The sequence below is a fragment of the Sulfuricystis multivorans genome (genome assembly GCF_003966565.1).
GTDB lineage: Bacteria > Pseudomonadota > Gammaproteobacteria > Burkholderiales > Rhodocyclaceae > Sulfuricystis > Sulfuricystis multivorans.
Window position 1 is genome coordinate 2,349,085 of sequence record NZ_AP018718.1, and the last position, 54,671, is coordinate 2,403,755.

60 protein-coding genes, 1 other RNA gene and 1 riboswitch (2 of these 62 only partly in view) are annotated in these 54,671 nt (G+C 64.2%); of the genes, 34 read left to right on the forward strand and 27 right to left on the reverse strand.

Annotated features, from left to right (window positions below):
- Nucleotides 1-178 carry the beginning of an HD-GYP domain-containing protein gene (locus tag EL335_RS11770; RefSeq protein ID WP_126447137.1) on the reverse strand. 1,046 nt of this gene lie to the left of the window's left edge, so the window shows 178 of its 1,224 coding nt (coding positions 1-178); it begins with the start codon at nt 176-178; the stop codon falls past the left edge of the window.
- A gap of 39 nt (nt 179-217) precedes the next feature.
- On the opposite strand from EL335_RS11770, the gene EL335_RS11775 reads away from it, so the two are divergent.
- Genes EL335_RS11775 through EL335_RS11790 form a run of 4 tightly spaced genes read left to right on the forward strand, consistent with a single transcriptional unit; the run spans nt 218 to nt 5,125 of the window.
- A complete protein-coding gene (locus EL335_RS11775) occupies nt 218-1,042 on the forward strand; it encodes an undecaprenyl-diphosphate phosphatase (RefSeq protein ID WP_126447139.1) in 825 nt (274 codons plus the stop codon).
- A gap of 4 nt (nt 1,043-1,046) precedes the next feature.
- On the forward strand, nt 1,047-2,960 hold the full coding sequence (locus EL335_RS11780) for a ribonuclease catalytic domain-containing protein (RefSeq protein WP_126447141.1): 1,914 nt from the start codon (nt 1,047-1,049) through the stop codon (nt 2,958-2,960).
- Nucleotides 2,961-2,969: 9 nt separating this feature from the next.
- Complete coding sequence (locus EL335_RS11785; RefSeq protein ID WP_126447143.1) at nt 2,970-3,854, forward strand: energy transducer TonB; 885 nt, start codon at nt 2,970-2,972, stop codon at nt 3,852-3,854.
- 11 nt (nt 3,855-3,865) lie between these two features.
- Nucleotides 3,866-5,125 (forward strand): NYN domain-containing protein, encoded by a 1,260-nt coding sequence (locus tag EL335_RS11790; protein ID WP_126447145.1) that lies wholly within the window; start codon nt 3,866-3,868, stop codon nt 5,123-5,125.
- Here EL335_RS11790 and EL335_RS11795 read toward each other — a convergent pair.
- Nucleotides 5,104-6,708 (reverse strand): Na/Pi cotransporter family protein, encoded by a 1,605-nt coding sequence (locus EL335_RS11795; protein ID WP_126447147.1) that lies wholly within the window; start codon nt 6,706-6,708, stop codon nt 5,104-5,106. The two genes, EL335_RS11790 and EL335_RS11795, sit on opposite strands and share 22 nt — an antisense overlap.
- 73 nt (nt 6,709-6,781) lie before the next feature.
- Between EL335_RS11795 and mtgA the strand changes: the two genes are divergently transcribed.
- Nucleotides 6,782-7,483 (forward strand): monofunctional biosynthetic peptidoglycan transglycosylase, encoded by a 702-nt coding sequence (gene mtgA / locus EL335_RS11800; protein ID WP_126447149.1) that lies wholly within the window; start codon nt 6,782-6,784, stop codon nt 7,481-7,483.
- A 28-nt stretch (nt 7,484-7,511) separates the two neighbouring features.
- Nucleotides 7,512-8,894 (forward strand): magnesium and cobalt transport protein CorA, encoded by a 1,383-nt coding sequence (locus EL335_RS11805; RefSeq protein WP_126447151.1) that lies wholly within the window; start codon nt 7,512-7,514, stop codon nt 8,892-8,894.
- On the opposite strand, the gene EL335_RS11810 is transcribed toward EL335_RS11805, so the two are convergent.
- Genes EL335_RS11810 through cobT form a run of 3 tightly spaced genes read right to left on the reverse strand, consistent with a single transcriptional unit; the run spans nt 8,785 to nt 11,203 of the window.
- A complete protein-coding gene (locus EL335_RS11810) occupies nt 8,785-9,375 on the reverse strand; it encodes a histidine phosphatase family protein (RefSeq protein ID WP_126447153.1) in 591 nt (196 codons plus the stop codon). The two genes, EL335_RS11805 and EL335_RS11810, sit on opposite strands and share 110 nt — an antisense overlap.
- Nucleotides 9,360-10,136 carry an adenosylcobinamide-GDP ribazoletransferase gene (locus EL335_RS11815; RefSeq protein ID WP_126447155.1) on the reverse strand — a complete coding sequence of 259 codons (777 nt, stop codon included), beginning with the start codon at nt 10,134-10,136 and terminating at the stop codon, nt 9,360-9,362. Before EL335_RS11815 ends, EL335_RS11810 begins: the two co-directional genes overlap by 16 nt.
- On the reverse strand, nt 10,133-11,203 hold the full coding sequence (gene cobT, locus EL335_RS11820; RefSeq protein ID WP_284155358.1) for a nicotinate-nucleotide--dimethylbenzimidazole phosphoribosyltransferase: 1,071 nt from the start codon (nt 11,201-11,203) through the stop codon (nt 10,133-10,135). Before cobT ends, EL335_RS11815 begins: the two co-directional genes overlap by 4 nt.
- Before the next feature lie 14 nt (nt 11,204-11,217).
- Between cobT and cobU the strand changes: the two genes are divergently transcribed.
- Complete coding sequence (cobU, locus tag EL335_RS11825) at nt 11,218-11,727, forward strand: bifunctional adenosylcobinamide kinase/adenosylcobinamide-phosphate guanylyltransferase (protein ID WP_126447159.1); 510 nt, start codon at nt 11,218-11,220, stop codon at nt 11,725-11,727.
- Here the strand turns inward: cobU and EL335_RS11830 are convergent.
- Both EL335_RS11830 and EL335_RS11835 read right to left on the reverse strand, forming a co-directional pair.
- On the reverse strand, nt 11,708-13,441 hold the full coding sequence (locus EL335_RS11830; RefSeq protein WP_126447161.1) for a chorismate-binding protein: 1,734 nt from the start codon (nt 13,439-13,441) through the stop codon (nt 11,708-11,710). The genes cobU and EL335_RS11830 overlap by 20 nt on opposite strands.
- A complete protein-coding gene (locus EL335_RS11835; RefSeq protein ID WP_284155359.1) occupies nt 13,438-14,880 on the reverse strand; it encodes a cobyric acid synthase in 1,443 nt (480 codons plus the stop codon). The genes EL335_RS11830 and EL335_RS11835 overlap by 4 nt, the downstream gene beginning before the upstream one ends.
- Between EL335_RS11835 and cbiB the strand changes: the two genes are divergently transcribed.
- The 5 genes from cbiB (at nt 14,881) to speE (ending at nt 19,437) form a co-directional block, all read left to right on the forward strand.
- Nucleotides 14,881-15,798, forward strand: coding sequence for an adenosylcobinamide-phosphate synthase CbiB (gene cbiB, locus EL335_RS11840; RefSeq protein WP_126447163.1), 918 nt, complete (start codon nt 14,881-14,883; stop codon nt 15,796-15,798).
- The gene (gene cobD / locus EL335_RS11845) at nt 15,791-16,726 is read left to right on the forward strand and encodes a threonine-phosphate decarboxylase CobD (protein ID WP_126447165.1); all 936 of its coding nucleotides are present in this window, start codon (nt 15,791-15,793) and stop codon (nt 16,724-16,726) included. Before cbiB ends, cobD begins: the two co-directional genes overlap by 8 nt.
- A complete protein-coding gene (locus tag EL335_RS11850; RefSeq protein ID WP_126447167.1) occupies nt 16,714-17,598 on the forward strand; it encodes a cobalamin-binding protein in 885 nt (294 codons plus the stop codon). The genes cobD and EL335_RS11850 overlap by 13 nt, the downstream gene beginning before the upstream one ends.
- On the forward strand, nt 17,595-18,062 hold the full coding sequence (locus tag EL335_RS11855; RefSeq protein WP_126447169.1) for a c-type cytochrome: 468 nt from the start codon (nt 17,595-17,597) through the stop codon (nt 18,060-18,062). Before EL335_RS11850 ends, EL335_RS11855 begins: the two co-directional genes overlap by 4 nt.
- 136 nt (nt 18,063-18,198) lie before the next feature.
- A complete protein-coding gene (gene speE / locus EL335_RS11860) occupies nt 18,199-19,437 on the forward strand; it encodes a polyamine aminopropyltransferase (RefSeq protein WP_126447171.1) in 1,239 nt (412 codons plus the stop codon).
- Here the strand turns inward: speE and EL335_RS11865 are convergent.
- From EL335_RS11865 to EL335_RS11890, 6 genes are all read right to left on the reverse strand, one after another.
- Nucleotides 19,434-20,714, reverse strand: a complete 1,281-nt coding sequence (locus tag EL335_RS11865) for a cobyrinic acid a,c-diamide synthase CobB (protein WP_126447173.1) — start codon at nt 20,712-20,714, stop codon at nt 19,434-19,436. The genes speE and EL335_RS11865 overlap by 4 nt on opposite strands.
- Nucleotides 20,708-21,298 (reverse strand): cob(I)yrinic acid a,c-diamide adenosyltransferase, encoded by a 591-nt coding sequence (gene cobO, locus EL335_RS11870; protein ID WP_126447175.1) that lies wholly within the window; start codon nt 21,296-21,298, stop codon nt 20,708-20,710. The genes EL335_RS11865 and cobO overlap by 7 nt, the downstream gene beginning before the upstream one ends.
- Complete coding sequence (locus tag EL335_RS11875) at nt 21,295-22,092, reverse strand: ABC transporter substrate-binding protein (protein ID WP_126447177.1); 798 nt, start codon at nt 22,090-22,092, stop codon at nt 21,295-21,297. Before EL335_RS11875 ends, cobO begins: the two co-directional genes overlap by 4 nt.
- Before the next feature lie 5 nt (nt 22,093-22,097).
- Entirely contained in the window at nt 22,098-22,940 is an 843-nt protein-coding gene (locus EL335_RS11880) for an ABC transporter ATP-binding protein (protein ID WP_126447179.1), read from the reverse strand.
- Between the two features lie 137 nt (nt 22,941-23,077).
- The gene (locus tag EL335_RS11885) at nt 23,078-24,064 is read right to left on the reverse strand and encodes a FecCD family ABC transporter permease (protein ID WP_126447181.1); all 987 of its coding nucleotides are present in this window, start codon (nt 24,062-24,064) and stop codon (nt 23,078-23,080) included.
- A gap of 3 nt (nt 24,065-24,067) precedes the next feature.
- Complete coding sequence (locus EL335_RS11890) at nt 24,068-25,903, reverse strand: TonB-dependent receptor domain-containing protein (protein ID WP_126447182.1); 1,836 nt, start codon at nt 25,901-25,903, stop codon at nt 24,068-24,070.
- Between the two features lie 113 nt (nt 25,904-26,016).
- Nucleotides 26,017-26,222: riboswitch (cobalamin riboswitch) on the reverse strand.
- A 113-nt stretch (nt 26,223-26,335) separates the two neighbouring features.
- Here EL335_RS11890 and EL335_RS11895 point away from each other — a divergent pair.
- The 3 genes from EL335_RS11895 (at nt 26,336) to ssrS (ending at nt 27,076) form a co-directional block, all read left to right on the forward strand.
- On the forward strand, nt 26,336-26,530 hold the full coding sequence (locus EL335_RS11895; protein WP_126447184.1) for a hypothetical protein: 195 nt from the start codon (nt 26,336-26,338) through the stop codon (nt 26,528-26,530).
- Nucleotides 26,531-26,540: 10 nt separating this feature from the next.
- Nucleotides 26,541-26,861 (forward strand): cell division protein ZapA, encoded by a 321-nt coding sequence (locus EL335_RS11900; protein WP_126447186.1) that lies wholly within the window; start codon nt 26,541-26,543, stop codon nt 26,859-26,861.
- A 33-nt stretch (nt 26,862-26,894) separates the two neighbouring features.
- A non-coding RNA gene (ssrS, locus tag EL335_RS11905) (6S RNA) lies at nt 26,895-27,076 on the forward strand.
- A gap of 143 nt (nt 27,077-27,219) precedes the next feature.
- Here the strand turns inward: ssrS and EL335_RS11910 are convergent.
- The 5 genes from EL335_RS11910 to EL335_RS11930 form a co-directional block, all read right to left on the reverse strand.
- Complete coding sequence (locus EL335_RS11910; protein ID WP_126447188.1) at nt 27,220-27,777, reverse strand: phasin family protein; 558 nt, start codon at nt 27,775-27,777, stop codon at nt 27,220-27,222.
- Nucleotides 27,778-28,041: 264 nt separating this feature from the next.
- A complete protein-coding gene (gene lptA, locus EL335_RS11915; protein WP_126447190.1) occupies nt 28,042-28,584 on the reverse strand; it encodes a lipopolysaccharide transport periplasmic protein LptA in 543 nt (180 codons plus the stop codon).
- 1 nt (nt 28,585) lies between these two features.
- Nucleotides 28,586-29,296 carry an LPS export ABC transporter periplasmic protein LptC gene (lptC, locus tag EL335_RS11920; protein ID WP_126447192.1) on the reverse strand — a complete coding sequence of 237 codons (711 nt, stop codon included), beginning with the start codon at nt 29,294-29,296 and terminating at the stop codon, nt 28,586-28,588.
- 8 nt (nt 29,297-29,304) lie between these two features.
- Nucleotides 29,305-29,826, reverse strand: coding sequence for a KdsC family phosphatase (locus tag EL335_RS11925; RefSeq protein ID WP_126447194.1), 522 nt, complete (start codon nt 29,824-29,826; stop codon nt 29,305-29,307).
- Nucleotides 29,826-30,809, reverse strand: coding sequence for a KpsF/GutQ family sugar-phosphate isomerase (locus EL335_RS11930; RefSeq protein WP_126447196.1), 984 nt, complete (start codon nt 30,807-30,809; stop codon nt 29,826-29,828). The genes EL335_RS11925 and EL335_RS11930 overlap by 1 nt, the downstream gene beginning before the upstream one ends.
- A 62-nt stretch (nt 30,810-30,871) precedes the next feature.
- Between EL335_RS11930 and EL335_RS11935 the strand changes: the two genes are divergently transcribed.
- On the forward strand, nt 30,872-32,842 hold the full coding sequence (locus EL335_RS11935; protein WP_126447198.1) for a monovalent cation:proton antiporter family protein: 1,971 nt from the start codon (nt 30,872-30,874) through the stop codon (nt 32,840-32,842).
- Between the two features lie 40 nt (nt 32,843-32,882).
- Here the strand turns inward: EL335_RS11935 and EL335_RS11940 are convergent, their stop codons facing one another.
- Complete coding sequence (locus EL335_RS11940) at nt 32,883-33,578, reverse strand: prepilin-type N-terminal cleavage/methylation domain-containing protein (RefSeq protein ID WP_126447879.1); 696 nt, start codon at nt 33,576-33,578, stop codon at nt 32,883-32,885.
- Nucleotides 33,579-33,824: 246 nt separating this feature from the next.
- Here EL335_RS11940 and EL335_RS11945 point away from each other — a divergent pair, with 246 nt between their 5' ends.
- Entirely contained in the window at nt 33,825-35,534 is a 1,710-nt protein-coding gene (locus EL335_RS11945) for a histidine kinase (RefSeq protein WP_126447200.1), read from the forward strand.
- Between the two features lie 323 nt (nt 35,535-35,857).
- Here the strand turns inward: EL335_RS11945 and EL335_RS11950 are convergent, their stop codons facing one another.
- Nucleotides 35,858-37,150 carry an adenylate/guanylate cyclase domain-containing protein gene (locus EL335_RS11950; RefSeq protein ID WP_126447202.1) on the reverse strand — a complete coding sequence of 431 codons (1,293 nt, stop codon included), beginning with the start codon at nt 37,148-37,150 and terminating at the stop codon, nt 35,858-35,860.
- A 68-nt stretch (nt 37,151-37,218) separates the two neighbouring features.
- Here EL335_RS11950 and thiS point away from each other — a divergent pair, with 68 nt between their 5' ends.
- From thiS to trmB, 4 genes are read left to right on the forward strand one after another with little or no spacing between them, the layout of a single operon-like run.
- Nucleotides 37,219-37,422, forward strand: a complete 204-nt coding sequence (thiS, locus tag EL335_RS11955) for a sulfur carrier protein ThiS (protein ID WP_126447204.1) — start codon at nt 37,219-37,221, stop codon at nt 37,420-37,422.
- Between the two features lie 16 nt (nt 37,423-37,438).
- On the forward strand, nt 37,439-38,227 hold the full coding sequence (locus EL335_RS11960) for a thiazole synthase (RefSeq protein WP_126447206.1): 789 nt from the start codon (nt 37,439-37,441) through the stop codon (nt 38,225-38,227).
- On the forward strand, nt 38,224-38,712 hold the full coding sequence (locus EL335_RS11965) for a hypothetical protein (protein ID WP_126447208.1): 489 nt from the start codon (nt 38,224-38,226) through the stop codon (nt 38,710-38,712). Before EL335_RS11960 ends, EL335_RS11965 begins: the two co-directional genes overlap by 4 nt.
- Nucleotides 38,690-39,409: a tRNA (guanosine(46)-N7)-methyltransferase TrmB gene (trmB, locus tag EL335_RS11970; protein ID WP_126447210.1), complete on the forward strand. Its 720-nt coding sequence runs from the start codon at nt 38,690-38,692 to the stop codon at nt 39,407-39,409. Before EL335_RS11965 ends, trmB begins: the two co-directional genes overlap by 23 nt.
- On the opposite strand, the gene hemW is transcribed toward trmB, so the two are convergent.
- The 4 genes from hemW to EL335_RS11990 are packed head-to-tail and all read right to left on the reverse strand — an operon-like array spanning nt 39,375 to nt 42,740.
- Nucleotides 39,375-40,541: a radical SAM family heme chaperone HemW gene (gene hemW / locus EL335_RS11975; protein ID WP_284155360.1), complete on the reverse strand. Its 1,167-nt coding sequence runs from the start codon at nt 40,539-40,541 to the stop codon at nt 39,375-39,377. The genes trmB and hemW overlap by 35 nt on opposite strands.
- Complete coding sequence (rdgB, locus tag EL335_RS11980; protein ID WP_126447214.1) at nt 40,538-41,128, reverse strand: RdgB/HAM1 family non-canonical purine NTP pyrophosphatase; 591 nt, start codon at nt 41,126-41,128, stop codon at nt 40,538-40,540. Before rdgB ends, hemW begins: the two co-directional genes overlap by 4 nt.
- Nucleotides 41,125-41,850: a ribonuclease PH gene (gene rph, locus EL335_RS11985; protein WP_126447216.1), complete on the reverse strand. Its 726-nt coding sequence runs from the start codon at nt 41,848-41,850 to the stop codon at nt 41,125-41,127. The genes rdgB and rph overlap by 4 nt, the downstream gene beginning before the upstream one ends.
- Nucleotides 41,847-42,740: a serine/threonine protein kinase gene (locus EL335_RS11990; RefSeq protein WP_126447218.1), complete on the reverse strand. Its 894-nt coding sequence runs from the start codon at nt 42,738-42,740 to the stop codon at nt 41,847-41,849. Before EL335_RS11990 ends, rph begins: the two co-directional genes overlap by 4 nt.
- A gap of 56 nt (nt 42,741-42,796) precedes the next feature.
- Between EL335_RS11990 and EL335_RS11995 the strand changes: the two genes are divergently transcribed.
- From EL335_RS11995 to EL335_RS12055, 13 genes are all read left to right on the forward strand, one after another.
- The gene (locus tag EL335_RS11995; RefSeq protein ID WP_126447220.1) at nt 42,797-43,666 is read left to right on the forward strand and encodes a YicC/YloC family endoribonuclease; all 870 of its coding nucleotides are present in this window, start codon (nt 42,797-42,799) and stop codon (nt 43,664-43,666) included.
- Nucleotides 43,667-43,696: 30 nt separating this feature from the next.
- The gene (gmk, locus tag EL335_RS12000) at nt 43,697-44,350 is read left to right on the forward strand and encodes a guanylate kinase (protein ID WP_126447222.1); all 654 of its coding nucleotides are present in this window, start codon (nt 43,697-43,699) and stop codon (nt 44,348-44,350) included.
- 16 nt (nt 44,351-44,366) lie between these two features.
- The gene (gene rpoZ, locus EL335_RS12005) at nt 44,367-44,573 is read left to right on the forward strand and encodes a DNA-directed RNA polymerase subunit omega (protein WP_126447224.1); all 207 of its coding nucleotides are present in this window, start codon (nt 44,367-44,369) and stop codon (nt 44,571-44,573) included.
- 118 nt (nt 44,574-44,691) lie between these two features.
- Complete coding sequence (locus EL335_RS12010; RefSeq protein ID WP_284155506.1) at nt 44,692-46,842, forward strand: RelA/SpoT family protein; 2,151 nt, start codon at nt 44,692-44,694, stop codon at nt 46,840-46,842.
- Nucleotides 46,843-46,852: 10 nt separating this feature from the next.
- On the forward strand, nt 46,853-47,050 hold the full coding sequence (locus EL335_RS12015) for a DUF3460 family protein (protein WP_126447228.1): 198 nt from the start codon (nt 46,853-46,855) through the stop codon (nt 47,048-47,050).
- 61 nt (nt 47,051-47,111) lie between these two features.
- The gene (locus tag EL335_RS12020) at nt 47,112-47,330 is read left to right on the forward strand and encodes a hypothetical protein (protein ID WP_126447230.1); all 219 of its coding nucleotides are present in this window, start codon (nt 47,112-47,114) and stop codon (nt 47,328-47,330) included.
- A 138-nt stretch (nt 47,331-47,468) separates the two neighbouring features.
- Nucleotides 47,469-47,759 (forward strand): chaperone NapD, encoded by a 291-nt coding sequence (locus tag EL335_RS12025; protein WP_126447232.1) that lies wholly within the window; start codon nt 47,469-47,471, stop codon nt 47,757-47,759.
- Between the two features lie 17 nt (nt 47,760-47,776).
- Nucleotides 47,777-50,326 (forward strand): nitrate reductase catalytic subunit NapA, encoded by a 2,550-nt coding sequence (napA, locus tag EL335_RS12030; protein WP_126447234.1) that lies wholly within the window; start codon nt 47,777-47,779, stop codon nt 50,324-50,326.
- An 81-nt stretch (nt 50,327-50,407) separates the two neighbouring features.
- Complete coding sequence (napG, locus tag EL335_RS12035; protein ID WP_126447236.1) at nt 50,408-51,283, forward strand: ferredoxin-type protein NapG; 876 nt, start codon at nt 50,408-50,410, stop codon at nt 51,281-51,283.
- Nucleotides 51,280-52,179 carry a quinol dehydrogenase ferredoxin subunit NapH gene (gene napH / locus EL335_RS12040; protein ID WP_126447238.1) on the forward strand — a complete coding sequence of 300 codons (900 nt, stop codon included), beginning with the start codon at nt 51,280-51,282 and terminating at the stop codon, nt 52,177-52,179. Before napG ends, napH begins: the two co-directional genes overlap by 4 nt.
- Before the next feature lie 37 nt (nt 52,180-52,216).
- Nucleotides 52,217-52,687, forward strand: coding sequence for a nitrate reductase cytochrome c-type subunit (locus tag EL335_RS12045; RefSeq protein WP_172600097.1), 471 nt, complete (start codon nt 52,217-52,219; stop codon nt 52,685-52,687).
- Between the two features lie 36 nt (nt 52,688-52,723).
- A complete protein-coding gene (locus EL335_RS12050; RefSeq protein ID WP_126447242.1) occupies nt 52,724-53,089 on the forward strand; it encodes a c-type cytochrome in 366 nt (121 codons plus the stop codon).
- Between the two features lie 12 nt (nt 53,090-53,101).
- Nucleotides 53,102-53,704 carry a NapC/NirT family cytochrome c gene (locus EL335_RS12055; RefSeq protein WP_126447244.1) on the forward strand — a complete coding sequence of 201 codons (603 nt, stop codon included), beginning with the start codon at nt 53,102-53,104 and terminating at the stop codon, nt 53,702-53,704.
- A 3-nt stretch (nt 53,705-53,707) separates the two neighbouring features.
- On the opposite strand, the gene EL335_RS12060 is transcribed toward EL335_RS12055, so the two are convergent.
- The 3 genes in view from EL335_RS12060 to ccmI are tightly spaced (at most 35 nt apart) and all read right to left on the reverse strand, a layout consistent with a single transcriptional unit that may run on beyond the window.
- On the reverse strand, nt 53,708-54,016 hold the full coding sequence (locus EL335_RS12060; protein WP_284155361.1) for a 4Fe-4S dicluster domain-containing protein: 309 nt from the start codon (nt 54,014-54,016) through the stop codon (nt 53,708-53,710).
- A 2-nt stretch (nt 54,017-54,018) separates the two neighbouring features.
- Nucleotides 54,019-54,567, reverse strand: coding sequence for a hypoxanthine-guanine phosphoribosyltransferase (locus EL335_RS12065; RefSeq protein ID WP_348541417.1), 549 nt, complete (start codon nt 54,565-54,567; stop codon nt 54,019-54,021).
- A gap of 35 nt (nt 54,568-54,602) precedes the next feature.
- On the reverse strand, nt 54,603-54,671 hold the 3' portion of the coding sequence (gene ccmI, locus EL335_RS12070; protein WP_126447250.1) for a c-type cytochrome biogenesis protein CcmI. Its footprint extends 1,164 nt past the window's final position; the window shows 69 of its 1,233 coding nt (coding positions 1,165-1,233); the start codon falls outside the window, past its right edge — the gene reads right to left on this strand; the stop codon is at nt 54,603-54,605.

Here is a 54,671-nt window from a genome sequence, read left to right on the forward strand (position 1 = left end):
GGCCTTTCGCCGTGTCGATCCACACCTCGCGCACGCCGCAGCTTTGCACTTCCCTGAGCAGCTGCGGCGTATCGATCTTGAAACTCTCGCTCCAGAATGGGTGGTCCATCCACGAACCGCAGAATTCGTGGATGTGCATCCCCAGTCGGAGTTGGTCGACAGTGACTTTTTTCAACATGCTAGACTCGCCGCCCCCTTTCCATCCAGCCGACATGTCATGGAGCTTCATCCTCTCTTCCAGGCGCTGATTCTCGGCTCAATCGAGGGTCTCACCGAATTCCTGCCGATCTCCAGCACCGGCCATCTGATCCTCGCCGGAGACTTGCTCGATTTTAACGACGAGCGTGGCAAGCTGTTTGAAATCGTCATTCAATCCGGCGCGATCCTCGCCGTGGTCTGGGAATACCGGCACCGCTTCGGCACGGTGCTCGCCGGCCTGCCCCATGACCCGGTCGCGCGACGGTTCGTCATCAATCTCTTCATCGCCTTCCTGCCGCTCGCGGTGCTGGGCCTTTTGTTCGGCAAGGCGATCAAGGCCACCTTGTTCGCGCCGATCCCGGTCGCCCTCGCTTTCATCATTGGCGCCCTGATCATCCTTTGGGCCGAGCGGCGCACACATACGGTCACCATCCACTCGGTCGACGACATCACGCCGTGGGATGCGCTGAAACTCGGTCTAGCGCAAGCCTGCGCGCTGATCCCCGGCACTTCGCGCTCGGGTTCGACCATCATCGGCGGGCTCATCTTCGGGCTTAGCCGCCAGGCGGCCACTGAATTTTCCTTCTTCCTTGCCGTACCAACGCTCGGCGCCGCGACCGTCTATCAGCTTTACAAAGAACGGCACTTGCTGGTCTGGGACGATCTCGGCCTGTGGGTCGTCGGCTTCGTCTCCGCCTTCGTCTCGGCTTTCCTGTGCGTGCGCTGGCTGTTGCGCTACATCAGCCACCACGATTTCACGATCTTCGCCTGGTACCGGATCGTCTTCGGCCTCGTCGTGATCATTACCTGGCAGCGGGGGATCGTCGATTGGACCACCTCTTGATGCCATGAACGTCCTTTTCGAAGAGGATGGCGCCTTCAAGACCGGCACCATCGTCGCCGACAACGATACCTCCTTGCAGGTCGACACCGTGTCGGGCAAGCGCATCAAGCTGAAAGCCGCCCAAGTGCTGCTGCGCTTTGCCGAGCCCGCACCTGCCGAGCTGCTCGCGCGAGCGGAAACGCTGATGGCCGAGATCGACACCGAATTCCTCTGGGAAGTCGCGCCGGAGGGCGAGTTCGGCTTTGCCGAGATGGCCGCCGAGTATTTCGGCCATGCGCCCAGCCCCAGCGAGGCCGCCGCAGTGTTGCTGAGACTGCATTCGGCGCCGATCCATTTCCATCGCAAGGGCAAGGGGCGCTTCAGACGCGCGCCGCCGGAGATTCTGCAGGCCGCGCTCGCCGGGCTGGAAAAAAAGCGCCAGCAGGCGCTGGCCATCGAGCGCATGGTCGAGGAGCTCAAAGCCGGCCAGCTGCCCGCCGAGTTCAAGCCCCTGCTTGCCGAGCTGCTCTACAAGCCCGACCGTAACAAGCCGGAAACCAAGGCGCTGGAAGCCGCCTGCGCGGCAACCCATGAATCCGCCGAGCGGCTGCTTTTTCGCTGCGGCGCGATCGATGACACGCACGACTATCACCTCGGCCGTTTCCTGTTCGAGCATTTCCGCGCCGGCACCGGCTTTCCCTCGTTCGAGCCGCCCGTGGCAGCGGCCGATTTGCCCTGTGCGCAAATCGCTGCCTTCTCGATCGACGACGCCCACACCACCGAGATCGACGATGCCTTCTCGGTCGAAATGAAACCCGATGGCGGCATGAAGGTCGGCATCCACATCGCCGCGCCGGGCTTGGGCTTCGGGCCGGATTCCGATCTCGGCAAGATCGCCCGCCAGCGCTTATCGACCGTCTATATGCCGGGCAAGAAGATCACGATGCTGCCCGAAGGCGTCATCGATGCCCACACGCTCGCCGCCGGGCAGATCGTTCCGGCACTGTCGCTCTACCTCGACGTCGCGCCGGATCTGCGCATCCTCGCGCACGAGACGAGGATCGAGCATGTGCCGGTGGCGGCGAACCTGCGCCATCACGACATCGAGCCGCTGTTCAATCGGGATACGCTGGCAGCCGGCAGCGTGCCCGACTTTCCTTTCCGCGACGCATTGATCCGCCTCTGGGAGCTTGCCACCGTGCTCGAAGTCGGGCGCGGTCAGACGAGCCAGCAAAACCGCAAGGACTACAACTTCCGCATCGACTGGGAGGCCGAGACGGCGTATGGCAAAGGCCAAGTGACGATCGAGGAGCGGCCGCGCGGCAGTCCGCTCGACATGCTGGTCGCCGAGCTGATGATCGTCGCCAACAGCACCTGGGGTGCGCTGCTGCGCGATGCAAAGCTGCCGGGCATGTACCGGGCGCAGACCGCGGGCAAGGCGCGCATGACGACGGTGGCTGCCCCGCACGAAGGTCTGGGCGTCGATTGCTACGCCTGGTCGACCTCTCCCTTGCGGCGCTTTGCCGATCTGGCCAACCAGTGGCAGCTGATCGCGCTGTTGCGGGGGGATAAGCCGCCGTTTCCGCCCAAGTCGGCGGAGCTGATGGCCGCCTTGCGCGACTTCGAGCTCACCTACGCAAGCTATGCCGAATTCCAGCGGCAGATGGAACATTACTGGTGCCTGCGCTGGCTGTTACAGGAGGAAGTGAGCGAGATCACGGCCCAGGTGCTCAAGGAGAACATCGTGCGCTGCGAGACGCTGCCGCTGATCCTCAAGGCCACCGGCATGCCGACGCTGGAGCGCGGCGCGCGCGTGCGCCTCGCGGTAGCGGATGTCGATCTCTTGGCCGCCACCGCGCAGGCGCGTTTCCTCGCCGTGCTGGCGGCGGCAGATGCGGAGGAAAACGACGCGAACGACGTGGAGGAAGGCGCAGGTTAGAATTTCCCCATGCCCCTTTCCCTCGACTGGCCCGCTCCACTGGCAACGCTGGATGCATCGCGACGGCGGCTGACGCTCGCAGTTGGCATTTCATTGTTCCTGCACGCGATCCTCTTGTCGATCCACTTCAAGCTGCCCGAGAAGCTCGACCATGTCCGCGAGCAGGCGCTCGACGTCATCCTCGTCAATGCCAAGCACGCCGAAAAACCCGTCAAGACGCAGGCCAAGGCACAGGCGAACCTCGATGCCGGCGGCAACATCGACGCGCCACGGCGTGCCAAGACTCCGCTGCCGCCCAGCCGGGAGAGCCACAGCGGTGACGACCTCATCGCCGCCCGCCAGCGCGTCGCGCTGCTCGAACAGCAGCAGCGTGAGCTGATCACCAAACATGGTACGGAGCATGCCATCCGGCCGCAGACCGAACCCACTCTCGATGCGCACCAGGCCGAGATTTCCGGCCGCGATCTCGCCACTGCGGCGCGGGCATTGGTGCGGCTGGAAGCGGAAATCGCCCGTTCGATCGACGAATACAACCAACGGCCGAAACGCAAGTTCATCGGCGCGCGCGTCGAGGAATACCGTTTCGCGCAATATGTCGAGGACTGGCGCCAGAAGGTCGAGCGCGTCGGCAACCTCAACTATCCCGAAGCGGCGCGCGGCAAGCTCTACGGCAGCCTGATCCTCACCGTGGCGATCAAGAGCGATGGTAGCCTCGAGCGCGTCGAGCTCAATCGCTCCTCCGGCCACAAGGTGCTCGACGAGGCGGCACAACGCATCGTGCGCCTGGCCGCGCCTTTCGCTGCCTTCCCGGAGAACATCCGCCGCGATACCGATATCATCGAAATCACCCGCACCTGGACGTTTACCGGTGCGGATCGACTTGCCACCCAATAGAAGGACATCTCATGGCTCTCTCTGCCGACGACGTCAGCATGGCGCTGTTCTGCGATTTCGAAAACATCGCGCTCGGCGTGCGTGATGCGCAGTATGAAAAATTCGACATCAAGCCGGTGCTCGAACGCCTGCTGCTCAAGGGCAGCATCGTCGTCAAGAAGGCCTATTGCGACTGGGAGCGCTACAAGAGCTTCAAGGCGGCGATGCACGAGGCGAACTTCGAGCTGATCGAAATCCCGCACGTGCGCCAGTCGGGCAAGAACTCGGCCGACATCCGCATGGTCGTCGATGCGCTCGATCTCTGTTACACCAAGAGCCACGTCAATACCTTCGTCATCATCTCGGGCGACTCGGACTTCTCGCCGCTGGTGTCGAAGCTGCGCGAGAACGCCAAGCGGGTGATTGGTGTCGGCGTCAAGCAATCGACCTCCGACTTGTTGATCGCCAACTGCGACGAGTTCATCTACATCGACGACCTGATGAGGAAACGGAGCCGCGAGGACAAGCAGGCGAAGAAACCTGCCGATCCGCAGGAAATGGAGGCGCGCCGCACCAAGGGTCTGGAGATGGCCGCCGCCACGCTGGAAGCGCTGCTCGAAGACCGCAGTGACGACGAGAAGGTCTGGGCCTCGGTGCTCAAGGAAGCGATCAAGCGTCGCCATCCGGGTTTCAACGAGGCCTATCACGGCTTCAAGACCTTCGGCGCGCTGCTCGAAGAGGCGGCGCGGCGCGGGCTGATGGAAGTCGGCCGCGAGGCCAACAGCACCTATGTGAAACGGCGCCTCGCGCAGACTTCGGCCGAAGCGACGCCGGCCGAAATGGCAGCCCCCGAGCCTGCGACGACGCTGCCGAGCCCATCCGCGGCCGAGGGTGCCGTCCCGCCAGCGCCGACTTTGCGAGGTGAGGCGGCGCCCGGCGGGACGTCTCCTATTCCGCCAGCGCCGACTTTGCGAGGTGAGGCGGCGCCCGGCGGGACGTCTCCTATTCCGCCAGTGCCGACTTTGGAGTCTCCGTCGGCAGAAGCCGCCGCACCCGCGCCGGCGCCCCGCCGTCGTGGCCGCGGCCGCAAACCCGCCGCAGCGGCCGAAGCGCCGGCCGCCGCAGAATCCGCTCCCGTAAAGCCCGCCGAACCCGCCAAAGCGGCATCAGCCGCTTCCGTTGAATCGGCACCGGCTGCTCCCGTCGAGGCCAAGACCGAAGCGCAAAGAAAGCTCGTCCGCAAGCCGCGCAGTCCGCGGCGTCGCAAAGATCAGGCGCCCGTCGCGTCCTGATGGTCGGCTAGATGGGCCAGCAGCCGCGCCGCCTTGGTCACCTGCTCCACCGCGCGGCGCAGCGCACTGGCCGCGCGCAGGCGGGCATCCATCGCCGTCACCTCGAGCACCCCGCGCGCGCCCAGCTCGATGAGCTCCGCCTTGAGCCGCTGATAAGCGGCTTCGAACGCCCCCAGATCGGCTTCCAATGTCGCGGGCGTGCCGGCGCCGGCTGTCGGATCTGCAGCCGCGATCACACGCTCGCCGGTGGCGCGGAAGGCCGCGATGTTTTGCGCCGCCGGCAGCTGCGGCGCCTCGCCGGCGGCTGCCGTCGCCTCGGCGGCCAGCTCGGCGGCCATTTCGTAATAGCGCGCGATGCGCAACAGCGACGGTAGTCGGCGCGCACTCTCGGCCGGGATGCGGGTGCGGGAAAGTTCGGCGATGAACAGCGCGATCGCATGTGACAGACTGGCGGCGCTGCGCTCATGGCCGGCGAGATTCGTCTCACCGACCAGCGCCGCCCGCACGATGCGCGATGTGATGCCGCCGAGATGGCGCAATTCGCGATCGAGCGCGTCGAATGCCAGCGTCGCTACCGCGAGCACGTTCTTGTCGAGATAGCGGGGCCGTGCCTCATCCTCCTCGGCGCTGCGGAAACGGCCTTCGAGGAAGACGACGAGCATGTCGGCAAGCGGCCAGACGAGCAGGACGCCCAACACGTTGAACACCGTGTGGAACAGCGCCAGCTGCGCGGCGGGCGCGGCAGCGAGGCCGAACAGTCCGCGCAGCATTTCCAGCAGGGCCAGCAGCCAGGGCAGCAGCAACAAGGCAACGATGCCGGTCAGCACGTTGAACAGCACGTGCGCCAGCGCGGCGCGCTTGGCGTTCGGCGTCGCGCCGAGTGCGGCGAGCACCGCGGTCACGGTCGTGCCGACGTTGGCGCCGATCACCACCGCAGCGGCGGCTTCGAGCGTGATGAATCCGCTTTGCGCGGCCGAGAAGGCGATCACCAGCGCTGCGGCCGAGGCCTGCATCAGGACGGTCATCAGGATGCCGATCAGCACCATCGCGCCAACGCCGGCAAAGCCATCCCAGTGCGGCAAGGTGAAACCTGCGGCGATGCCGGAAAAGCTGCTGCGCAACAGATCGATACCGAGGAAAAGCACGCCGAAGCCGGCGAGCGCCGTGCCGAGCGCACCGCGCCGGCCGACCTCGTCGCCGAGTCGCAGCAGCATGCCTATGCCGATCAGCGGCAATGCCAGCGTCTCGATCTTGAACTGCAGGCCGACGAGTGCGACCAGCCAGCCGGTGATCGTCGTGCCGACGTTGGCGCCGAACAGCACCCACAGCGCACCGCCGAGCGAAAGCAAGCCGGCATTGACGAAACCGATCGATGCCACCGTCACCGCACTGGACGACTGCACCAGCGCCGTGACCGTGATGCCCGTGGCAAGCCCACGTAGGCGCGTCTTGGTCGAGCCGGTCAGGATGCGCTCGAGCGCCCGCCCGGCGGCGAGCTTCAGGCCATCGGTCATCAGCCACATGCCGAGCAGGAACAAGCCGACACCCCCCGCCGTACCGCCGAGCGCCTCGAAACCGCTCATGATCCGTCGCTTCCTTCGATCATGAGGCGATTGTGCCTGAATGCGCCCTGCCCATGCCCTAGAATTTCGCCAGATGCCCACACTCAAACCCACCCGCTGGCCCGTCCGTCTCCTCGCCATCCTCGTCCTGGCTTTCTTGGCCTGGCAGGGCTGGTATCTCGGCTGGGTGCTGTGGTGGCGCGATCATGATCCCGGCCAGACGCGCTTCATGGCGCAGCGTCTGGCCGAGCTGCGCGAGAAAAACCCGCAGGCGCGTCTTAGCCAGACTTGGGTGCCTTATGGGCAGATTTCGATGCATCTCAAGCGCGCGGTGGTGGCTGCCGAGGACGACAAGTTCATCGACCACGAGGGTTTCGACTGGGAGGGCATCCAGAAGGCCATCGAGAAGAACCAGAAGAAGGGCAGGATCGTCGCCGGCGGCTCGACGATTTCGCAGCAGCTGGCGAAAAACCTGTTCCTCTCCGGCGCGAAGACCCCGGGCCGCAAGGCGCAGGAAGCGTTGATCACCCTCTGGCTGGAAACCTTCTGGGGCAAGCGCCGCATCCTCGAGGTGTATCTGAATGTCGTCGAATGGGGCGAAGGGGTGTTTGGCGCCGAAGCCGCCGCGCGGCGCTATTTCGGCGTCGGCGCCCGGAATCTGTCGGCCGAACAGGCGGCACGGCTCGCCGTGATGCTGCCCGCGCCGCGCAAGTTCGAGAAGAATCCGTATTCCGATTATCTGAACCGGCGCACACAGCAAATTGTCGCGAGGATGCACCTCTCTTCCGTGCCTTGAGGCGCAGCGCCGGGCGTAGAATTCCTTCATGCCTGCCCAGCCCACCCAGCCAGAGACCCGCCCGCGCGCCCAAAGTCTCTTCGAACAGCACCTGACCGACGTGCAGCTGCTGCTCGCGCGTCAGCGGCGCGTCGAGGCACTGGTCGAGAAGCAGGATATGCCACGCCATGGCGTGGTCGAGGATCTGGTGCACCGCCAGCATCTGGTCGAGCTGCACAACCTGCTGCGGCGGCTGTCGGCCGCGGAAATCGCCCGTCTGATCGAAGTCCTGCCGGAAGAAGATCGCCTCACCACCTGGCAGGAAGTCGAGGAAAGCCGCGGTGAGCTGGTGCTCGAATTCCTGCCCGACGAGCTGCGCGCCGAATTGCTCGCCGCGCGCCCGCTGCACGGCGCGCCGAGCAGCGCGGTCTCGGCCTTCGAGCTCAGAAACGGCCGTCTGTCGCAGGCGCGCATCGCCCGGCGCGAAGATCTCGCCACGGTGGCGCCGATCTGGATCGATCTCGTCGCGCCATCCGCCCAGGTGCGTGCCTGGGTGGGTGAATTCTTCGATCTCTACCTGCCCGACCCCGAAGATGTCGATGACATCGAGGAATCGGCGCGCTTCTACATCGACGACAACGGCGCGGTGCACTTGAGCTCGAACTTTCTGCTCAGCCGCCAGGGCGCCACACGCAACGTGCCGGTGGCCTTCATCCTGCACCGGAACATCCTGTTTTCGATCCGGAACGAGGAGCTGCCGGTGTTCCGGCTGCAGCGCCTGCGCGCGCGCACCCAGCCCGGCTACGTCTCCGACGGCAAGGACGTGCTGCTCGACCTCTATGGCGCCGACGTCGAATACTCGGCCGACACACTCGAAGAAACCTATGCCGAGCTCGAACGCGTCGGCCGCCAGGTGCTCTCGCCGCAGGTCTCCGACGACGAGGCCGCCGAGATCCTCGCCGAGATCGCCAAGAGCGAGGACTTGAACGGCCGCATCCGCAGGAATGTCCTCGATACGCGCCGCGCGCTTTCCTTCCTGATGCGCGGCCGCATGCTCTCACCGGAACAACACGAGGATGCGCGCCAGATCCTGCGCGACATCGAGTCGCTCGACGGTCACACTTCGTTTCTGTTCAACAAGATCAACTTCCTGATGGATGCCGCGGTCGGCTTCATCAACATCAACCAGAACAAGCGCGTGTCGAAACTGACCGCGATCACCGTCGTGTTCGTGCCGATCAACATCATCGCCGGCATCGGCGGCATGTCCGAATTCTCGATGATGACCGAGGGCATCCCGTGGCCGATTTCCTACGGCGCCTTCACCGTGGCGATGGCCCTGTTGGGTTACGGCACCTATCATGCGCTGCGCTATTTCGAGCGTCGCGAGGCGGCCAAACGGCTTGCTGCACGCCGTTCGCGATCAGCGTGAGACTGCCGTAATCGAAGCGCAGGCCGACCCAGCCTGTTTCGCCGGCAAGTTCCGCCGCGCAGACCTTGATGACGCCCGCATGGGTGATGAGCACCGCCTCCTCCGGCAGGCTGGCAAGGAATGCGGCGACCCGCGCCCGCAAGGCTGCCACGCTCTCGCCGCCCGGGGGCTGGAAATGGAACGGGTCGGCTGCCCAAGCATCGAGCAGACGGCGATCGAGCGCCTCCCACGGCTGCATTTCCCAGGCACCGAAGTCGATTTCGCGGATGCGGCCATCGACGATCGGCGCCGGATGCAGATGTTCCGCGAGCCGCAAGCAGCGCTGCAGGGGACTGGAATAGATCGGCACGCCGGTAGGCAGCAAGGGGGCGAGCGCCGCGGCATGCAGCGCCGGGTCGTCGGCGAGCGGCAGGTCGGTCGCGCCGTAGCAAATGCCGGGGGCGACCGCGGGCAACGGGTGTCTGATCAACCACAGGCGCATGTGAGCCCCAGATAGAAGGCGATTTCGGTGAGCTGTTGCGTCGCCCCCAGGCAGTCGCCGGTATAGCCGCCCAGCCGCTGCCGAAACCAACGTGCGGCGAGCAGCGTGACGAGCGTGACGAAAAGGAGCGCAACGGCCGCCTGCTGCCAAGGCAACCAGAGGCAAGGTGCTAAGCCGATGAGCGCCGCGAAGGCGAGCTCGTTGATCGCCAGCCGTGTGGCAAGCGGTTTGGCCTTGCCCGCTTCGCGCGCATAGTCGAGCGCGTAGATTAGCGTCGTCGCAGCGAAGCGCGACACCGCATGCCCACCGATCAGCGCCAGCGCAAAAGTCGGCGCTGACGGCACGGTACCCGCGCTCGCCAGCAGTTCGGACAGCGCCGCGAACTTGATCAGCAACACCACAACGATGCCGATCGCACCGAAACTACCGATGCGCGAATCCTTCATGATCGTCAGCGCCTGCTCGCGCGTGAAGCCACCGCCCAGGCCATCGAGCGTATCGGTCAGGCCGTCCTCGTGGAAGGCGCCGGTGACGAGCAGGGTCGCTGCCATGCCGAGCAGCACGGCGATGGACGGCGGCCACAGCGACGCCGCCATGAGCGTGACCGCCGCGCCCATCGCGCCGACGATGATGCCCACCGCCGGAAACCAGCGCGCTGCGTGATTCAGCTGCTCGGCCGAATGCCCGACCCAGATTGGTGCCGGGATGCGTGTGAAAAAGCGCAGCGCGGCGAAAAAGTATTCGAATTCGCGCCGGATCACAGTTTTTCCGAAACGCCCGCGGATTCGAAACTCGCCATCTCGGCAAGCATCGCGCAGGCGCATCGGACCAGCGGCCAGGCGAGCGCCGCCCCGGTGCCTTCGCCGAGCCGCAGATCCAGGTCGATGAGCGGCCGCACGCCCAAGTGCGCAAGCTGCACCTGATGGCCGCGCTCTTGCGAAAGATGCGAGAACACCGCATAGTCGAGGAAGGCCGGCGCGAGCTTCGCGGCCACCAATGCCGCCGCGCTGCTGATGAAGCCATCGACCAAGACCAGCATCTTGCGGCGCGCGGCTTCCAGCATGCTGCCGGCCATCGTCGCGATCTCGAAGCCACCAAAGCGGGCCAGCACCGCGAGCGGCTCATCAGCCGAGCGATCGCGCCAGGCATCGAGCGCCTGCTGCAAGAGCGTCCGTTTCCGCATCAACCCGGCGTCGTCGAGCCCGGTGCCGCGACCGACGCAGTCGATGAGCGGTGCGCCGGTGAGAACATGGGTGATCAGCGCGGCCGAGGCGGTGTTGCCGATGCCCATCTCGCCAAAGCCGACGACATGGCAGCCTTGCCCGGTCAGTCCCGCGACGATCCGCGCCCCATTGTCCATCGCTTGGGCACATTGTTCCGCCGTCATCGCCGGCCCATCGAGATATGATGCCGTGCCGGTAGCTGAGACTTTCGCATCGATCAGGCCGGGCCGAGCGCCAAAGTCGTGGGCGACGCCGCAGTCGACGATGGCGAGCTCCAAGCCATTTGCGCGCGCGAAGACGTTGATCGCCGCGCCGCCGGCGAGGAAGTTCTCGACCATCTGCCAGGTCACTTCCTGCGGATAGGCCGAGATGCCGGCCTTCGCGGCGCCATGATCGCCGGCGCAGACGACGATGTGCGGCTTTTCGAGCTTGGGCTTGAGCGACTGCCGCACGCGGCCGATCTGCAAGGCCAGCGTCTCGATGCGGCCCAGGCTGCCCAAGGGTTTGGTCTTGTTGTCGATCGCTCGCTGCAAAGCGTCATCGAGCGCATGGCTCACCGGTTCGACATCGAACTGCATTGCATCCCCCCAACAGAAAATCGGCATTGTAAGCTTCGCCCATGATCGAACTCGTCATCGGCGGCGCCCGTTCGGGCAAGAGCGCCTACACTGAAACACAGGCGGCGGCATCAGGCCTTGCCGTCGTCTATGTCGCCACGGGCGAAGCCCATGATGCCGAAATGACCGAGCGCATCGCCCATCACCGCGCGCGCCGCCCCGCCGCCTGGCGCACCGTCGAAGAGCCCTTGGCGCTGGCTGATACGCTGGCGCGCGAGGCATCGCCAGAGCGCTGCCTGATCGTCGATTGCCTGACGCTGTGGCTGTCCAACGTGCTGCTCTCCAGGAGGGAAGAAGAAATCGAGCGGCTTTTCGCCGCACTGCCGCGGTTTCCGGGCCGGATCATCCTCGTTTCCAACGAAGTGGGCTGGGGCATCGTGCCGGACAACGCGCTGGCGCGCCGTTTCCGCGACGAACAGGGGCGGCTCAACCAGAGAATCGCCCGACTTGCCGAGCGGGTGACCTTGGTGGTGGCGGGCCTGCCGCTCGTGCTCAAGGATCGAGCAGTTTGACCCTCACCCAGCCGCGCACGCTGTTGATGAACCAAAGCTGCGTTGCGCGCGCGAGCTCTTCGATGCGCACGCGCCGTTCGACGATTTCGCCACGCGCGAGCAGCTTCGCACGCAGCACGCCGGGCAAGAGACCCGCGGCAAGCGGCGGCGTCACTCGGCTGCCGTCGAGTTCGAGCACGACGTTGCCGCGCGTGAATTCGGTGATCTCGCCCTGTGCATTCCACAGCAGCGTATCGAACACGCCCGGCGGCGGACTGAAGGGCGCATAGGCGCAGCGCTCGGTGGTTTTGTGGCGCAGGAACTCGACGTCGGCTTCGATCGGCCGACTGGCGAGCACGACTATCACCTCTGGCGGCGTCGGCTCCAGCGCATGGATTTCGGTCTCGACACTGCCCGTGCGTCCGAGCAGCAACCGCACCCGCCAAGAGCCTGCGGGATGCGCGGCGGCGAGCGCGGCAAGCTGCCGCCCGATGCGTGCCCGATCGCACGGAAAGCCGAAATGCGCGGCGCTCGACGAGAGCCGTTCGAGATGGCGTTCGAGCAGAACGTAGTCTCCGTCTTCGAGCGCCAGCGTCTCCAGCAGAGCGAAGTTCGCCGTCGCACGCAGCAGGAAGCGCCGCTTGATCAACCATTCGGCATATTCGCGCCGCGGCTCGGAATCATGCACGATGCCGCTGCCGATGCCGCATTCGGCGCGTCCAAGGCGACGGTCGATGACCACGGTGCGGATGCCGACGTTGAAAGTGGCATGGCCGCCGGGACGGATGATGCCGAGCGCGCCGCAATAGGCGCCGCGCGGCGCGTCTTCCAGCGCGGCGATGGCGGCCATCGCCGCGACCTTCGGCGCGCCGGTCACCGACCCGCAGGGAAATAGCGCGGCGAACACATCGCTTAGCGCCACTTCGGGGCGCGTGATGCACTGCACGGTCGAGCTCATCTGCCAGGCGGTGGGCAAGCCATCGAGCGCGAACAGTTCGGGTACGCAGACCGTGCCGAGCCGCGCGATGCGCGAAAGATCGTTGCGCATCAGATCGACGATCATCAGATTCTCGGCGCGCTCCTTTTCCGAGGTCAGCAAAGCCTTTGCCGCCGCGGCATCCCGGTCGGGATCATCGTGGCGCGGCGCGGTGCCTTTCATCGGCCGGGTGATGAGCGTCCCATCCGGATGCCAGTCGAAAAACAATTCCGGCGAGACCGAGAGGATTTCCCAGTCGTCATCGCGCAGATGCAGACAGTAACCCGCCGGCTGGGTGGCGACGAGCGCCGCGAACAAGGCCGCGCCGCTGCCGGAGAAATCGGCAAAGACCCGCGTGGTCAGATTGACCTGATAGAACTCGCCGTCATCGATGCGCCGGCGCAAAGTGTCGATCGCGGCACAAGCGGCGGCCTCGTCCGTCGCGATATGCCAAGGACCGCAATGGAAGTGCTCGTCTGCTGCCGGTTCCGCTCCTTCCTCGGCCGCGGCATGGACCGCAAACGCTGCAAGCGGCAGGAAGCCATCCGGCGGCCGCACCCTGAGCGCGGCATCGAAGGCCGGCGCGGCATCAAAGGCGACGAAGCCGACCACCCAGCGGCCGGCGCGGGCTGCCTGCAGCGCCGCATCGAGCACCGCTGGCACCTCTTCGAGCGTCTGCGCGACGAGCCTCGCCAGCGGTGCGGCGAAGACGAGCCGCAGACGGGCATCGCCCTGCGGAAAATCGACCCGGGCTTTCACGGCAGAGCAGGTCCGAGCGCGCCTTCCACCGCATCGGCCAATCGTTCCAGGTCGGCCTCGCGGCGCGCAGCGAGGTCGACCGGGGCGATGTCCTGCGCGCCCGCCCAGCAAAGCAGCGCGGCCAGCGCCTCGGGGCGATCGAACAGGCCGTGGCAGTAGGTGCCGAGAATCCGACCGTCTTCCGACAGGGCGCCATCTGAGCGGTCATCGTCGAGCACCGCTGCCGGCTGGGCGAGTGCCGCGCCGCGTGTCATGCCCATGTGGATTTCATAGCCGACCAAGGGTGCCGTCTGGCCGGCGCCGAGTTTCAATGTGCCGCTCACATGGCGCAGTCGTTTTTCCCGCGTCAGCGTCGTCTCACAGTCGATGAGCGCCAGCCCCGCCATGCTGCCGGCCATCCCTTCGAGGCCGAGCGGGTCGTGGATCGCGCGGCCGAGCATCTGAAAGCCGCCGCAGATGCCGATCAGCTTGCCGCCGTAGCGCAGATGCCGCAGGATCGCCGCCTCATGGCCCTGTTCGCGCAGCCACTCGAGATCCGCCTGCACCGCCTTCGATCCCGGCAGCACGACGAGATCGCAAGGTGGCAGCGCCTGCCCCGGCCCGACCCAGCAGAAATCGATTTCCGGGTGCAGGCGCAGCGGGTCGAGATCGTTCGCGTTCGCAATGCGCGGCGCAACGAGCGCCGCGACCTTGAGCTTTGCCGCGTCGTTTTGCTCGACATGGCGCTCCAGCGCATCCTCGGCGTCGAGGAACAGGCCATGAAGATAGGGAATGACACCGAGCACCGGCTTGCCGGTCCTGTCAGCCAACCAGTCGAGCCCCGGCTGCAAAAGTCCGCTGTCGCCGCGGAACTTGTTGATCACCAGCCCGGCGACCCGCGCCCGCTCGCTCGCCGACAGGCATTCGAGCGTGCCCACCATGTGCGCGAGCACGCCGCCGCGGTCGATGTCGCCGACCAGCCACACCGGGATGTCGACTGCTTCGGCAAAACCCATGTTGGCGATGTCGCGGTCTCGCAAATTCACTTCGGCGGGAGAGCCGGCGCCTTCGACGATCACGCAGTCGAATTCGCTGGTGAGCCGCTGCCACGATTCCAGCACCGCGCTCATGGCGATGCGCTTGTAGTCGTGATAGGCCCGGGCGTCGAGATCGCATGCTACCTTACCGTGGATGATCACCTGGGCGCGGCGATCCGAGCTGGGTTTGAGCAGCACCGGGTTGAAATCGATGCGCGGTGAAAGCCCCGCCGCCTGCGCCTGCAAGGCTTGGGCGCGGCCGATCTCGCCGCCATCGCTGGTCACCGCCGAGTTCAAGGCCATGTTCTGCGGCTTGAACGGGGCCACTTTCACGCCGCACCGCGCGAGGATGCGGCACAAGGCCGCAACCAACACGCTCTTGCCGGCATCCGAGGTGCAGCCCTGTATCATCAGCGCTTTCATATGCGCGATTTTCTCACGCCATTGCTCGTTGCCTTGGCCGCCCTCCTGCTCGACCGGCTGTTCGGCGAGCCGAGGCGCTTTCATCCTCTCGTCGGCTTCGGCCGGCTCGCCGAGCGAGCGGAACACATTTTCCGCCGCGGCTCGCCGGGCCATCCACTCGGCAATCGCCTGCGCGGTCTCATCGCCTGGTCGATCCTGGTCTTGCCGCCGGTTCTGCTCGCGGCAGTGTTGGCCCACCCGCTCGTCGATCTGTTGCTGCTCACCTTCGCGCTCGGGGCAAGAAGCCTCGCCGAACATGGGGATGCCGTCGCCGCGCCCTTGGCCGCCGGCGATCTGTCCGCCGCGCGGCAGGCCGTCGGCCAAATCGTGACGCGCGAGACGGCGCTGCTCGACGAGACGGGCGTGGCCAAGGCCGCCGTCGAGTCGGTGCTGGAAAACGGCCATGACGCGGTATTCGGCGCGCTGTTCTGGTTCTTTATCGCCGGCGGCGCGGGGGCGCTGCTATTTCGCCTCGCCAACACGCTCGACGCGATGTGGGGCTACAAGGACGAGCGGCGACGCTACTTCGGCTGGGCCGCGGCGCGTCTGGACGATCTGTTGGGTCTCATTCCCGCACGGCTGACGGCACTCACCTATGCGGCCTTGGGCGAGACGCGCACGGCGCTGGCCTGCTGGCGGCAACAGGCGCGGCACTGGCCGAGCCCCAACGCCGGGCCGGTGATGGCCGCAGGATTGGGCGCCTTGAAAATCGGCGCTGGAGGGACGGCACGCTACGCGGGGCGTGACGAAACACGCCCCGCCCTGGGATGTGGTCCCGCGCCACGGGCGGCCGACATCCGCCGTGCTTTGGCGCTGGTGAGCCGCGGCATCGGGCTGTGGCTGGCCGCATTCGCGCTCTGGAGCCTCCTGCGTGCTTGAGCATGGCGGCCGGTTGAACGCGGCGGCGCGGCGCTTTGGCATCGCCCGCGAGCAATGGCTCGATCTGTCGACCGGTATCGCGCCCTGGCCCTATCCGCTGCCGGCCGTGCCGGCGGAAGTCTGGCAGCGGCTGCCGGAAGAGGACGACGGCCTCGATGCCGCCGTGCAAGCGCATTTCGGCGCGCCGGGGCTCATCGTGCCCGGCAGCCAATGGGCGATCGGCACTGTGCCGCGCCTTCTGCCGCCGGGCCGGGTGGCGATGCCGACGCCGATCTACGCCGAGCATTTGGCCGCCTGGCGCGGTGCCGGTCACCGGATCGTCGGCTGGGACGAGGCGGCGGACTATGCGGTGCTGTGCCAGCCAAACAATCCGACCGGACAGCGCTGGACACACGCCGAATTGCTCGAACGGGCGAAGACGCTGCGGCTGTTCGTCTGCGACGAAGCCTTCCTCGACATGACGCCAGAGGAGACCTTGATCGATGCCGCCGACAACGTCCTCGTGCTGCGCTCCTTGGGCAAGTTCTTCGGTCTGGCGGGTTTGCGCATCGGTTTCGTCTTCGCATCCAAAGAGTGGCTGACACGATTGCGCGAGCGGCTCGACCCCTGGGCGGTGTCGCATCCGGCGCGCTGGGCGGCGCGTCTTGCGCTGGCCGACCGTTGCTGGCAGCAGGAGCAGCGGCAGCGACTGATCGCCTCGTCGGCACGGCTTGCCCGCTTGCTGTGCGCGCATGGCCTGGAAAATGCCGGCGCGGCACTGTTTTGCTATGTGCCGACACAGCGCGCGGAGGCGATTTACACGCAGCTGGCCCGGCGCGGCATCCTCGTGCGCCGTTTCGACGCGCCCCCCGCGCTGCGCTTTGGTTTGCCGGCGAATGAGGCACAATGGCAGCGTCTCGAACAGGCCTTGATTTCATGCACCGACTGATCTGGCTTTTCGCTTTGCTCGCGCTGGCTGCGCGGGCCGAAATCACCGTCATCGACGATGCGGGCACGCGTCTCGATTTGCCGCACCCGGCCGAGCGCATCGTCAGCCTCGCCCCGCACATCACCGAGACGCTGTTTGCCGCCGGCGCAGGAAGCAAGATCGTCGGTGCGGTCGATTACAGCGACTATCCCGAGCCTGCGCGAACGATCCCGCGCATCGGCGGTTATTCGCGGCTCGATCTGGAGCGCATCCTGGCGCTTTCGCCTGATCTGGTGATCGGCTGGGCATCCGGCAACAGCGCCGCGCACATCGAACGCTTGCGCGCCGCCGGCCTTCCGGTGTTCCTCGTCCAGCCGGAACGCATCGACGATGTGGCGAAGAACCTCGAACGTTTCGGCCTGCTTGCCGGCACCGCGGCGACGGCCAACGCCGCGGCGGCGGATTTCCGCATGCGCTTGGCCGAACTGCGCGCCCGTTACGGCGCAAGACCCCCGGTGCGCGTCTTCTACCAGATCTGGAAGCAGCCCTTGATGACCGTCGGCGGCAACCAGGTGATCACCGACGTCGTTCGGCTGTGCGGCGGCGAGAACGTCTTCGCCGATCTCAAACCGCTGGCGCCACAGGTGACGGTCGAAGCGGTGATCCAAGCCGATCCCGAGGTCATCGTCGCCTCCGGCATGGGCGAGGCGCGGCCCGAATGGCTCGACGATTGGCGGCAGTGGACGACGCTTGCGGCGGTCAAACGCGATAATCTGTTCTTCATCCCGCCCGATCTGATCCAGCGCCACACCCCGCGCCTCGTCGAGGGCGCCGCGCGGCTGTGCGAGCAGTTGGAGGCCGCGCGGCGCAAGCGCAATATGGAGGCCCGATGATGTTCCGGTTCCGGCACCTCGTGTTCACCATGAGTCTTTCACCGTTGACGGCGGCGACATGGGCACGGGCCCCCGGGCCGCTTTCCACCTACACGCCGCCACTCACGCCGGAATTGAAAGCGCGTCTCGCGAACGTCGTTATCGCCGCCGGCGCGCGTTATTTCGAGCGCAAGTGCTCGCAATGCCACGATGGCGAGAAGACGGGCACCCATGCCAAAGGGCCTTGGCTGTGGAACGTGTTCGGGCGGCGCGCCGGCAGCATCGCGGGCTTCGGGTTTTCAGCGGCGATGAAGTCAGCCGGCGTCGTCTGGGGCTTCGCCACGCTGGACTGTTCCCTAACCGATACCGAGCGCGCCGTGCCGGGTCGGGCGATGAACTTCGCCGGCATCGCCGATCCGGCCTTGCGCGCCGCGGTCGTCGTCTACTCGAGCCGGCTCAACGACACTCCACCAGCGCTGCCCTGAAGGTTCCAGCGCATTGTTCTGCTGCTAGAATTCGCGCCTTTCGGCGCACGCCGCCTTGGGGGCGCACCACATACATTCCGGATGCGCTTTTCTGTGTCGTGGGGCGGATTGCCCCGCAGCGATTGGGGGAACAGCCATGCAAGGCCTTCACCTGACCGCCGATCTCTATCAGTGCGGTTGCAATCTTTCACTGCTCGTCGACGCCGAGCGCTTGTCTGAGCTGTGTCGTCGCCATACTCTGGACGTCGGCCTGACGCTGGTAGACGAAAAATGGTTCACCTTTCCCGAGTACCAGGGCCAGCCCGGTGGCGTGACCGGGATGCTGCTCCTGGCCGAATCGCATCTGGCCGTGCACACCTGGCCGGAACGACGTGGCGTGACGCTCGACGTCTATGTCTGCAATTTCTGCCAGGACAATTCGGCCAAGGCCGAACGCCTTGCCACGGCGCTCATTGCTGCCTTCGCGCCCGAACAGACTGAGACCCATCGCATCCTGCGCGGCAGTCGCATCGAGGCGGGCGCCAGTGACGAGCTGATCCTCGAAACGCTCGATGAACACAGCGTCTATGGCTTTCGCATCCGCGAGCGGCTTCTCACCCAGAAGACCGCCGGCAACCAGCTGCTGGAGATCTTCGACACCCCGCAGTTCGGCCGCACGATGCGGCTCGACGGCCATTTCATGACCTCGGCAGGCGAGGAATTCTTCTATCACGAGGCCCTGATCCATCCGGCAGCGATCAGCCATCCCGCGCCGCGCCAGGCGTTGATCATCGGCGGCGGCGACGGCGGCGCGGCGGAGGAGCTCCTCAAGCATCCGAGCATCGAGCGCGTCGTCATCGCCGAACTCGACGCCGACGTGGTCGAGGCGTCGAAACGCCATTTGGAGGCCGTGCATCGCGGCGCTTTCGCCGATCCCAGGCTCGAGGTGAGGATCGGCGACGGCTTTGCTTTCCTGGATGCCACCGACGAGCGCTTCGACCTGGTGCTCTTCGACCTCACCGATCCGGACACCCCAGCCGCCTCGCTCTACACGGCGAGCTCGTTCGCCAAGGCACGGCGAGCGCTGGCCCCGGGCGGCGCGCTGGTGCTGCACATCGGCTCGCCGATCTTCCATCCCGAGCGCGTGCGGGGGATCGTCGCCGAGCTGCGCCAGGTCTTCTCCACCGTGCATTGCTACGGCCTCTACATCCCGCTCTACGGCGCCTACTGGGGGTTGGCGATCGCTTCCGACACGCTCGATGCGACCGGACTCGATGCGACAACGGTCGAAACACGACTTGCCGAGCGCGGCATCTCCGATCTGCGCTACTACAACGGCGCGGTGCATGGCGCGCTGTTCGCGCTGCCGAATTTCTATCGCGAGCTCGTACGCTAGCCGAAGAGACGAGCCACCGCTGCAGGATTCGACGGAAAGTAGAAGTGCGCGTAGCTCGCGGTGAGGCGTCCGACGCGGTAAATCGCCTCGCCGCCGGGTGCGGCGAGTTTCTCCGCCTGGAGGAAGGGAGCAAGCGGGCACTCCAGCGTCGAATAGTGGAAGGTATGGCCGGTCAGCCGCCCTTCCGGCAAGGCTGCGGCGATCAGCCCCAGCCCGGCGAGGCGCTTTTGCATCCGCGTCACGCCGGGCATCAGCGCGAACATCGAATGAGCGCGACCATCGAGATCGTAGAGCGTCTCGCAGCAGGCCATCATCCCGCCGCATTCGGCGACGAGTGGTTTGCCGGCGGCGACATGCGCCTGCAAGGCCGAGCGCATCGCGCCATTGGCGGCGATTACATCGGCATGGAGCTCGGGATAGCCGCCCGGCAGCCACACCGCATCACAGACGGGTAGCAGCGTGTCCGCGAGCGGCGAGAAGAATTCGATCCGCGCGCCCAGGGCGGCGAGGCATTCGAGGTTCGCCGGGTAAATGAAGCAGAAGGCCGCATCGCGCGCCACCGCGATGGTCTTGCCGGCAAGCAGCGGTGGAAAAGTCGGCGCGGGCCGGGCGGCAAAGTCGACCGCCGGCGGCAACTTGGCAGCCGGGGTTTGCGCCAGCGCATCGGCGAGCCGATCCAGCCGCGTGACGAGATCGGTGATCTCGGCGGCGGGGTTGAGCCCAAGATGCCGCTCCGGAAGCGCCGCAGCGCCATCGCGCGGCAGGCTGCCCGCCCAGGCGACGTCCTCAGGCAGACTTTGCTGGCACAGCTCGGCATGGAAAGGGGTTGCCACGTGGTTGGCAAGCGCCAGCGCGATCGGCGCGCCCGCACGGTAATGCTTCATTCCCCAGACCACTGCGCCGAAACTGCCGGCCATCGCACTGGCATCGATCACCAGCAGGATCGGCAGCCCCAGCCGCGTTGCCAATTCCGCGCCGCTGGGCTGGGAATCGTAAAGCCCCATCACGCCTTCGACGAGGATCAGATCGGCTTGCTCTGCTGCCCGCGCAAGGCGCCAGCGGGCGTCATCCTCGCCGCACAACGCAAGATCGATGTTCTCGCAGGGCGCGCCCGAGACGAGCGCGTGAATCTGCGGGTCGAGGAAATCCGGCCCGCATTTGAACACGCGCACGCGCCGCCCCAGGCGCGTGTGCAGCCGGGCCAGCGCCGCGACGATCGTTGTCTTGCCGTGGCCGGAGGCAGGAGCAGCGACGAGCCAGGCGGGGCAACTCACCATTCGATTCCCGGCATTGCCTGGATGCCGGCCTGGAAGGCATGCTTGACGAGCGTCATATCGGTAACGGTGTCGGCGGCAGCGATGAGTTCCGGCGGCGCGCCACGGCCGGTGACGACGAGGTGCTGCCGGAGCGGCCGCGCGCAAAAGGCGGCGAGCACCGCATCGCTGTCGAGCCAGCGGTATTTGAGCGCGTAGGTGAATTCGTCGAGGATGACGAGATCGACGTGAGTGTCGGCAAGCGCCTCTTTCGCCACCGCCCAGGCCGCTTGGGCGGCTGCCGCGTCCCGGGCCGCATCCTGTGTCTCCCAAGTGAAGCCCTCGCCCATCACATGCCAGCGGACGTTCGCCTGCTGGCGGAAAAAGGCTTCCTCGCCGGTATCCGAGCGGCTTTTGACGAACTGCACGACGACCGCGTTCATGCCATGACCGAGCGCGCGCGCCAACACACCGAAGGCGGCAGAGCTCTTCCCCTTGCCGGTTCCGGTGTGCAGCAAAAAGACGCCGCGGGCATCAGCGGCAGCGGCGATCCTCGCGTCGATCACCGCCTTCTTGCGTTGCATGCGCTGCAGATGATCGCTGCTCATCGGTAAAGATCCCCATAGGTTTTGGCCAGCTCGTCGAGCCCTTCCAGCAGCACTGGGGCAGGATGCAGGAATTTTTCGCCGTCGAGCGCCATAAGCCGCGCATTGGCAGGCCAAGGCACTGCAGCACAGCTTTCCGCAATCTGCCGCGTGAAGATGACGACGAGATCGGGGCGCAGTTCAGTCACCCGACGCTCGATGTCTTCCGCCGTGGCGTCACGCGCGAGGTGGCGCACTCCTTCGTTCGTCTCGGCCAACCTGAAGCCGGCGGCCTCGAACAGCTCTCCCAGCCAAGTGTTACGGCCAAATGAATAGGGCTGGCCGGTGCAGGATGAGAGCAACAACACGCGCTCGCCGCGGGCACCGACGGCAGCTGCTTTCTTGCGCCACAGATAAGCAAAGGCCGCGGCACGCGCTTGGGCGACATCGAGTCGAGCCGCCGCGCCGATCTCGCGCAGGTTTTCTTCGATCTGATCCATGCGCTGGAAGCTTGCCAGACGCATCGCGCGCGCCGAGGGCGGGGTGACCGCGGCAAGGACATCGGGCTTAGTCCACGTCGAAGTAATGACTAGATCGGGTTGGACGGCAGCAATCGCTTGCGCGTCAGGGTCCATCACGCCTCCGGTGTCTGGGACACGCACACGCCGCTCGTAACGGCTTGCGCCGACGATGCAATCGGCAAGACCCAGCCATTCGAGCTGGTGAGTGATATAGGGCGACTGGCTGACGATTCGCGGGCAAGCGGCAGCGGCGGGAAAAGACAGGATGATGCCGAGCAGAAGCAGTAATGAACGCATTTCCTTCACCTCGGTACGAAAACGGGATGGGAAAAGTCGGCGCTGGCAAGACGGCATAACGGATGGCCGTAGAGCTCGGAGAGCACCGGCGCGCTGAGGATCTCCTCGCACGGCCCGATGCGGTGGCGGCTATCGCCATAGAGCAAGAGCGCCTGATCGCAAAAGCGCGCCGCGAGGTTCGGGTCGTGCAATACCATCGCCACCGCCGCGCCCTCCTCGCGCGCGAGATGGAAGAAGAGCTCCAGCACCGCGATCTGATGATTGAGATCGAGATGGGCACAAGGCTCGTCGAGCAGATAAAGCCTCGGTTGCTGTGCCAAGAGCGAGGCGATGCGCACGCGCTGCCATTCGCCACCGGAGAGCGTATGGATCTCGCGTTCCTCGAAGCCAGCCAGGCCAAGACGCGCCAGCGCTTCGCGGGCGATGGCAATGTCTTGCGCAGATTCCCAGGAAAGCTTCGACAAATACGGGTGGCGGCCGATCAGGACGGTCTGCAAGACGGTCGCTGCGAAAGGTTCCGTCTGCGCCTGCGGCAGATAGCCGCGCCGCCTTGCCGCCTCGCGAAGATTCCATGCCTCATAGGGCTTGCCTTCCAAGAGCAGCGTGCCACGTTCGGGTTTGCGCAGGCCGGCAAGAGTCGCCAGCAAGGTCGTCTTGCCCGCGCCGTTTCTGCCCAGGATGGCCAGCCGGCTGCCGGGCGAAAGATCGAGATCGAGCGCCAGACAGACCTTGTGCAGGCCGACGCTGACGGCAATTTGGCGCGTTTCCAGAATCGGAGCTTGCGAAAAATTCTGCTGCGCGGCCCGCTGGCTGCGTTGCGCGGTGCTCGCTCCCTCGCCTAACTCCATGTTATGTGGTTCCGGCATAACTTGCGCTTCGCTCCTGTTAGCCTGCACCGAAACTTCGCCTTCGGCTCGTTTTCTCGGTCGCTCCGCTCCGGGCGCCTTGCCATCAGCCCGCTCGCGACGAATTTTTTCACAAGCTCTCACGTCTTTTTGCCCAGGAGGTAGAGGAAGACCGGCACCCCAATGAGCGCGGTGAGCACGCCGACCGGCAGCTGGATCGGCGCAAAGAGGCTGCGCGCCGCCGTGTCGGCCAATACGAGGAGGCTGCCGCCGGCGAGCGCCGCCGCCGGCAGCAGCAGGCGCTGGTCGTTACCCTGTGCCGGCCCCAAAGCGAGGCGCACCAGATGAGGCACGATCAGGCCGACGAAGCCGATCGAGCCCGCTGTGGTGACCGCGCAGGCGGTGGCCAGCGACGCCGTGAAATAGACGAGCCGCCGCACGTCGTGCGTGGCCACGCCGAGCGTGCGGGCGAGCTCCTCGCCGCGCGAGAGCACATTGAGATCGCGCGCGCGAGGCAGCATCACGAAAAGGCAAATGAAGAGCGCGAGCCCTGCGGGCCAGGCAACTGAAGCCTGCGACAGATCGCCCATCAGCCAGAACAGCATGCCATGCATCTTCTGTTCCGGCGCCAGCGTCAGGATCAAGGCGATGACCGCGCCACAGCCAGCGGCAACCACGACGCCGGTGAGCAGCAGCCGCGTCTGCGTCCAGGCCCCATCGCCATGGGCGAGACCAAACACCAGCAGCATCGCCGCAGCCGCCCCGAAAAAGGCCAAGCCCGATACGGAAAGCCCGGCAAGCCCCAACGACATCGCCAGCAAGGCGCCCACCCCGGCCCCGCCGGAGATACCGAGCACGTAAGGGTCGGCCAAGGGATTTCTCAGCAGCACCTGCATCAGGCAGCCGGAGAGCGCCAGAAGCCCGCCCACCGCAAAGCCCGCTGCCGCCCGCGGCGCGCGCAAACCCAGCACGATCGCCCGGTGGGGTGTCTCGTTGCCCGCGGAAAGCGCCCAGAGCTCCTGCGGCGCCACGGCAATCGAACCTACGGCCAAGGCCACGCCGAGGCTTCCCAGCGACAGAAGCGTCAGCAGGCTGAGCACCCAGACGGCGCGGCGGCGGGTGGGCATGGTTTATCGAGGCTGGTAGCGCAAACCGACGAACACCATCGTACCTGGATTGGCATAGCCCCAGGCCGTCTCGTATTTCTTGTCGAACAGGTTGTCGATGCGCCCTTCGAGCCTCAGGTCGCGGCCAAGCCGAAAGTGCGCAAACAGATTGACCAGCTCATAGCGCGCCATCTCCTTCGTTTCAGTCGCGGTATCGAAGCGTTTGCCGACCGCGACGAGCTCGGCACCGGCGGCCCAAGCGCCGGGTTCAAAAGCCACGCGCGCCTTGGCTTGCTGCGCGGCGCGCCGCGGCAGTCGCTTGCCGGTGTCTTCGTCATAGGGGCGCATCAGATCGAGCGACAGTTGCGCGGACCAGGCGCCCCAGTGGTGGCCAGCCGTGAAACTGTCGCCTACGATGCGGGCGCGGCCAATGTTGAAAGGCACATAGACAAAGCCGCCGGTATTCTGCCAACTGATCAGGTTCTTGATGCGGTTGTCGAAATGGCTCCAGCCCAAGTGCGCCCCCGTCGGGCCGCTCCAGTCGAGGCCGATCTCGCGGTTTCTCGCCGTCTCGGGTTGCAGATTGGGATTGCCGTGGCTGCCCCAAGGGCTCGTGTAATACAAGTCATTGAACGAAGGCGCCTTGAAGGCCGTGCCGAAAGCCACGCGAGCAGTCAGCGTCGGCAGAATCCGGTAGCCATAGGCGAGACTGCCGGTGGTCTTGGCCCCGAACTGCGAATTGTCGTCGTAGCGTTGCGTAAGCTGCCATGAATGATTGCCGAGCCGCGCCTGCCAGCCGCCGATCGCTGATCGCACCGTGCGTTCCTTGACGCTGAAATTCGTCGTCGATTCGACGTCCTGCCGCAGGTCTTCATAGGCAAGCATCAGGATGCCCAGCGGCAGTTTGACGTCGTTTTGCCAGGACCACTGCTTTTGCTGGGTGGCAAAGAGGCTCTTGGCAGGCGAGAAATTCTCGCTGCGATCCTTCGATTCGCCATAGCGCAGCGTCGAGGTCCAGGCATCGAACAGACGGTTTTTCGCATACAGCGACCAGACGCTGGTTGCGTCGTCGTTATAGGAATCCACCGTCGCGGCGCTGAAGCGATCATCGTAATGGTTGCGCGAATCGATGGTCAGGAAGGTCGCGCCGAATTCCTGGCCTTTGACAGGGGTGACGGCAATGCGGCCTTGCCATGAGGCATTGCGGTAGCCATCGCGATCGCGGTGCAGGGCATCGAGTTTGGGCAGTGTTGCATCCCAGCCCGCCGTTTCCAGTTTGGCGGCTTGCAGACTGTAGGCAATCAAGTCGCCGCCGCCGGACAAACCGACCTGCGCCTGCCAGGCGCCGTAACTGCCGGCGCCGGCGAAGGCCTCGGGTTTCATCGGCCCTTCGCCCTGCCTGGTGAAGATCTGCACCACGCCGCCGATCGCATCCGAGCCATACAGCGAGGAAGCCGGCCCGCGCAGGATTTCGATGCGCTCGATCTGCGTAAGCGGCAGGTTGGTCAGTGAAGGCTGGCCGAGGGTAGCCGAGCCGAGCGGCACGCCATCGACGAGCAACAGCGTGTGGCCGGCGTTCGTGCCGCGTGTGAAGAGACTGGTCGATTTGCCGATGCCGCCGTTGGTGACGATTTGCAGGCCCGGCTGCTGCGCGAGCAGGCTGGGTAGCGTCGTCGCACCGGCGGCTTCGATGTCTTCACGCGTGATGACGGCCACGTCGGCGAGCTGCTCATCGACGCGGGTCGGGATGCGCGTCGCGGTGACGACCACCGTCGCCTCATCCTCGGTGGAGCCAAAGGCGGGTTGGAAGGCAATGGAAACGGCAACGGCGAGCGCCGTCTTGGCAAAGCGAGATTTCATGTCGGACTCCCTGTTTGGCCAGCGTCCCCGCAGGCCAGTCGAATGGACAACGAATGCACAGGGAATGACGGCGTGGGCAGGGCTTTGCCGACGCGCCGCACCCCGCAGCGCATTCAACCGGATCGAACGAGGCCGGTCTCCGGGCTTGGAAGTCTTGTTTCGCCGCCTTCCCAGGAGTTCTCCCAGTGGCATCGAGGCGAAACCTCACTTCCTTACCGTTGCGGGGGCAGCACAGGCCTCATTGTTGCCAATTCACCTGTTTCCCGTTTCACCCGGACGCGAGATTCGCGCCCTAGGCACCTCGAACGAAGCGACGACGATTATAAGCGTGCCGTGCCGCCAGCGCCGACTTTTGGCTGAAACGCGAAATTGCCTTCAGAATCTTGGCGAACTGCTTGACCAGCAATCTTTTTTCCCACAAACTGCGCGGTCATGGACGTTCCCCTCGCCAGCCTCGAACGAAAAGTCGAGCAGATCATCGCCTTGTGTGAAACCCTGCGCGCCGAGAATCGCCAGCTGCGCGAACGCATCGGCGCGCTCGAAGCAGAAAAGCGCGGGCTCATGGAGCGGATGACGACCGCGCGTTTGCGGCTCGAAGGGCTGATCGACAAGCTGCCCGCCGAATGACGGAGCCCGCATGACGAGCACACTGGACATCAAGATTCAAGGACGCGAATACCGCGTCGCCTGTGCGCCCGAGGAGATCGACGCGTTGCAGGCGGCCGCCGCGCTGCTCGATGCGCGCATGAATGAAATCGCCAAGGCTACCCGCAGCACCGGCGAACGGCTCGCCGTGATGACGGCGCTGAACCTCGCGCACGAGCTGAACTCAGCCCGTCAGAATGCCACGGCATCGCCTACCGATCAAGCCGTTGACGCCGGTGAGACGCTGCGTAGAATCCATGCCATCGAAGCACGGCTGGACGAAGTGCTCGCGCCGCAGGAAAAACTGTTCTGACGGCAGCACACCCGACCGCCGCGCTTCACCGGTTTTTCCCTGCGGTGTTCGCCAAGGCCATACATTCCTTGAACCTATGCCCATTGGCATCGGTCGCCGCCCAAAGACGCCGCCGTTGTGATCGCCCCTTCGTCGGGTGAACCTGAAGCGGCAGGAAAGCGACCACACTGAACTCCGGTTCAGGATGCCGGCCAAACGGCACGCGCGGGGAACCCATCTTCGATGGGCGCGGAGAGTCCGCGCCTTTTTTCTCCCCAAAAAAAACCCAGACCTTGCGGTCTGGGTCAAACGGTTCCGTTGCGGAACCGGAGGAGGAGACGTTGCAACCTAAATCGTGGTCGGCCTTGCGGCCGGAAACTCAGGCGGCCTTCTTCGCCTTCGGAGCAGCGGCGCCGACGGCCTTGACGGTCGCGGAAGTCGCAGCGGCGACATTCGCTTCGGCCATCTCGGCAACCTGGCGGGCGGCCTTGTTCATCGTTTCATAAGCCGAATTGGCGGCCGCCAGCGCAGACTTCACGGCAGCCACGGCGACGTCGGAGCCGGCAGGGGCGTTCTTGGCAGCCTTGTCCAGGGCGTTGGCGACGTTCTTGTTGATCTCCGCATACTGGCTATCGAAGATCTTCGAGAACTCTTCCTGAGTTTGGCTGGCGATCTCATACACGCTCTTCGAGTAGGCGACGACCTTCTCGAAAGCCGGCTGAGCCAGCGAGGTCTGCAGGCTCACCAGCTCCTGGACATCCTTGGCGCCCATCAGGGCCTTTGCGGTGTTGACGCCGTCTTCGAGCAAGGTGCGGGCGGTGTTCAGATTCAGCGCGGCGAGACGCTCGGCACTGGCGAAAGCGGTGTTGGCGATCGTCAGCAAGGTTTCGACGTTGGCCTTGGTGGCGCCGGCGAATTGTTCGGGGGTGGTATACATGGCAATCTCCTGAAAAAGAAAACGGTCGAGGCAGGCTGGGTTGTCGAAGGCATATGTTGCAGTGCAATATGCTGCGCATTATATGGAACGATTTTCGGATGTCAACGATTTTTTTGTGCAGCGCAATAAAATTGCCCACCGTTTTTGAATCACATATTTTTCAATTGGTTATGTGACTGTCTCGGAGCCAGAGGGCAGCTCCGAGGGACAAAGCAGGGCAAACGACGGGCAATCGCTGCCGCGCAAAAGGCAAGGGCGGAATGCTCAGTGCGTCGTCGCCGGCTTGGTGTTCTTGGGCTGGATGATCGCGGTGACACGGCCATCCGCGTTCGACGCAGTGGCTCCTGGTGCGGCGGTGACCAGATACTGCTCGGTTTTGCCGTCGTAGGAAATGTAATGGCCGCGCACCTCGTCGCTGCCGCTTTTCACCCAGGCGCGGTTGAAGAACTCGGCCTTTTCGCTCTTCGCGTCGTATTCGATCCGTTCGGCTTCGCCTTCGACCCATTCGTCCTTGCCTTCGCGTTTCTGGCGCAGCCGTGCCAGACCATTTTCGCCGCCGGTCGCGACCCCTTTCTGGAAGCCGGCGTCATCCTGGGTGACGACCAGTTTCGCGGTGCGGATCGTCAGCGTCCCTTGCGTCAACACCACATTGCCCTCGAAGAGGTAAATGCGCTTGGCATCATCGACGGTGACCCGCGCGGCTTCCAGATGCACCGGCTTGTCGCGGTCGGCGCGTTCGGCGAGCGCATCGGCAGCGACGAGAGAAACCAGCAGGGCGAAAATCGTGATGATCGAGGTGCGGTTCATGTCAGCGTCTGGAAGAAGAAGGTTTCGATTTTGCCTCGAGGCCTGCTTTCGGTTTGGCCTGGACACCCGCCTGCCGCGTAGCGACAGCTCGCGAAGCCAGCGCCGGCCGAGCAGTGCGGGTCGCGGCCGGCGGCGATGCCGTCCGGAAGAATACCCCTTCCACCGGCCCTTCGAGGACGTAGATCAGGCTTTTCTGGTCGACATTCATGCCGCCTTCGCCGCGGATGCGCGAGGCGCCCTGGGTGATCGTGACGGGTTGCGTTGATTTCGCGAGCTCGTCATCGGGCCAGACATCCATGCGCGCAGTCGTCAGTATGGTCTGAGGTTTTCCCGCGCTGCCGTCGCGGGTGATGCGCACATCGTCGATCAGCGCGACGTGCTCGCCTCGACTCGAGATGTGCGCCTCGCGTGCTTCGAGGGTCGTAGGGGGCGGGCGATGCCAGACGATGCGCGGCTCAAACACCACGGCAGTGTCGTCGTCGGGGTAATGGACCATTTGCCGCGCGGTCAGCGTGTGTTGCAAGGCGCCTTGCGGATCGAAGCGGCGCACCTCGAAATTTTCCACGATGGTGTCCGGATCGTGACGCAGCTTGCCCGCCTTTGCCACTTCCGGCGCACGGCTGGCGAGTTCCAGCCAGTAGCTCAATGCGGCGAGTATGCCGGCCAGCAGTAACGGAAACAAATTGGCGGCGGTGCGGGGGCGTGCAGGCATGGTCGGCGTCAGGCAAGGTACGAGGCCACGACCCGCTCCCAGCTACCCTGCGCGCGCAGGATCAGCTCGCAGACTTCACGCACGGCGCCTCTGCCGGCGGGGGCCTGGGCAACGTAGGCGACGTGTTCGCGCACCAGCGGATGGCCATCCGGCACCGTGGCGGAAAAGCCGCAGACTTTCAACAGCGGCAGGTCGATCAGATCGTCGCCCATGTAGCCGCACTCGGCCATCGTCAGATGTTCGCGCTCCAGCAGGGAGGCCATCGCTTCGCGCTTGTCCTCGATGCCCTGCAGGACCAGGCCGATGCCGAGGTTGGCGGCGCGCCGCGTGACGATCGGCGAATCGCGACCGGTGATGATCGCGATCTTGACGCCGGATTTGGCGAGCAGTTTCAGACCCAGTCCGTCACGACTGAAAAAAGCCTTACAGAAATCGCCCTCGGTACTGAAGTAAAGCCGGCCGTCGGTCATCACCCCGTCGATGTCGAAGCCCATCAGACGGACCTTTGCAGCCTGTTCGAAGACGTTCATCAGACGACCTTGGCGCGAAACAAGTCGTGCATGTTGAGAGCGCCGATCAGCCGGCCGGCCGGATCGGTGACGATGAGCTGATTCACCTTGTGGCGTTCCATGATCTCGACGGCCTCGACGGCCAGCCGTTCCGGGCCGATGGTGCGCGGATTGCGGCTCATCAACGCACCGACCTGGACCTGGCGCAAATCGCCCAGACGCTCCATCGCGCGGCGCAGGTCGCCATCGGTGAAAATCCCGCAAAGGCGCCCATCGGCGTCGAGCACCGCGGCCATGCCCATGCCGCCGCGCGACATCGCGGCGAGCACCGTCGGGATGGGCGTGTCGCTAGCAACCGTGGCGACCCGTTCGAGCGGTTGCATCACGTCGCGCACATGGGTGAGGAGCCTTCTGCCCAGCGCCCCGCCAGGATGGGAACGGGCGAAATCGGACGCGGAAAAACCACGTGCGTCGAGCAAGCAGACGGCCAGCGCATCGCCCAATGCCAGTGCGGCCGTGGTACTCGCCGTCGGCGCGAGGTTCAAAGGGCAGGCCTCTTCATCGACGCGGGCATCGAGGTGCACATCGGCCTCGCGGGCAAGCGTCGAAGCCGGATTGCCGGTGATCGCGATCAATTTGCCGCCCTGGCGCTTGACGAGCGGCACGATGGTCAGCAATTCGTCGTTCTCGCCGGAGTTGGAGATGGCAATCAGCACGTCGTCGCGCGCGATCATGCCGAGATCGCCATGCACCGCTTCCGCGGCATGGACGAAGTAGGCCGGTGTGCCGGTGGAGGCCATCGTCGCCGCGATCTTGCGCGCGATGTGGCCTGATTTGCCTAGCCCACTGACGATGGTGCGACCATGAGAACCGAGGATCAGATCGACGGCGAGCACGAGGCTGTCGTCGAGACGATCGGCGAGTTTCCATATCGCTTCGGCTTCGATGGTCAGCACCCGGCGCGCGAGCGCGATCAAATGTTCGGTGGGCGGGATGGCGGTCATGGCGAGCGGGCGGTTATGATTGCTGGAAATTATAACCGCCACCCCTTCCCGACAGACCGCGCATGACTCTGCATCTGATCCTATTGCTGCTGGCTGCCGCCGTACTCGCCGTGGTTCTCTGCCGCAGCCTCAATCTACCGCCGATCCTCGGTTATCTGCTGGTCGGCGCGCTCGCCGGCCCCCATGCTCTCGGCATACTGCCCGACATCGCCAGCGCACGCCGCCTGGCCGAATTCGGCGTCGTCTTCCTGATGTTCACGATCGGCCTGGAATTCTCGCTGCCGCGCCTGTTTGCCATGCAGCGGATCGTGTTCGGACTGGGGCTCCTCCAGGTGCTGGCGACGATGTTCGCCGTCGCCGCCGGGGCGATGCTTTGGGGGGTGACCTGGCAGGCGAGCCTGGCGCTGGGCGGGGCGTTAGCGATGTCTTCGACGGCGATCCTCTCGAAGCTCTTGGCCGACCGGCGCGAGCTCGACGCGCCCCACGGCCGCGAGGTGATCGGCGTGCTTTTGTTCCAGGATCTCGCCGTGGTGCCGCTGTTGGTGCTGATCCCGGCACTGTCGCAGCCGCTCGAGCGGCTTGCCGGCGAGCTCGGCTGGGCGCTCCTGAAAGCCGCGGTGCTCCTCGCGTTGGTGCTGTTCGTGGGCCAACGGCTGATGCGCGCCTGGTTTGGCCTCGTGGCGCGGCGCAAATCCGGCGAGCTGTTCATGCTCAACGTGCTTCTGGTCATACTCGGCTTCGCCAGCCTGACCGAAGTGACGGGATTGTCACCCGCGCTGGGCGCGTTCGTCGCCGGAATGCTCATCTCCGAAACGGAATACCGTTACCAGGTCGAGGAAGACATCAAGCCGTTCCGCGACGTGTTGCTCGGGTTGTTCTTCGTCTCCACCGGCATGCTGCTCGATCCGGCAGCGATCTGGCACGATGCCGGTCGTCTGGCGTCGCTGCTGGCGCTGCTGCTCCTCGTCAAGCTGATCGTCGCCGCCGGGCTGTCACGCCTGCTCGGCAGTGCGCCAGGCACGGCGCTGCGTACCGGCTTGTGGCTCTGTACCGCGGGCGAATTCGGCTTCGTGCTGGTGGTGCTGGCCACCGATACCGGGCTGGTCGATGCGGTGCTGATCCAGCCGGTGCTCGCGGCGATGGTGCTGTCGATGATCGTCGCGCCGCTGATCGTGCATTTTTCGGATCGCCTCGTCTTGCGCTTCGTCGCCTCGGAATGGCTGGCGCGCTCGCTGCAGCTGACGCGCATCGCCGCCCAAACCGTGGCCAGCGAAAAGCACGCGATCCTCTGCGGTTACGGCAAGACCGGCCAGCATCTGGCACGCTTTCTGGAAACGGAAAAAATCGGCTTCATGGCGCTCGATCTCGATCCCGAGCGCGTGCGCGAAGCCGCCGCTGCCGGCGAGCCGGTCGCCTGGGGCGATTGCACGCGGCGCGAGAACCTGCTGGCAGCAGGGATCGCCCGCGCCAGCGTGCTCGTGGTCACCTTTGCCGACATCGCGACGACCTTGCGGCTCGTCGAACGCGTGCGCGAACTGCGCCCCGATCTGGCCATCGTCGCCCGGGCGCGCGAGGAAGAGGACATCGAAAAGCTCTATGCCGCCGGGGTAGCCGAAGTCGTGCCGGAGGCGCTGGAATCCTCGGTGATGCTCGCCACCCATGCGCTGGCGCTCACCGGCGTGCCGATGCACCGCGTCGTGCGCCGGCTGCGCGAGCTGCGTGAGCAGCATTACGCGCTGCTGCGCGGCTTCTTCCACGGCGCGACGGATGCCACCGAGGGCCTTGCCGATGCACAACTGCCGCGGCTTCATGCCGTCACCCTCGATGCCGGCGCGTGGGCGGTGGGGCGAAAAGTCTCTGCTCTGGAACTGGAAAAAGTCGGCGCTGGTTTGACGGCACTGCGGCGTCGCGGCCAGCCGCACGTGGCGCTGAATGGCGAGACGGTGCTCGAAGCCGGCGATGTCGTGGTGCTGCGTGGCAGTGCCGCGGCGGTAGCGGCGGGGGAAGAGCGCTTGTTACGCGGTTTGACATGAAACGGCCCGCCGAAGCGGGCCGAGGAAATTGTTAAAAATATCAAAGGCCCATGCAAACCGTGTAAGTGGCCGCAGGATCGACGGCCGTCGTACAAGCGGCCGGGGTTCCTGCCACGGCACAGTGCGCCGTGTTCTGGCGGTTCGTTGGCGCACCTGGCACGGCACGCATCGAACCGGTGAAAGGGTTGCCGTCATCCATCGTCGTATCGAGCTGCAGCACGAATTTGCCAAGAATACCGCTGGAACAGACGATGAAAGTGCCCGTCAAGCCGCTGATGTATTGCTGCGCAGGCGTGGCGCTCCCTGATTCGATGCCGATACGGCCGCCATCAGCATTGGTTGGGAAGTAGGACGGATCAGCCAAGTTCGTCGGGCCGGAAGCCAGATTGGCAAGCCGCACATGCTGCCAGAAAACCACGCTTTCAGGCGCAGTCGCACCCTTGTCAATGGAGAACCAGTCTCCTTCGATGACCCCATTGCCGGGAGTACCACCTGCTCCCTGCTGAGCGCCGGTGCCCAAATGAGCGGCAACGTTGGCATCGTCGCCAGGTAAAGCGCGATATTTGTCCTGATAGCCGTAGATGAACAGGGGAATATTGCGGAAGTCCTGGGCAAAATTTTTCACCTTGGCGCTGTTGATCAGTTCCTGCCCCTTCAGCACGCCACCCAGCAGCAGGCCGATGATGACCAAGACGATGGCAATCTCGACCAGCGTGAAACCGGATTGTCGGTTCATTCTATTTGCTCCACCAAAAGCCATATGCAAGTTTGCTCAAGCACGATTTGTGCCATCGTTGCCATCGCAGAGCTTATCGCGAGACTGCACCGTCGATGCGCGAATAAGGAGGGTGCTTTCGGGTTCAGTTTCCGACCTACCGGTCGGCCATCTCAGTTGTCATTTGTCGAAAATTGGACAGTGCGTCGAAAACCGGACAGGACATGCGCGCCTTAGAATGCTGCATCCATTTCTTTCAGAGACCGCATGTCCCTGGTTCGTACCGTTGCACGTCGGCGCTGGATCTTCCTGAGCTTCTTGACGGCGCTGCATCTGGTTTTCGTGCTCGGCCCCGAAAACTCGATCGCCCGCTGGCTCTTCCTTTCCCACATCGGGCTCGGGCTGATTTGGCAGCCGTTCATTCAACCACGCCGGCGTCTGGGTCTCGAAGGCGCCGTGGTCGTCGTCTGTGCCGCGGCGCTGCTCGCCACTTTCCTCGGTTGGGGCATCCTGCTCGTCTGGACGGTGCTCCTCGCCGGCGTCGTCGGCGGCAAAGTGTTCGTATTCCCTGATCGCTGGGAGCGCATTTTCCATCTGGCCGGGCTGGGCTACCTCGTCATGGTCGTGCTGGTGCGACTGCTGCCTGCCGCCGTGAACGCCCATGTGTCGCTTGAAATCCTGCCCGGGGAGCTCGCCAACCTGCTGGCACCCCTGATCCTGGTCTTCATGGCGCTCCTGCCGGTACGGCAGGGAACGCTCGAAGAACGCGCCGAGATCGTGGATTTCATTTACGGCATGTTCGTCGTGCTGCTGCTGACCGTGTTGGTATTGGGCAGCCTCAGCTTCTCGCTGCTGTACAAGGTCGGCTACCTCGAGTCGATTCTGATCACCCTCGGTGTGGTCGCCGGGCTGCTGCTGATGCTTGCCTTGATCTGGAATCCCCGCGCCGGCTTCGCCGGTTTGGGCACCGCGGTGGCCCAACATGTGATTTCTCTCGGTTTGCCGATCGAGGAATGGCTGCAATCCCTGGCTGATCTGGGCCGTTTCGAGGCAGACCCCGAGCGCTTTCTATCGCTGGCTTGCGCAGAGCTGCCGCGGCGTCTGCCCGGTGTGCTTGGCGGGATATGGAGTGTCGGGGGCGCGCAAGGTGAATTCGGCGAACGGCATGGTCATCGCACCCGCTTCGTGCATGGCGGCCTGACTGTCGAACTGGTCACACGTAGTGAACCCAGCCCCATGCTGCGCTGGCATCATGACCTGGTGGTCCGGCTGCTGGCCGAGTTTTATTTGGGCAAATGGCGCGCCCGCGAACTGCAGCGCTTGTCCTACATCGAGGCGATCCACGAAACGGGCGCGCGCCTCACCCACGATGTGAAAAACCTGTTGCAATCGCTCGACACCCTATGCGTGGCGGCCAACGAGGCAGGAGCGACGGCGTCGCCCCGTTTCGGGGAATTGCTGCGACGTCAGTTGCCTGCGATTTCCGCACGTCTGCGCCAGACGCTGAACAAACTGGTCGAGCCGGGAAAACAACTGCAGCCGGCCGAACAACCACAGACGGCTGCGGAATGGCTCGCTTCGCTGCAAAACCGCTATGTGGATGACGAGACGCAAATCCAGGGCGAAGGCGATCTCCCGGCCTGCCGTTTGCCGGCGCCGGCGCTTTTTTTCAGCGTGGCCGAGAATCTGCTGCAGAACATCGCCGCCAAACGGCGGCGTCAGCCCGGGATCAAAGCCAGCGTGCGCTTGGTCTGTCTTGCGGACCAGGCATACCTCGAGATCTGTGACACGGGTGCCGCAATACCGCCGGAACTGGCAGGCCGGTTGCTGCATGAGCGCGTTACGTCCGAGGATGGCTTGGGTATCGGTCTCTACCAATGCGCCCGTCAGGCGGAACAGGCAGACTACCGCCTGAGTCTCGTAGAAAACAGGACGGGCCGAGTGTGCTTCCGGCTCGAACCGTCTTCAGACGGATGATCCCTAACGCGCATGACGGACATGGTCACCCGGGGGGCATGAAAACCCTAAGCGCCAACACCCGTCCGCCCCCCCCAAGCCCCGCTCTCGCGGGAGGGGAGACTCTGTGCGCGGCTTCGCCGCGAAGCTTGGCTGCCGTCGAGGAAACTGAGGTTGGCGCACTTATTGCTTTATATTTCACGCTAAAACCTCAGTTGGACGCGCCCGCTGGTGCGTGCCAGCAGGTGCGTAGCGGGGGCCACCTTCAAGGTGAGCGCAATCAGTGAGAATTCTTTTGATCCCAACGTACATTCCTCGCCTCCAGGAGCGGTCAACTGGAGCTTTTAGGATGATGTCTTGCGCCCGATGAGGGGGTAAACGGCGACCTCACCCAAGCCTTTGAGATGCAGGCGTTGTGCCGCGGCAAAGTCGTAACGCGCCGCGAGATGCTCGTAAGTGGCGGCATCGCAGTAGATCGAACCGGGAAGCGCCTCGTCGGTGAGTCGGCTGGCGAGATTTACCTTGTCGCCCCAGATGTCGTAGATGAATTTGTGCTTGCCGACCACTCCGGCGACGACCGTGCCGCTGCTGATACCGATGCGCAGCGCCATGTGACCGCCATCGATGCGGTGATCATGGCGCAATAGCGCCTGCATCGCCAGCGCGAAATCGGCGCAGGCGCCTGCAGGGTCGTTTGCCGACTGGATGAGGCCGCCAGCCGCCATGTAGGCATCGCCGATCGTCTTGATCTTTTCCAGGCCAAAGCGTGCGCACAGGTCGTCGAATGCGGAAAAGATCTCGTTGAGCATGCCGAAGACCTGATCGGGGCTCATATGCGAGGCGATCAGCGTGAAATCGACCAGGTCGGCGAAGATCACCGTTGCGTCAGGGAAACGGTCGGCGATGATCTTCTCTCCTTGCTTCAAACGCTCGGCGATCGGCGCCGGCAGGATGTTGAGCAGCAACTTTTCGGAACGATACTGTGCCTCCAACAGTTGCCGATGCGCTTCTTCGAGGCGTTCCTGTATCTTGCGTTTCTCTTCGATCGAATAGCGCAGCAGCACATAGATGATGCTTGCGACCGCAATGAAGTTGAGCGCGAAGAACACCATGCTGGTACGCAGCGGTATGACCAGTTTCTGTGGCGCATAGCCATCGACGAGCAGGAAGTCGACCACGCCGGTCAGCGCAGTGAACAGAATCCAGGCGAGGAACCAGACGATCGACTCGCGCACGCCGTAACACAGGATCGCACCGAAAGGCGCCAGCAACCCCCAGAGGATGATGCCGCTGCCGGTGATGAAGTTGCCGATTCCCCACTGCATCGCGAAAGGCGCGAACAGGAACAGCGTGAGCTGGGTGAAGCGGAAAAATTCGAAATTGCGGGAGTAGATGTAGAGCACCAGGTTGCCGGCCAGCGTGAGCTGGAACAAATAAGGCAGCGTTACCGAGAACTGCGGGCCAAGAGCCCAGTAAATCGCTACCCACAGCATCGAGGTAATGCTCACCAGGCCAGTGGCGAAGAACAGCAGCTGCTTGTTGAGAGCGAGCTCGGGACTGTCGCCGGGCTCGACGCCGGCATTGCGCAGACGTTCCAGGAAGCCAGGCGAGGAAGCAACGGTAAGCACGGAAGACATGCGCATAGTATGACGCAATCCGCGCCCAATAGGATGGTAAGGCAGCACCTTCCGGTAGAATCGTCGCCATGATCGAGATCACGCTCAATGGTGAAAAGCGACAGTTGGCGGCACCGCTGACCGTCGGCCGACTGCTGGAAATGGAAGGCCTGACCGGCAAGCGCGTCGCGGTGGAAAGAAACGGCGCCATCGTGCCGAAGGGCTTGCATGCCGAGACGCCCATCGAGGCGGGGGATACACTCGAAATCGTCGTCGCTGTCGGCGGCGGCTGAACGCGAAGGGAAGCACATGGAAGACGCACTGATCATCGCCGGCCGGGCTTATCGGTCACGGCTCCTGGTCGGCACCGGCAAATACAAGGATTTCGACGAGACGCGCCGCGCCATCGAGGCCTCCGGCGCCGAGATCGTCACCGTGGCGATCCGCCGCACCAACATCGGCCAGGAGCCGAATCAGCCCTCGTTGCTCGACGTGCTGCCACCCTCGCGTTACACCTATCTGCCGAATACCGCCGGCTGCTTCACCGCCGATGAGGCAGTGCGCACGCTGCGCCTGGCGCGCGAGCTGCTCGACGGCCACAGCCTCGTCAAGCTCGAAGTGCTCGGCGACAAGGAAACGCTGTTCCCCAACATGCCGGAAACGATCAAAGCCGCCGAGATTCTCGTCAAGGAAGGCTTCCAGGTGATGGTCTATTGCTCGGACGATCCGATCCAGGCCAAGATCCTCGAACAGATCGGCTGCGTCGCCGTGATGCCGCTTGCTTCCTTGATCGGTTCCGGCATGGGCATCCTGAACCCTTGGAATCTCTCGCTGATCCTCGAGAAAGCCCAGGTACCGGTGCTCGTCGATGCCGGTGTGGGTACCGCATCGGATGCCGCGATCGCGATGGAATTGGGCTGCGATGGCGTGTTGATGAACACCGCGATCGCTGCAGCGAAGCATCCCGTGCTGATGGCCGCGGCGATGAAGAAGGCCGTCGAAGCCGGCCGTGAAGCCTTCCTCGCCGGCCGCATGGCGAAGAAGTTCTACAGCGCGAGCCCGAGCTCGCCGATGACCGGGCTGATCGGCGGCAAGTGAAGCGCGCCTGCTGGGCACTTTCCTGGCTGCTCGTCATGCCGGCATTTGCCGATGAACCTGGCCTGCCGGCGAAAGGGGTAGTTCCTGTGCGCCACGGCTATGCCTTCGACCAACCCGACATCCTCCTGCGCCAGCGCCTCTTCGGCCTCGCTCATGGCGTGCATCTGCTGCTTTCCGCCTGCTTGGACAAGAATGAAAATGCCGAGGCGGTGCAGCGTGCCTACGATGCCTGGCATACCGCACAGGAACCAGCGCTCGAGGCGCTGCGGGCATCGCTCGCCGAACATCATTTCGGTGCGCAGGCGCCGCACGCCGGCTGGCAGGACATCGCGCGCGTGCTGGGGCTCAAGGAAACCATTTATCCCGCACTCGGCACGGTCGGCCTCGAAGAGGCCTGCGCGACGCTGCCACTCGCTCTGAGCCGACCCAGCTATGATTTCGTCACGCAACTGGGAATGACCGATGCAGCCAACCCCCAGCAATGACGCCGCGCCGCGACAGGCGCACATCCGCAGCTACGTGCTGCGTCAGGGGCGCGTCTCGACTGCCCAGCAGCGTTACTACGACGAAGGCATGCCGCGCTGGGGGATCCCCTATGTTGCCGCGCCGCTCGATCTTGCCGCCGCCTTCGGTCGCAGTGCGACGAAGTTTCTCGAAATCGGCTGCGGCATGGGCGAGACCACGGCGGCGATCGCCGACGAGCATCCGGAAAACGACTATCTCGGCATCGAGGTGCATACGCCGGGTGTCGGAAGCCTAATGAAGGAGATCGCCACGCGGGGGCTGACGAATTTGCGCGTGATTCAGCACGACGCGGTCGAGGTGGTGCGCGACATGATCCCGCCTGGCTCGCTTTCCGGCATCCATATCTACTTTCCCGATCCGTGGCCCAAAAAACGCCACCACAAGCGGCGCCTGATCCAGCCGCCTTTCGTGCATCAGCTCGCGTTGCGGCTTGCACCTGGAGGCTATCTGCATCTGGCGACCGACTGGGAGGAATACGCGCAGCAGATGCTGGCAGTCTTGTCGGCCGAAGCCTTGCTGGAAAATACCGCGCCAGGCTTCGCGCCGCGCCCCGACTGGCGGCCACAGACCAAGTTCGAGCAGCGCGGCCTGCGCCTGGGGCATGGCGTCTGGGACGTGTTGTTCAGACGGCGAGAAACAGACCGATCAGGCGATTGAGGAAGCGTCGGCCCAAGGCTGTCGGCTTCAATCGGCCTGCCTCGATTTCCAGCAAGCCTTGCTGCCGTCCCGCCAGCGCCGATTTCTCGATGACGGAAAGCGCAAGACCCGTGCGCTCGGCAAACAGCGTAAGCGGCACACCCTCGGTCAGCCGCAGCGCATTCATCATGAACTCGCCGGGCAAGTCCTCCATCGCCACCGGCAGCCAGCGGCGCGTGACCGGATCGGCGAGATAATCCTTCGGATGGCGCGGCCGCGCCTCGCGGCGGATGGTGGTGTGATCAGTGAGCTTTGAATGGGCACCCGCGCCGAGCCCCAGGTAATCACCAAACGTCCAGTAGTTGAGATTGTGCCCGCAGCGCTGCCCCGGTTTTGCGTAGGCCGAGGTCTCGTAATGCTCGAATCCGGCAGTGAAAAGCCTCGTCTCGATCATTTCCAGCATGTCGGCGGCGAGATCCTCGTCGGGCAGCGGCGGCGGCGCATGGTGGAACGGCGTGTTCGGTTCGAGCGTCAGGTGATAGGCGGAAATGTGCGAAACGCCGCTGGCAATCGCCGTTTCGATATCGCGCTGCGCATCGAGTAGCGTCTGCTCCGGCAGCGCGAACATGAGGTCGAGATTGACGCGCCCGAAATGCCGCTGGGCGATGTCGAGCGCCCGATGGGCCTCATCGCCTGTGTGGATGCGACCCAGCGCGGCGAGCTTGGCGTCGTCGAAGCTCTGGATGCCGAGCGACAGGCGATTGACGCCGGCATCACGATAGGCCGCGAAGCGCTCTACATCGACGGCGCCGGGATTCGCTTCCAGCGTGATCTCGGCTTCCGGCCACAGGCGTATGCGCGCACGGATCGCTGAAAGAAGCGCATCGACCGTGGCACCGCTCATCAGGCTCGGCGTGCCGCCGCCGATGAAGACGGAGATGACTGGCCGGCCCCAGACGAGCGGCAGCACCGCCTCGAGATCCCGAATCAGCGCTGCGAGATATTCCGCTTCGCGCGGCGCCGACTCGTGAGAGTTGAAGTCGCAGTAAGGGCACTTCCTCACACACCACGGCCAGTGGATGTAGAGCGAGAGCGGCGGCGGCTCATGAGTCGGCGCCGACAGGACGGCATGGATCGGAAAGGTGCGCTTCAATCGTCGAGTTTCAGGCGTTCGATCAGCTGCCGCAATGCCTTGCCGCGATGGGAGCGGCGGTTTTTCTCTTCGGCGGAGATTTCGGCGGCGGTGAGCCCCAGCTCGGGGACGAGGAAATACGGGTCATAGCCGAAGCCGTTTTGGCCTCTGGGCGTGTCGATGATCTCGCCATGCCATTCGCCCTCGCAGATGATCGGCTGCGGGTCTTCGGCATGATGCACGAACACCAGCAAGGCGACATAGTGGGCGCGACGGTCCGTCTTGCCGGCAAGCTCCCGGATGAGCTTCTGGTTGTTGCGCTCGTCCGACTTGGGCTCCCCGGCATAGCGCGCCGAATAGACCCCCGGTGCGCCGCCCAGGGCCTTGACGCAGATACCGGAATCATCGGCCAGCGCCGGCAGGCCGGTGAGTCTCGCGGCGTGGCGCGCCTTGGCGAGCGCATTCTCGACGAAGGTGATGTGCGGCTCGTCGGCTTCCGGGATGTTGAACCGCGCCTGCGGCAGCACTTCGATGTCGATGGTGGCGAGCATCTGACCGAATTCGCGCAGTTTGCCGGGGTTGTTCGAGGCGAGCACGATCTGTTTCATGCGATCTCCAATGCGGCCTTCTGCGCCGCGATGATTTCCCTGATGCCCTTCTCGGCCAGCGCAAGCAACAGATCGAGCTCGGCACGGGTGAAGGGTGTGCCCTCCGCGGTGCCCTGCAGTTCGACCATGCCGCCGGCGCCGGTCATCACGACATTCATGTCGGTATCGCAAGCCGAGTCTTCCGCGTAGTCGAGGTCGAGCACCGGCGTGCCTGCGACGATGCCGACCGAAACGGCGGCGACGAAATCCTTCATTGGATGGCGGCCAAGCTGCCCGGCGGCCAGCAAACCGTTCAGGGCGTCGTAAAGCGCGACACAAGCACCGGTGATCGAAGCGCAGCGCGTACCGCCATCGGCCTGGATGACGTCGCAATCGAGGGTGACCTGCCGCTCCCCCAGCAGCGACAAATCGGTGACGGCGCGCAAACTGCGGCCGATCAGGCGCTGGATTTCCTGCGTGCGGCCCGACTGCTTGCCCCGCGCCGCCTCGCGCTCGGTGCGCGTGTGGGTGGAGCGCGGCAGCATGCCGTATTCGGCGGTGACCCAGCCCTGCCCCTTGCCTTTCAGGAAGGGCGGCACCTTCTCTTCGACGCTGGCGGTGCAGATGACCTTGGTGTGGCCGAATTCGATCAGCACGCTGCCTTCGGCATGGCGCGTGTAATGACGGGTGATTTTCAGCGGACGCAGTTGATCGGGCGCGCGGCCATCGGGTCTTGGACTCATGCATTCTCCTTGACGGGGGTTGGGGTGGCAGCGAGCAGACGCTGCAGCGAAAAGGCACTCTGCGGCCGGGCGAGCGGATCGAGGCGCAGGCACTGATCGATGGTGTCCAAAAGCTGGGGCGAATAGCGTCCCGCCCAACGCTGGCTCGCCGGTATCAACGGATCACCGCCGAGACGTAGGTCGGCAGGGGTCGGCGCCGCAGCGGCAAGGCAGGCATACATGCTGGCGCCCACCGCATAGACATCGGTCCAGGGGCCGATCTCGCCGCCCTTGTCATATTGCTCCGGTGCGGCATAGCCAGGGGTATAGACCGGCCGCAAATCGCCCGCCTTTTGCAATGTCTGACGCGCGGCGCCGAAGTCGATCAGCACGGGACTGGCATCGAGGCGCAGCCAGATGTTCGAGGGCTTGATGTCCAGATGCAGCAAGCGGCTGGCATGCACCTCGCGCAAGCCCGAGAGCAGGCGCATGAACACGCCGCGCACGAATTTCTCGGACAGTTCGCCGGGATGTTTGCGGATGTGCTCGTGCAGCGTGCGGCCGCGCTCATAGGCCATCACCAGATAGACGGTGTCGTTGGCGCGCAGGAAATTCTCCACACGCACGACGTTGGGATGATCGAGGCGCGCGAGCGCGATCCCTTCCTCGTAGAAGGCCATCATGCCGCTGTGATAGGCGGCACGGTGCTCGGGCTTGACCTGGGGCACCAGTCCGACCGTGCGGCGGGCGAGCGACTGCGGCAGGTATTCCTTGATCGCCACGGGCTGCCCGCGCGGGTCGGTGGCCAGATAGACGATCGAGAACCCCCCCATCGAGAGCTGACGCTCGAAGCGGTAACCGTCGATCACATGGCCGGCCGGCAGGGGGATGCTGGTTTGTTGAATTGCCATGTGTCGATTGTAAATGCTGGTAAGCTCGCCATCTGAACCACAAGGAAGATTCGTTCATGAACATCCAGAGTATGACCGGCTATGCCGCGCTCGACCGCGATCTCGGTACGGTGCGGCTGGTACTCGAACTGAAGAGTGTCAATGGCCGATTCCTCGATCTCAATTTCCGCTGTGCCGAAGAGCTGCGTTTCCTCGAAATGCCCTTGCGCGAGCGGCTTGCGGCAATGATCGGTCGCGGCAAGGTCGATTGCCGCATCACGCTGCAACCGAACAGCACCGCCGCGCCGCATCTGATCGCCAATCTCGCGCTGGTGCGTAAGCTGGCCGCGCTCGAAGCCGAGGTGCGCGGCGTGCTCGAAAAGGCCCAGCCGTTGTCGGTGGCCGACGTTTTGCGCTGGCCAGGAGTGCTGGAAAGCGAAGCGATCCCTCCCGAACGCTTGCAGACAGAGTGTTTCGCGCTTCTCGATGCGGTGCTCATCGAATTTCTCGCCAGCCGCGCACGCGAAGGCGCCCGTCTCGGCGAAGCGTTGCTGGAGCGCGTCGCCAAGATGCGTGCCGCCATCGCCCAAGTCGAGCCGCTGGTGCCGGCCGCAATCGCCGAATACAGCGAGCGGCTCGCAGCGCGTTTGCGCGAAGCGGTCGCCGCACTCGACGAAGAGCGCATCCGCCAGGAAATCAGTGTCTTCGCCGCGAAGATCGACGTCGCCGAGGAACTGGCACGCCTCGTCACCCATCTCGATGAAGTGGAGCGGGTGCTCACCCAAGGCGGCGCGGTCGGCAAACGCCTCGATTTTTTGATGCAGGAGCTCAACCGCGAGGCGAATACGCTGGCCTCGAAATCCGTCTCCAGCGCCGTCACCGCGATCGCCCTCGAGCTGAAGCTGCTCATCGAGCAAATGCGCGAACAGGTGCAGAATCTCGAATAGTGCCGTATCACCAGCGCCGAGTTTACGACCATGACCTTGACGACCACCCCGCTTCCTGCCAGTAACGCCAATGCCGGTACGCTGTTCGTCGTCTCCGCGCCTTCCGGCGCCGGCAAGACCACGCTCGTGCGGATGCTGATGGAGCGCGACCCACTGATCCGCCATTCGGTGTCCTATACGACCCGTCCGCCCCGTCCGGGCGAACGTGATGGCCACGATTACCATTTCGTCGACATCCAGACCTTCCTGGCGATGCGCGAGCGCGGCGATTTCCTCGAATGGGCCGAGGTGCATGGCAATTTCTACGGCAGCTCGAAAAGCTGGCTGCTCGGCGAGCTGGCCGCCGGCCGAGACACGCTGCTCGAAATCGACTGGCAGGGCGCCCAGCAGGTGCGCGCGCTGATCCCCGAGGCCGTCGGCATCTTCATCCTGCCGCCCTCGATCGCCGAACTGGAACGGCGGCTGCGCAACCGCGGGCAGGACAGCATCGAGGTGATCCAGCGTCGCGTCGCCGCCGCGCTGGGCGAGATGCGCCATGTCGACGAGTTCGATTTCGTTATAATCAACAATGACTTGCAGGAAGCGCTGGAGGATCTGGTCGCGGCGGTGCGGGCTTCGCGCCTGCGTTTGCCGCGGCAGCGCCTGCGCCATCCCGACGTGTTTCGTTTTCTTTCATCGCTTTGAATCCAAAGGATTATTCATGGCCCGTATCACTGCCGAAGACTGCCTGAAACAGATTCCCAACCGTTTCGAGATGGCCCTGGCCGCCACCTGGCGTGCCCGCCAGATCGCCACCGGCAGCACGCCGCTCGTCGATCCGGACAAGGACAAGCCGACGGTGATCGCGCTGCGCGAGCTCGCCGAAGGCAAATATGGGGTCGAAGTCCTGCACCGCAGCCTGGTCTGACGGTATGTAGCAAAGGGGCGTTTTCATGCCGGCGGCCATGTCGTCCCCAGCCATTTCGCCGCAGTCTGCTAGCGTGCCGCCCTCCATCGTCGACGAGCCGCCGATCATTCCGCTCGACATGCATCCGCCGGTCGATCTGGCGGAGGATTTCGAGCATTTCATCGATCAGCTGCACGCTTACCTGAAACCGGAGGACGTCGACCACGTCGCGGCCGCCTATCATTTCTCGGCCAACGCGCATCGCGGTCAGTTCCGTTCCAGCGGCGACCCATACATCTCCCATCCGCTCGCGGTCGCCGAGACACTGGCGCATTGGCATCTCGACCCGCAGGCGCTCTCCGCAGCGCTGCTGCATGACGTGATGGAAGACACGGCGATCACCAAGGCGCAGATCGCCCAGGATTTCGGCAAGGTCACCGCGGAACTCGTCGACGGCGTCTCCAAGCTCGACCGCATCGAACATCAATCTTTCGAAGAGGCGCAGGCGGAAAATTTCCGCAAGATGCTGCTGGCGATGGCCCAGGACGTGCGGGTGATCCTGATCAAGCTGGCCGACCGTCTGCACAACATGCGCACGCTCGATGCGATGCGTCTCGAGAAGCGCCGCCGCATCGCGAAAGAGACGCTCGAAATCTACGCGCCGATCGCCAACCGTCTCGGTCTCAATACACTGTTCCGTGAGCTGCAGGAGCTCTCGTTCCGTCATCTGCATCCCATGCGCTACCGCGTGCTGGCCAAGGCGGTGCGCGCAGCGCGCGGCAACCGCCGCGAGGTGGTCGCAAAGATCATGGCGGCGATCAAACAGAAGCTCGCCGAAGCGCACATCGAGGCGGAGACGATGGGCCGCGAGAAGCATCTCTACGGCATCTACCGCAAGATGCGCGAGAAGCACCTGTCCTTCTCGCAGGTACATGACATCTATGGCTTCCGCATCGTCGTCGCCGACGTGCCGACCTGCTATCTCGTGCTCGGCGCGCTACATGGCCTCTACAAGCCGGTGCCAGGCAAGTTCAAGGACTACATCGCGATCCCGAAGGCGAATGGTTACCAGTCGCTGCACACCACCTTGATCGGCCCCTTCGGCACGCCGATCGAAATCCAGATCCGCACACGCGACATGCACCGCGTCGCCGAATCGGGGGTTGCTTCGCACTGGCTCTACAAGGACGTCGAATCGTTTTCCGAACTCGAGCGCACCACGCACCAATGGCTGCAATCGCTGCTCGAGCTGCAGACCGCCTCGGTTGATTCCGCCGAATTCCTCGAACACGTCAAGGTCGATCTGTTCCCCGACGAGGTGTATGTGTTCACCCCGGCCGGCAAGATCCTTTCACTGCCGCGCGGCGCCACGGCGGTCGATTTCGCCTACGCCGTGCATACCGACATCGGTCATCGCTGCGTCGCTTGCAAGATCAACCATGAACATCTGCCGTTGCGCACCGAGCTCAGGAACGGCGACCGCGTCGAGATCATCACCGCGCCGAACGCGGCGCCGAATCCGAACTGGCTGGCGTTCGTCAAGACCGGCAAGGCGCGCGCGCAGATCCGCCATTTCCTGAAGACTCGCCAGCACGAGGAATCCGCTCAGCTGGGCGAACACCTGCTCGCCCAGGCGCTCGCCCATTTCGGCCATCGCCTCGAAGAGCTGGGGAGCGCCGCCTGGCAGCGTTTTCTGCGCACCTTCTCCGGAAAATCGCAGAAGGAAGTGCTCGCCGACATCGGTCTGGGCAAGCGTCTGCCGGCAATCGTCGCGCGGCGTCTGATCGACGGCCACGCGGGAGGCGTCTCTCAGCAAGGCAGAAGCCCGATCCGTATTTCCGGCCCCCAAGGCATGGCGATGCAGCTGGCACGCTGCTGCCGGCCGATTCCCGGCGATCCGATCATCGGCGTGATCCGCGCCGGCCAGGGATTGATCGTGCATACTCACGATTGTCCGTCGCTGCGCAAGACCGCGCGTGCCGGTCGTGCAGGTGGCGGTGCGCGCGAATGGGTCGATGTCGAATGGGATCCGGAAGTGAAAGGACCGTTCGAAGTGCAGATCAAGGTCGTCGCGCAAAATACGCCCGGCGTGCTGGCGAAAATTGCGGCGACGATCGCCGAGCACGACACCAACATCACCAACGTGCGCATGGATGCCGACGGTGGCAGCACGACGGCGCTGTATTTCATGTTGCAGGTGAGCCACCGCACCCATCTGGCGGGTATCCTGCGCAGCCTACGGCGGCTGCCGATCGTCACCCGCATCAACCGACTCAAGGAAGATCATTGAGGAGCAGATCATGGGAAAACTCAAAGGCTACGAATCCGAATACACGAAATTCATCCGCGAATGGCTCAAGCAGCATCCCGAGCAGATCGAGGAGCAGCAAAAGGGCCGAGCGCTGTGGTGGGACCGCGGCAATCTCGATCCCGACGAACTCGCCCGTCGCGCCGCGGTGAAAGTTCCACAGAAGCCGTACTACTATGACGTCAATTGAGAAATCGCGGAACGGTTCGTTGCTTGGGCCCCGGCTTGCCCTGAGCCTGCTGGCGGCCGCAATGCCATTTGCAACGGCCAGCCATGCAGCGGACGCGCCGCCCGACGTCGTGCCACCCAAGCCCATGGTCTTGCAGCCCACCGCTGCCTTGCCGCCAGCGCCTACTCCACCCGCTACCGAGCCGGTCGCCACGGGCAAGAAGTCAATGCCGGTGAAGGCGGTCAAAGCCAAGTCCAAGGCGGCGAAAAAGCCCGTCAAAGCCAAACCGAAACGCCGCTGAACAAGCCTTGCCACTCTTTCCCGAGCGGCAAGGTCGACATTCGAATTTCTTGACACCTGTCAAGCAAATCCCTCGCGCGCAGCCCTAGGATGCGCCCCATTGATCCCCTAATTTTTTTAGGGCTTTTGGGCGCATCACATGAACATCTCCAGCATCATCGTCATTCCGCATCCCGAGGCCATCGCATCGGTGCGCGCGCAGCTCGAAACCCTTCCTGGCGTCGAGCTCGCCGCCGTCTCTCCCGACGGCAAGATGATCGCCACGATCGAAACGGCGAACGACCGGGAGACCGTCGAACTCTATGAACGGATCAGCCTGCTCGCTGGCGTGATGTCGGCGTCGATGGTCTATCACCAGAAAGAAGATGATCCGGAAGCAATCATTTCTGTGGAGGCAACGCCCCCGGGCGCTGCCACGGCACTGGCTTGAAAACAAGGAGATTGGCAATGGAACTGACTCGGCGTGAATTCATCAAGGCTAATGCGATCGCCGCCGCGGCCGGCGTGGCGGGCCTGTCCATTCCGGGCGCCCAGGCGCTCGCCCAGGCCAAGGGTGCCGATGGCATCCGCTGGGACAAGGGCGCTTGCCGTTACTGCGGCACCGGCTGCGGCGTGCTGGTCGGCGTCAAGGATGGCCGCATCGTCGCGACTCAAGGCGACCCCGATGCGCCGGTGAATAAGGGGCTGAACTGCGTGAAGGGCTATTTCCTCGCCAAGATCCAGTATGGCCAGGACCGTCTGACCAAGCCGCTCTTGCGCATGAAGGACGGCAAGTTCGACAAGAATGGCGAATTCACGCCGATCTCCTGGGATCAGGCCTTCGACATCATGGCGCAGAAGGTCAAGGAAACCCTGAAGAACCCGGAACAAGGCCCGCAGGGCGTGGCGATGTTCGGCTCCGGGCAATGGACGGTCTGGGAGGGGTATGCGGCCGTCAAGCTGATGAAGGCGGGTTTCCGCTCCAACTCGATCGACCCGAATGCCCGTCACTGCATGGCCTCGGCGGTGGCCGGCTTCATGCGCACCTTCGGCATCGACGAGCCGATGGGCTGCTACGACGACATGGAGCATGCCGATGCCTTCGTGCTATGGGGCTCGAACATGGCCGAGATGCACCCGATCCTGTGGACGCGCATCACCAACCGGCGGCTCACCGCCGATCACGTGCGCATCCATGTGCTGTCGACCTTCACGCACCGCTCCTGCGAGCTCGCCGACAACGAGCTGATCTTCAAGCCGATGTCGGATCTCGCGATCCTCAATTACATCGCCAACTACATCATCCAGAACGGCGCGGTCAACAAGGACTTCGTCGCCAAGCATGTCAAGTTCGCCAAGGGCGTTACCGACATCGGCTATGGTCTGCGCCCGACGCATCCGCTCGAGCAGGCGGCCGGCAACAATGGCTACCCCGGCCCGGACGGCAAGCCGAAGGGCGATCCGAACAAGGCGACGCCGATCACGTTCGAAGAGTTCGCCGCTTTCGTCTCCGAATATACCCTTGACAAGGCGCATGAGATTTCCGGCGTGCCGAAGGACAAGCTCGAGAAGCTCGCCAAGATCTACGCCGATCCGAAGACCAAGGTCTGCTCCTACTGGACGATGGGCTTCAACCAGCACGCGCGCGGCACCTGGGTCAACAACATGATCTACAACGTGCATCTCTTGGTCGGCAAGATTTCCGAGCCTGGCAACGGCCCGTTCTCGCTGACCGGTCAGCCCTCGGCCTGCGGCACGGCGCGCGAGGTCGGCACCTTCGCCCATCGTCTACCCGCCGACATGGTGGTGATGAACCCGAAGCATCGCGAGATCGCCGAGAAGATGTGGAAACTGCCGGCAGGCACGATCAATCCGAAGCCCGGCTATCACGCAGTGCTGCAATCGCGCATGGCCAAGGATGGCAAGATCGGCTTTTTGTGGACGTCGACCACCAACAACATGCAGGCAGGCCCGAACGTCAATGGCGAGGTCTATCCGGGCTGGCGCAATCCGAAGTGCTTCACGGTCGTCTCGGACTGCTATCCGACCGTCTCGGCGATGTCGGCGGATCTGATCCTGCCGGCGGCGATGTGGATGGAGAAGGAAGGCGCCTACGGCAATGCCGAGCGGCGCACGCAGTTCTGGCGCCAGCAGGTCAAGGCGCCGGGCGAGGCGAAGTCCGATCTGTGGCAATACATGGAATTCTCGAAGCGCTTCAAGGTCGAGGAGGTCTGGCCGGCCGAGCTCGTCGCCAAGATGCCCGAATACAAGGGCAAAACGCTGTTCGAGATCCTTTATGCGAACGGTCAGGTCAACAAGTTCCCGAAGGAAGAAGCGACGAAGGTGAACGCCCATGCCTGGGCCGGCTACACGAACGACGAGACCGAGCATTTCGGTTTTTATGTGCAGAAAGGGCTGTTCGAGGAATACGCCGGGTTCGGTCGCGGCCATGCCCATGATCTCGCGCCGTTCGATACCTATCACAAGGTGCGGGGCCAGCGCTGGCCGGTGGTGGATGGCAAGGAGACGCTGTGGCGCTTCCGCGAAGGCTACGATCCTTACGTGCCGAAAGGCGAGGGCATCCGCTTCTACGGCAAGCCCGACGGCAAGGCGATGATCTTCGCGCTGCCGTATCAGCCCGCCGCCGAAATGCCGGACAACGAATATGACCTCTGGCTGTGCACCGGTCGTGTGCTCGAACATTGGCATACCGGCTCGATGACCCGGCGCGTTCCCGAGCTCTACAAGGCTTTCCCGGATGCGGTGGTGTTCATGAACCCGAAGGATGCCGAAAAGCGCGGTCTCAAGCGCCACGACGTCGTCAAGGTCGCCACCCGCCGCGGCGAGATTCAGCTGCGCGTCGAGACCAAGGGCCGCAACAAGCCGCCGGAGGGGCTGATCTTCATCCCGTTCTTCGACGAGCACCGCCTGGTCAACAAGCTCACCTTGGACGCCACCTGCCCGATCTCGAAAGAGACCGACTTCAAGAAATGCGCCGCCAAGGTGGTGAAGGTCTGAATCGGGTTTTGATCGATCAAAGCAACATCATGGAAACGATACGGGAAGCGAGTCAGGGGGCGTGCTTCCCGTCCCACGATCATGAGTCAAGATTTGCAACCGAAAGGCTCACGCCGCCGCCAGTTCATCGCCGATACCGCCCGCATGGTTTGCGGCGTCGGCCTGCTGGGGCTCGGCTTGGGTCTGTATGCGCGGCATGCAACCGCGCTGCCCCCTGCCGCGATTCGTCCGCCAGGCGCGCTGCCGGAACAGGAATTCTCTGCCGCCTGCATCCGCTGCGGCATGTGCGTGCGCGACTGCCCCTACGACATCCTCATCCTGGCCAAGCCGGAAGAGCCGATGTCGACCGGCACGCCCTATTTCGTCGCGCGTCAGGCGCCCTGCGAGATGTGCGAGGACATTCCCTGCGTGAAAGCCTGTCCGACCGGCGCGCTCGATCACCGCTTGACCGACATCACCAAGGCGCGCATGGGGCTGGCGGTGCTGATCGATCACGAGACATGCCTGAATTTCCTCGGGCTGCGCTGCGACATCTGCTATCGCGTCTGCCCGGTGATCGACAAGGCGATCACACTCGAACCGATGGCGAATACGCGCACCGGCAAGCATGCGATGTTCATCCCGACCGTGCATTCCGAAGCCTGTACCGGCTGCGGCAAATGCGAAAAAGCCTGTCCGACGGAGATCGCCGCGATCAAGGTGCTGCCGATCTACGTCGCCAAAGGGCAGCTCTCCGCGCATTACCGGCTCGGCTGGGTCGAGAAGGAAAAAGCCGGCGGCAGCCTCGTCGCGCCGGATGTCGAGCATCAATACAACCTGCCAGAGGGCATGCGCTATGACTACGGCGGCAAGGGTCTGCTCCAAGCACCCGGCGCAGCCGGAAGTCCTCCGGCAGCGGAGCAAGGTGCCGCTGCATCAGCGCCGACTTTCAAGGCAATGCAGGGAGACAAGCTATGAGCGCACCCTCCCCGCGTCCGGGTGCGGAAGCCATTGCCACCAAGGGCTGGCTTGCCGCGCACAAGTGGCTGATCCTGCGCCGCGCCTCACAGCTGGGCATACTCTTGCTCTTCCTCGTCGGCCCCTGGTACGGGCTGTGGATCGTCAAGGGCAATCTGAATTTCAGCTACACGCTGAATACCCTGCCACTGGCCGATCCCTATTTGCTGCTCCAGGCGCTGATGAGCGGCCAGACACCCGAGAAGCTCGGTTTGATCGGCGTGACGATCGTCGTGCTGTTTTATATCTTGGTCGGCGGGCGCAGCTATTGCAGCTGGGTCTGCCCGGTCAATCTGGTGACGGATTTCGCCGCCTGGCTGAGGAACCGGCTGGGGCTCAAGGGCGGCAGCGCGCACATCTCGCGCCAGACCCGTTACTGGATTCTCGGCATGACGCTTCTCGTCTCGGCCGTCACCGGCACGATCGCCTGGGAAATGGTCAATCCCGTTTCGATGCTGCATCGCGGCTTGATCTTTGGCATGGGGCTCGCCTGGGCGGTGATCTTGGCGGTCTTCCTGTTCGACCTGTTCGTGATGCGCCACGGCTGGTGCGGGCATCTTTGTCCGGTCGGCGCCTTCTACAGTCTGATCGGCAAGGCATCGATCCTGCGCGTGAGGCTGCCGCGCCGTGCCGCCTGCAACGACTGCATGGACTGCTTCGCGGTCTGCCCCGAGCAGCAGGTGATCCGGCCGGCGTTGAAGGGCATCGACGGCACGCCGCCGGTGATCTTGGCAGCCAACTGCACCAACTGCGGACGCTGCATCGACGTCTGCTCGAAAGATGTTTTCCAATTCGGCACCCGCTTGGGCAGCACGGAATCCGCGGCCGCCGGCACGGTGTCGCCGCTACCGAAATGATCCACTCACTTTGTGTCCCTCCTGGAGGAATCCGATCATGAAAAACGCCATCCTAGGTAAGACTGTCGGCCTCACCCTCGCGACGCTCATCGCCTCGCTCATCGGCTGCGCATCCACCAGCGGCCCGACCCCAATGCGTGGTGCCGATGTCTCGGCACCCGACCGGGCGCCGGAAGTCAAGTTCTACGCCGACAAGATTCCGGGCGTCGGCCAGGCCCATCTGATCGATCGCACCTTCGTCGGCCAGCCGCCGCTGGTGCCGCATACCGTCGAGAAATACCTGCCGATCACGGTCGAGGAAAACGCCTGCCTCGAATGCCACATCACCGACGAGCTGCGTGGCCAGAAAGTGCCCAAGATCGGCCAGAGCCACTTCTCCAAGACTCGCAAGAAGAAGGACGGCAGCCCGGCCATCGAGATGAGCCGCTTCCAGTGCGACACCTGTCATGTGCCGCAGGTCGATGCCAAGCCGCTGGTCGAAAACAAGTTCGTCGGTGTGACCAAATAAGTTTTTTCAACCAGCAACGAACGGAGCTTTCAGAAGATGAAACAGATCAGCCGCATGATTGCGACGGCCAGCATCGCCGCGCTTGCCTGTACCGGTTTTTCGACTGCCGCCCTGGCCCTGGATGTCGATGCCGCGAAGGACCTCGTCGAGCAGAACAATTGCAAGCAGTGCCATGCGCTGCGCAAGGACAAGGACGGCCCATCCTTCATGAAAACGGCCGAGAAATACAAAGGCAAACCCAATGCCGTCGATGAGATCGTCAAACACCTCACGTCGGGCAAGAAGGTCAAGCTCGCCGATGGCAGCGAGGAAAATCACAAGATCGTCAAGACCATGCCGCCGAACGACATGGCGCAGATCAAGAATCTCGCCGAGTACGTCCTGTCGATCCAACCCAAATGATTGGCTGATGACATGGCTGATATAAACACGGCCGGGCTCTGGGCCAGGCTACGGCGGCCGAGCGCGAAGCATTCGGTGCTCGCGCTCGCCACGGTGGGTTTCGTCGGCGGCATCGTTTTCTGGGGCGTCTTCAACACCGGCATGGAGGCGACCAACACGCTGCAGTTTTGTGTCAGCTGCCATGAGATGCGCGACACCGTGTATCAGGAATACCAATACACGATCCACTACAGCAACCGTACCGGCGTGCGCGCGATCTGCTCGGACTGCCACGTGCCGAAGGACTGGACGCACAAGCTGATCCGCAAGATCAAGGCGAGCGGCGAGGTGTGGGGCAAGCTCACCGGCTCGATCGACACCAAGGAGAAGTTCGAGGCGAAGCGGCTGGAACTGGCGCAGCACGAGTGGGAACGCATGAAGGCGCGCGATTCGATCGAATGCCGCAATTGCCACAGCTTCGATGCGATGAGCCCCGAGCTGCAGAAGAAGACGCCCTACAAGAAGCACATGGAGGCCAAGGCCGCTGGCAAGAGCTGCATCGATTGCCATCAGGGCATCGCTCACAAGCTGCCGAAGGGCTACAGGAAGCCGGGCACCGACGACGAAGAAGAATGAATCTCAGCTTGTCTTGGCTGGCGCGAGTGTGATCGCGCCAGCCGGGCACACCGGCAGACAGTCGCCGCAGCCAGTGCAGCGCTCGGCAATGACGAGCGGCAGCGCCGCGCCACCCAGCCGTGGCGAGAAGCGGATGGCCTGCGCATCGCAGGCATCGCCGCAGCTGCGGCAGACGACGTTCTGGAGGTAGGCGATACAGGTCGGGCCGATGGCGGCGAGCATCGTCTCGCCACCGGCCTCAGCCGAGCCGGTCTGGCTGTTACCCTTGCTGGCGCCAAAGCGGCCGCGCAGGAACTCGCGCCGCGTGATCATCCTCATTTCCCTTTGACGGCGTAAATCCCCGGCGCGTTGCGCCAATACCCTTTGTAGTCCATCCCGCCACCGAACAGGAAACGATCCGGCGCTTCGAGCCCGCTGAAGTCGGCACGCATGCCGGGCCGCGCCTTGCGCTCGTGCACCTTGTGCACCAGCACGGCGGTCAGCACCGCGGCGGCGCCGGCCTCGCGCACGCTCTGGCAGATCGCCTCGAGGGTATAGCCCTCGTCGAGCACGTCATCGATGACCAAAACCGTTCGGCCGGCCAGATTCTGCGCAGGACGCACGCGCCAATCGAGGCGGCTGCCGGAAAGCGCGTGGCCGTAGCGCGTCGCATGAAGGTAGTCGAGCTCGAGGGGGAAGTCGAGCAGCGGGAGCAAGCGTCCCGCGACGATCAGGCCCCCGTTCATCACCACAAAGATCAGCGGATTCGCGTTGGAGAGCCGCCGGGTGATTTCACCGGCCATACGCTCGATGGCGGCCTCGACCTCGGCGGCGGAAGCGATGCAATCGGCTTCGCTCCTGATCCGCTGCACTTCTTCGAACAATATCTCCTGCATGGCTGAACGGGAAAGATATTGGACTAGCGCACCTGGTCGATGATCAGCCGGACGTCTTTGTCGCCTTGCTTCACCTTGACGACAGGGCCGAA

Coding starts and splice junctions, on each gene's coding strand:
- EL335_RS11775 (WP_126447139.1), top strand. CDS start 218: ATGGAGCTTCATCCTCTCTTCCAGGCGCTGATTCTCGGCTCAATCGAG.
- EL335_RS11780 (WP_126447141.1), top strand. CDS start 1,047: ATGAACGTCCTTTTCGAAGAGGATGGCGCCTTCAAGACCGGCACCATC.
- EL335_RS11785 (WP_126447143.1), top strand. CDS start 2,970: ATGCCCCTTTCCCTCGACTGGCCCGCTCCACTGGCAACGCTGGATGCA.
- EL335_RS11790 (WP_126447145.1), top strand. CDS start 3,866: ATGGCTCTCTCTGCCGACGACGTCAGCATGGCGCTGTTCTGCGATTTC.
- EL335_RS11795 (WP_126447147.1), bottom strand. CDS start 6,708: ATGAGCGGTTTCGAGGCGCTCGGCGGTACGGCGGGGGGTGTCGGCTTG.
- mtgA (WP_126447149.1), top strand. CDS start 6,782: ATGCCCACACTCAAACCCACCCGCTGGCCCGTCCGTCTCCTCGCCATC.
- EL335_RS11805 (WP_126447151.1), top strand. CDS start 7,512: ATGCCTGCCCAGCCCACCCAGCCAGAGACCCGCCCGCGCGCCCAAAGT.
- EL335_RS11810 (WP_126447153.1), bottom strand. CDS start 9,375: ATGCGCCTGTGGTTGATCAGACACCCGTTGCCCGCGGTCGCCCCCGGC.
- cobT (WP_284155358.1), bottom strand. CDS start 11,203: ATGCCGATTTTCTGTTGGGGGGATGCAATGCAGTTCGATGTCGAACCG.
- cobU (WP_126447159.1), top strand. CDS start 11,218: ATGATCGAACTCGTCATCGGCGGCGCCCGTTCGGGCAAGAGCGCCTAC.
- EL335_RS11835 (WP_284155359.1), bottom strand. CDS start 14,880: ATGAAAGCGCTGATGATACAGGGCTGCACCTCGGATGCCGGCAAGAGC.
- cbiB (WP_126447163.1), top strand. CDS start 14,881: ATGCGCGATTTTCTCACGCCATTGCTCGTTGCCTTGGCCGCCCTCCTG.
- EL335_RS11850 (WP_126447167.1), top strand. CDS start 16,714: ATGCACCGACTGATCTGGCTTTTCGCTTTGCTCGCGCTGGCTGCGCGG.
- EL335_RS11855 (WP_126447169.1), top strand. CDS start 17,595: ATGATGTTCCGGTTCCGGCACCTCGTGTTCACCATGAGTCTTTCACCG.
- speE (WP_126447171.1), top strand. CDS start 18,199: ATGCAAGGCCTTCACCTGACCGCCGATCTCTATCAGTGCGGTTGCAAT.
- EL335_RS11865 (WP_126447173.1), bottom strand. CDS start 20,714: ATGGTGAGTTGCCCCGCCTGGCTCGTCGCTGCTCCTGCCTCCGGCCAC.
- cobO (WP_126447175.1), bottom strand. CDS start 21,298: ATGAGCAGCGATCATCTGCAGCGCATGCAACGCAAGAAGGCGGTGATC.
- EL335_RS11875 (WP_126447177.1), bottom strand. CDS start 22,092: ATGCGTTCATTACTGCTTCTGCTCGGCATCATCCTGTCTTTTCCCGCC.
- EL335_RS11880 (WP_126447179.1), bottom strand. CDS start 22,940: ATGGAGTTAGGCGAGGGAGCGAGCACCGCGCAACGCAGCCAGCGGGCC.
- EL335_RS11885 (WP_126447181.1), bottom strand. CDS start 24,064: ATGCCCACCCGCCGCCGCGCCGTCTGGGTGCTCAGCCTGCTGACGCTT.
- EL335_RS11890 (WP_126447182.1), bottom strand. CDS start 25,903: ATGAAATCTCGCTTTGCCAAGACGGCGCTCGCCGTTGCCGTTTCCATT.
- EL335_RS11895 (WP_126447184.1), top strand. CDS start 26,336: ATGGACGTTCCCCTCGCCAGCCTCGAACGAAAAGTCGAGCAGATCATC.
- EL335_RS11900 (WP_126447186.1), top strand. CDS start 26,541: ATGACGAGCACACTGGACATCAAGATTCAAGGACGCGAATACCGCGTC.
- EL335_RS11910 (WP_126447188.1), bottom strand. CDS start 27,777: ATGTATACCACCCCCGAACAATTCGCCGGCGCCACCAAGGCCAACGTC.
- lptA (WP_126447190.1), bottom strand. CDS start 28,584: ATGAACCGCACCTCGATCATCACGATTTTCGCCCTGCTGGTTTCTCTC.
- lptC (WP_126447192.1), bottom strand. CDS start 29,296: ATGCCTGCACGCCCCCGCACCGCCGCCAATTTGTTTCCGTTACTGCTG.
- EL335_RS11925 (WP_126447194.1), bottom strand. CDS start 29,826: ATGAACGTCTTCGAACAGGCTGCAAAGGTCCGTCTGATGGGCTTCGAC.
- EL335_RS11930 (WP_126447196.1), bottom strand. CDS start 30,809: ATGACCGCCATCCCGCCCACCGAACATTTGATCGCGCTCGCGCGCCGG.
- EL335_RS11935 (WP_126447198.1), top strand. CDS start 30,872: ATGACTCTGCATCTGATCCTATTGCTGCTGGCTGCCGCCGTACTCGCC.
- EL335_RS11940 (WP_126447879.1), bottom strand. CDS start 33,578: ATGAACCGACAATCCGGTTTCACGCTGGTCGAGATTGCCATCGTCTTG.
- EL335_RS11945 (WP_126447200.1), top strand. CDS start 33,825: ATGTCCCTGGTTCGTACCGTTGCACGTCGGCGCTGGATCTTCCTGAGC.
- EL335_RS11950 (WP_126447202.1), bottom strand. CDS start 37,150: ATGTCTTCCGTGCTTACCGTTGCTTCCTCGCCTGGCTTCCTGGAACGT.
- thiS (WP_126447204.1), top strand. CDS start 37,219: ATGATCGAGATCACGCTCAATGGTGAAAAGCGACAGTTGGCGGCACCG.
- EL335_RS11960 (WP_126447206.1), top strand. CDS start 37,439: ATGGAAGACGCACTGATCATCGCCGGCCGGGCTTATCGGTCACGGCTC.
- trmB (WP_126447210.1), top strand. CDS start 38,690: ATGCAGCCAACCCCCAGCAATGACGCCGCGCCGCGACAGGCGCACATC.
- rdgB (WP_126447214.1), bottom strand. CDS start 41,128: ATGAAACAGATCGTGCTCGCCTCGAACAACCCCGGCAAACTGCGCGAA.
- rph (WP_126447216.1), bottom strand. CDS start 41,850: ATGAGTCCAAGACCCGATGGCCGCGCGCCCGATCAACTGCGTCCGCTG.
- EL335_RS11990 (WP_126447218.1), bottom strand. CDS start 42,740: ATGGCAATTCAACAAACCAGCATCCCCCTGCCGGCCGGCCATGTGATC.
- EL335_RS11995 (WP_126447220.1), top strand. CDS start 42,797: ATGAACATCCAGAGTATGACCGGCTATGCCGCGCTCGACCGCGATCTC.
- gmk (WP_126447222.1), top strand. CDS start 43,697: ATGACCTTGACGACCACCCCGCTTCCTGCCAGTAACGCCAATGCCGGT.
- rpoZ (WP_126447224.1), top strand. CDS start 44,367: ATGGCCCGTATCACTGCCGAAGACTGCCTGAAACAGATTCCCAACCGT.
- EL335_RS12010 (WP_284155506.1), top strand. CDS start 44,692: ATGCATCCGCCGGTCGATCTGGCGGAGGATTTCGAGCATTTCATCGAT.
- EL335_RS12015 (WP_126447228.1), top strand. CDS start 46,853: ATGGGAAAACTCAAAGGCTACGAATCCGAATACACGAAATTCATCCGC.
- EL335_RS12020 (WP_126447230.1), top strand. CDS start 47,112: ATGCCATTTGCAACGGCCAGCCATGCAGCGGACGCGCCGCCCGACGTC.
- EL335_RS12025 (WP_126447232.1), top strand. CDS start 47,469: ATGAACATCTCCAGCATCATCGTCATTCCGCATCCCGAGGCCATCGCA.
- napA (WP_126447234.1), top strand. CDS start 47,777: ATGGAACTGACTCGGCGTGAATTCATCAAGGCTAATGCGATCGCCGCC.
- napG (WP_126447236.1), top strand. CDS start 50,408: ATGAGTCAAGATTTGCAACCGAAAGGCTCACGCCGCCGCCAGTTCATC.
- napH (WP_126447238.1), top strand. CDS start 51,280: ATGAGCGCACCCTCCCCGCGTCCGGGTGCGGAAGCCATTGCCACCAAG.
- EL335_RS12045 (WP_172600097.1), top strand. CDS start 52,217: ATGAAAAACGCCATCCTAGGTAAGACTGTCGGCCTCACCCTCGCGACG.
- EL335_RS12050 (WP_126447242.1), top strand. CDS start 52,724: ATGAAACAGATCAGCCGCATGATTGCGACGGCCAGCATCGCCGCGCTT.
- EL335_RS12055 (WP_126447244.1), top strand. CDS start 53,102: ATGGCTGATATAAACACGGCCGGGCTCTGGGCCAGGCTACGGCGGCCG.
- EL335_RS12060 (WP_284155361.1), bottom strand. CDS start 54,016: ATGATCACGCGGCGCGAGTTCCTGCGCGGCCGCTTTGGCGCCAGCAAG.